Raw genomic sequence first — 56,211 nt, 5'->3', positions numbered from 1 at the left:
CCGTGCAAACCCGACTCAACGGCGAGCCGTTGGAGGAATACCTCAAGCCCATCGGCGGCGGCTATTTCTTCACCTTGCCAGGAGTAACCGGTGAAAAAGACTTCATCGGTCGTTCATTACTCGATGCCACACACCCGAAAACCACGGCTTAACCCCTAAACACAACAAACTCACGGAAAAGTCCCATGAAAAAGTCGCCTCTCGCTTTGCTGGTTGCCCTTGGCTTGCTCCACGCTCCACTGTCGGCTTTCGCCGCCACAGCGCCGCTGGATCTGGTGGGGCCGATCTCGGATTACAAAATCTACGTCACCGAGCAGCTCGACGGGTTTGCCAGCCACACCCAGCAGTTCACCGATGCGGTGAAGAAAGGTGACCTGGCCACCGCGCAAAAACTCTATGCGCCCACCCGTGTTTACTACGAGTCGATCGAGCCGATTGCCGAACTGTTCAGTGACCTCGATGCGTCCATCGACTCACGCGTCAACGACCACGAAAAAGGTGTCAAGGCTGAAGACTTCACCGGTTTCCACCGCATCGAATACAGCCTGTTCTCCGAGAAAACCACCGAGGGCCTTGGTGATCTGGCCGATGGTTTGAATAACAACGTCAAAGACCTGCAAACCCGCGTTGCCGGCCTGACCTTCCCGCCGGAAAAAGTCGTGGGCGGCGCCGCTACATTGCTCGAAGAAGTCGCTGCCACCAAGATCTCCGGCGAAGAAGACCGCTACAGCCACACCGACCTGTATGACTTCCAGGGCAACATCGACGGCGCGAAGAAAATCGTCGACCTGTTCCGTCCGCAACTCGAGAAACAGGACAAGGCCTTCGTCGCCAAAGTCGACAAGAACTTCGCCAGCGTGAACACGATTCTGGCCAAGTACAAAACTGCTGGCGGCGGTTTCGAGACCTACGACAAGGTCAAGGAAAACGACCGCAAGGCACTGGTCGGCCCGGTCAATACCCTGGCGGAAGACTTGTCGACCCTGCGTGGGAAGTTGGGTCTGAACTAAGCGTTGTCTGAACTGACGCCATCGCGAGCAGGCTCGCTCCCACATGGGTTCTATGTTGATCACAACAGTGTGGTCAGACACAGATCCAGTGTGGGAGCGAGCCTGCTCGCGATGGCGGTATGAAAGGAACCCTTCCTCTGAAAACAACCGTTAGCCTGCTTCCTTTTATTTCAGGCCCGCGCCATGATGCAGCTCTCTAACCGCCCGCCCGCGAACGAGCTCTCATGTCTGCGCCACAAACGCCTCCCGCCAGCTCCATGGCGATCACCCTGCAGATCGTCTCCATTGTTTTTTATACCTTTGTCGCGTTCCTCTGCATCGGTCTGCCGATTGCGGTGTTGCCAGGCTATGTCCATGAGCAACTGGGTTTCAGCGCTGTCATTGCCGGCCTGACCATCGGCTCGCAGTACCTGGCCACCCTGCTCAGCCGGCCCATGGCGGGCCGTATGTCTGACAACATCGGCACCAAACGGGCGATTGTGTACGGGTTGCTGGGGATCGCGCTCAGTGGCGTGCTGACGTTGCTGTCGACCTTGTTGCAGAGTCTGCCGTTGCTGAGCCTGATGATTCTGATCGGCGGTCGATTGTTATTGGGGATTGCCCAAGGTCTGATCGGCGTCGGCACCATCAGCTGGTGCATGGGTCAGGTGGGGGCCGAGCACACCGCCCGCTCGATTTCCTGGAATGGCATCGCCTCGTATGGCGCGATTGCGATTGGTGCGCCACTGGGTGTGGTGATGGTCGGTCAGTTGGGCTTCGTGAGCCTTGGGATTGCACTTTCGGTACTGGCGCTGGCGGCGCTGCTGCTGATTCGCAACAAACCCTCGGTGCCGGTCATTCGCGGTGAGCGGTTGCCGTTTTGGGCGGTGTTCGGGCGCGTCGCCCCCTTTGGCGCCAGCCTGAGTCTGGCTTCGATTGGCTACGGTACGCTCACCACCTTTATTACCCTGTTCTATATCAGTCGCGGCTGGACCGGGGCGGCCTGGTGCCTGACGGTCTTTGGCATCTGTTTCATCCTCTCGCGCCTGCTGTTTATCTCCAGCATCAACCGCTTTGGCGGGTTCAACTCGGCCGTCGCCTGCATGAGCATCGAAACCCTGGGGCTGGGCCTGCTCTGGTTGGCGCCTTCAACGGCAGTGGCGTTGATTGGCGCCGGGCTGACCGGGTTCGGTTTGTCGCTGGTCTACCCGRCATTGGGTGTCGAGGCCATCAAGCAAGTGCCAAGCAGCAGCCGTGGCGCAGGCTTGAGTGCCTATGCGGTGTTTTTCGATCTGGCACTGGCGATTGCCGGGCCATTGATGGGTGCAGTGGCGCTGAACCTGGGGTACGCGTGGATTTTCTTCCGCGCCGCGCTGTTGTCGATCACCGGACTGGGGCTGACCTTGCTGCTGAAACGTCGCTCAGCACTCAGCCCGTCGTAAGCCCCTGGTGCCTACGGCAACGTCTGGTCAGCCGTCTGCATCCCCGCCCCGCTCGGCTTGCTCAGGGTTTGGGCAAAGAAGCGCCCGGCTTCGGAGATCAGGTTGCGGTGAATGTCCGCGCGGTCAACGCCGTCAGCATCGGTGCACAAGGCCGGCATCGCCGCGAGTTGCTCCTGGGTACACGGTGCCATGAACACAAAATGCCCGGCCCCGGCCAGCAGTTTGAAATCCGGAGCAACGGGTAGCTTGCGCGCCAGCGCCGCAGCGTTTTTATCGAGGGCGACCAGTTTGTCGCCATCGCCGCTATAGAGCAGCACCGGCACATGCACACCGGCCAAGGTATGACGGCCGAACTTCAGGCTCAATGGCGCCATCAGTAACAGCGCGTGAACCCGTGGGTCAGCGACGGGTTGCAAATCATCGCGGTCAACAATCAGTTCACCATTGGTGCTGCAGGCGTCTCCGTCGTCAGGGCGTTCTTTACAGTAAAGGCGTAAACGATTCAGGTCCGGTGTGGCGCCCGAGAGAATCAACGCCGTTTCGCCACCGGCCGAGTAGCCGATCACCCCGACCTCGTCGGGATTGACGAACGGCGACAGCATGGGATCGGCCAGGGTGGCGGTGATGGCTTCGGAAATCTGGATCGGCCGGCCATAAAGGTTGCTTAGCGTACCGAGGCGGCTGTGGTCCTTGGAGTTGTCGCCGGGATGAATTACCGCCACCACCACAAAGCCTTTGCGTGCCAGCGATGTGGCAAGGTCATGCAACGCCAGTGGGGTGCCGATGTTGCCGTGGGAGAGCATCAACATCGGAAAGCGCCCAATCGCAACCCTTGCGTCTTCGGTCGCCTGGATTTGATAACCCTCGAGCTTGCTTGAATGCTCGATGCCGGTCGACGGGTAAAAGGCGATGGCCCGCATGGGCTGTGAATCCAGCGGATCGAGAAACGTCAGCTCATGGTAGCCAACGCTCCAATGAGGGTGCGGCGCAGGCGCGGCTTGCACTGAATTCAGGCTGCTGAGCAGGCAAATCAGTAACATTGCACAAAGACGCATCATGGGATGCCCCACCTTGTTACCCGATTGGAATACCCGTTTTCCGCCAATCCCTTGGACTTAGAGCCTTGTGTCGGTGTTTGCCACTTTTTTCAAGGTCTACGCAGAACGGGGCCGATAACCCGAGACTGCATAACCTGGGCCAACAACTAAAACGACAGCGCTTTTGAAACAGATACAAAAAGACTCCGTACCCCGATCGTTTTACGACGATCAGAATACAGAGTCTAGTGGGTATTGCCTGAGCTATTTAACTCTTTACGCAAGCCTTACGCGGCAGCGAACAATTGCTCGCTGATGTGCGCCTGAGCGTCGCTCATGGCTTTGTTGCGAACGTCGTCACCGTAAGCCAGGCCATGGGCGCGGACGAACTCGATGTCGGTGATGCCCATGAAGCCCAGCATGACTTTCAAGTACTCTTCATGACCTACGCCAGTCGCCTGGCCCAGGTGCATACCGCCAGAAGTCGACACCACCACGACTTTCTTGTTGCCGCAAAGGCCTTCAGGGCCGGCTTCGGTGTAGCGGAAAGTCTGGCCGGCTACGGCAATGCGGTCGATCCAGGCCTTGAGCTGGGTCGGAATGGTGAAGTTGTACATCGGCGCGGCGATCACGACGGCATCGGCAGCGAGGAATTCAGCCAGGGTCGAAGCGCTGAGTTCGGCTTCGTGCTGTTGTGCGGCGTTACGCAACTCGGCGGTGGTGCCGGCAGCGACCAGCGTCGAGGCAGAGAAATGGCTGATGGCATCGCTGGCCAGGTCGCGGTAGGTCACCACGGCAGTTGGCTCGGCGTTTTTCCAGGCCTGGACGACACTGTGGCTCAGCTGACGGGAAGCAGAGTTGTCGCCAAGGATGCTCGAATCGATGTGCAAGAGTTTCATGTGGGATCTCCAAGTGAGGATCGCCACCGGGCGATCTGATGGGGACAATCCTACAGACGAAACCAATAGCTGATTAGCCAGCAACAATGCGATAGTTCGTCCCACTGATAGGACAATCGAGTGGCGCCATGCAAGACCTCAATGACCTTTACTACTTCGCCAAAGTCGTCGAAGCCGGTGGTTTCGCCGCTGCCGGGCGCGTGTTGGGCATCCCCAAGTCGCGATTGTCGCGGCGTATTGCCGAACTTGAAGAGCGTCTGGGTGCCCGCCTCCTCCAGCGCACCACCCGCCAGCTCAAGCTGACCGCCGTCGGCGAGCGCTATTTGCGCCATTGCCAGGCAATGCTGCTGGAGGCCGAAATGGCTGACGAGGCCGTCGCCAGCATGTCCAGCGAACCCCGAGGGCGGTTGCGGGTTTCCTGCCCCGTTGGGCTGGCGCATGAATTTTTGCCATCGGTCATCAGCTCGTTTCTGGAACGTTTCCCTCAAGTGCAATTGGAGATGCAATTGCTCAACCGCCGGGTCGACCTGGTGACCGAAGGCATCGATGTCGCCTTGAGAGTGCGAGAACTGGGTGATGAAGACCCGCTGCTGGTCACCCGACGTTTGCGCCAGGCGCAAATGGTGATGATCGCCAGTCCGGCCTTTATACGCGAGCATCCCATCAACAGCCCGGAAGACCTGAAGCAGGTGCCGGTGCTCGGAGCTCTGGAGGCCGATCGCATGGTGCACGTGCGCATGATCGATGCTCAAGGCAAGAGCTATGACCTGACGCTGGAAGCACGGCTCGGGATCGATGATTTCATCGTGCGCAAAGCCTGCGTGCTTGCAGGTCTTGGCTTCACCCTGCTGCCGATGATGTACTGCGAAGAGGAACTGGAAAACGGCTCACTGGTGCAGTTGTTGCCCGAGTGGTCACTGCCTGGCGGTTGGCTGCTGGCGGTTTACCCTCATCGGCGCGGTTTGCTGCCGGCGGTGCGCGCCTGGATCGACCATTTGACCGAATCATTCAAAGCCTGCGGGGATCGATTGTTATGAAGGTTAAGCCAATGACTGAAGAAGACGTGGCGCGTTTCTGCCTGGCACTGCCCGGCGCGCAAGAGGATTACAAATGGGGTGGCGTGCGGGTGTTTTCAGTTGCTGGAAACAAGATGTTTGCCCTGCAAAACCTGCGGGGTGAGTCATTGGCGTTCAAGGTCGATAAAGAGCTGTTTCTGGGGCACGTCGATCGCCCGGGCATCGGGCCTGCGCCCTATCTGGCAAGGGCGCAGTGGATCATCATGCAAACGCCCTACCCGCTTGGCGCCGAGGAGCTGCAAGGCTTGCTGCAACGTTCTCACCAACTGGTGGTGAGCAAGTTGCCCAAGCGCGTGCAGGTCGGGTTGCTGCTTTAAAACAGCCTGAAGAGGCCAGCGTCGAGAAACAACTGATCGATCCAGAACACCTCATGCAGCAGCACGATGATCCAGAACACCAGTTGATAGGACACTTTGCGGGTCTTGTGCCGAAATACTTGCTGGGCAAGCAAGGCGCCCGGCCAGCCACCGGCCAGTTCGATTGCGTGCAACACGTTTTCCGGTGTACGCCAGCTGTCTGCCCGGGCCTTGCGCTTGTCGTGCCAGTACAGGAGGAACGCCAGCAGGCTGACAATCCCATAGGCCACGAGCGGAATCAGCGAAATCCCGCGCCACCACATAAGCATCGAGCCAATTGCCGGCAAGGCGCACAGCACCAGGAACACCAGGCCTTTGAGGCGCGGGTTTTGAATCCCGCGCCCATTGCGTGGCTCAATCATGATGTAGCCGCCGCCCAATCGACCCAACCGAACTGCCAGGTCGCCAGGATCAACAAACCGAACACGATCCGGTACCAGGCAAACGCAGCGTAGCTGTGGCTGGCGATGAATTTGAGCAAGCCCTTGACCGCGATCATCGCGAATATAAACGCAGTGACGAAACCGATGGCGAACACCGGGAGGTCAGCGGCCTGAAACAGGTCGCGATACTTGTAGCCGGAGTACACCGCGGCGCCGACCATGGTCGGCATGGCCAGGAAGAACGAAAACTCCGTGGCGGTTTTACGCGACAGGCCAAACAACAAGCCGCCGATGATCGTCGAACCGGAGCGCGAAGTGCCGGGAATCATTGCCAGGCACTGGGCAAAACCGACCTTCAGGGCGTCTTTCCAGGTGATCTCGTCGACGGTTTCGGCGTGCACGCTGTGCTCGCGACGCTCAGCCCACAACATGATGACCCCGCCCACTACCAGCGCCGTTGCCACGGTGATCGGGTTGAACAGGTATTTGTGGATCATATTGGCGAAGATCACCCCCAGCACCACGGCCGGCATGAAAGCGATCAACAGGTTGACGGTAAACCGTTGAGCGTTGCGCTGCGTTGGCAGCCCCGTCACCACGTCGAGGATCTTGCGGCGAAACTCCCAGACCACGGCCAGGATCGCCCCGAGCTGGATGATGATGTTGAATGCCTTCTCGCGTTCGCCACCGAAGTTGAGCAAATCCGCGACGATAATCTGGTGCCCGGTGCTGGAAATGGGCAAAAACTCTGTCAGTCCTTCTACAACGCCAAGAATCAAAGCCTGAACGGCGGTCCAAAAATCCATTAATCCCCCAATGAAACGATGCCTCCAAGGCATGCCTCGCTAATAAAATTCAAGCGTCCACTGCGATCAGCGTCACCCAATGGCAACACGCACGATCTTCACGTGAAACCGTAAAAACCCCATGAAAAATCAGCGCAATTTCAGGTTTTTGCTGATGCGGCCGAAATCCTATCAGACATGCCTGAATAACGCTGCGCCGTAATTGGACTTGAGTCGGATAGGCTCAACAGCAAAAACGTGCCTGAATGCAGGCGGTCGTTTATGACAGAACAAGAACAAAAAACGGGGTAACACGGTTATGAATAGCTTGCGCAGTGTGTCGATCAGCCGCCGTCTGTGGCTCATCCTGATTGTGGCTGTGCTGATGCTGTTGACGTTGGGTGTGCTGATGCTCAAGCAGATCCACGATGACCTCTATCAGGCCAAGGCCCAGAAAACCCAGCATGTGGTGCAGACAGCCAGCGGCATTCTGGCCTACTACCACGACCTGGAAACCGCCGGCACCCTGACCCGCGAAGCGGCGCAGAAACAGGCATTGAGCGTGGTGCGCGGATTGCGCTACGACCAGAACGACTACTTCTGGATCAACGACCTGACGCCCGTGATGGTCATGCACCCGACCAATCCGAAACTTGAAGGCCAGAACCTTTCCGCGATCAAGGATCCGGACGGCTTCGCGTTGTTCAACGAGATGGCGGCCATCGCCAAGGCCAAGGGCGCCGGTATGGTTGACTATCGCTGGCCAAAACCGGGCGCCAGTACACCGGTCCAGAAAACCTCCTACGTGAAACTCTTCGAGCCCTGGGGCTGGGTCATTGGTTCGGGTGTGTACATCGATGACATGCAGGCCGAGTTTTACGCACAGATGTGGCAAACATCGCTCGTCGGGCTCGCCATTGCTGTCCTTATGGCACTGCTGGTGATCCTGATTGCGCGCAGTATCGTGCGCCCACTCCAGGAAACCGTGCACGCCATGGCCAATATCGCCAGCGGCGAAAGCGATCTGACCCGTAGCCTTGATACTCACGGTCAGGACGAAGTGACCGAATTGGCGCAGCATTTCAACGCCTTCACGGAAAAATTGCGTCGGGTCATCACTCAGTTGCAACTGTCCGCCAGTGCCCTGGGGCAGTCATCCAGCGACTTGGGCAACGATGCGGCCCAGGCCCAGGCGCGCAGCCAGCAACAGTCCCAACAAATGGAACTGGTGGCGACCGCGATCAATGAAGTGACCTATGGCGTGCAGGACGTGGCCAGGAATGCCGAACACGCCGCCAGCGAAATGCGCGATGCACAAGCGCAGGCACAACAGGGACAAGTAAACATCGATGGGAGCTTGCAGCAGATCGATCAACTGTCGAGCACCATCGATCAAGCCGTTGAGGTGATCCGCACCCTGGCCACCGAAAGCACACAGATCGGCAGCGTGCTCGAAGTGATCCGCTCGATCGCCGAACAGACCAATCTGCTGGCGCTCAATGCGGCCATTGAAGCGGCCCGTGCCGGTGAGCAGGGACGGGGCTTCGCCGTGGTGGCCGATGAAGTCCGGCTGCTGGCACAGCGCACACAAAAATCCACGGCTGAAATCCAGTCGATGATCGAGCGCTTGCAGAGCCATTCCGAAGCGGCAGTCAAAGTGATCGGCGATAGCAGCCGCGCCTCGCAACTGACCATTGAACAGGCCGGGTTGGCGGGTGCCAGCCTGAGCGCGATCGGCCAGGCCCTGAACAATCTCAACGGCCTGAACGCCTCGATTGCCAGTGCAACCCTGCAACAGGCGCATGTGGTCGAGGATATCAACCAGAACGTCACCCAGGCCGCTGGTTTGTCCCACAGCACCGCCTTGGCTGCTGAGCAGTCGAGCGTCGCAAGTGTGCATTTGAAGGAACTCAGTGAACAGTTGAATGGCCTGCTCAAGCAATTTCGGGTGTAGACACACCTTGCGGTGAAACACCGCCCCTGTGGGAGCGAGCCTGCTCGCGATGACGGCATAACATTCAACACCAATGTCGACTGATCCACCGCTATCGCGAGCAGGCTCGCTCCCACATTCGATCGTTGCTGTTTCGAACCTTGCGTTCACTTGACTGACTGGCATTAGGGCCGCCTGCGTTACAATCGGCGCCCTTTTCAACTTCACCAAGGATCCGCCATGTCCGGGCTTGAACTGTTTGCCGCCGCACTCGGCGTGATTGCCGTCTGGTTAACGGTCAAACAGAACCCTTGGTGCTGGCCGATCGGACTGGTCATGGTGCTGCTCTATAGCTGGATCTTCTTCGAGGTAAAGCTGTATTCGGACATGCTGCTGCAGGTGATTTACGCCGGCTTGCAGCTCTATGGCTGGTGGCAATGGACCCGTGCCGGCGAAGCGCAACATGGACGGCAAGTCACGCAACTGGATGGACGCTCGATGTGGGCAGGGTTGGCCGTCGGTGCTGTCGGCAGCTTGCTGCTGGGCGCGGCCATGGCTCATTGGACCGATGCCGCGCAGCCTTGGCTGGACGCAGCATTGACCGGTTTCAGTCTGGTAGCGCAATTGTGGATGGCGCAAAAACGCCTGCAATGCTGGCCGCTGTGGATTGCCGTCGATGTGATTTTCGTCGGGCTGTTTATCTACAAGGGCTTGTACCTGACGGCTGCGCTCTATGGCCTGTTTACGCTGATCGCCGTGCAAGGCTGGCGCGAATGGCAGGCCGATCCGGCGTTGCGCGCATGAAGGTCCTGGTACTCACCGGCCCGGAGTCCAGTGGCAAAAGCTGGTTATCGGCAGAGCTTCAACGCCACTTTGGTGGGTTGCTGGTGGGCGAATACGTACGTTACTTCATCGAACAGAACCCGCGTGATACCTGCCTTGCCGATATCCCGCAGATTGCCCGTGGTCAAATGGCCTGGGAAGACAGCGCCCGAGCCCAGCGCCCCGCGCTGCTGATTCTCGACACGCACCTGTTAAGCAATGTGTTGTGGAGCCAAACCCTGTTTGGCGAATGCCCCGCCTGGATCGAAGACGCGCTGCTGGCAAGGCACTATGACTTGCACTTGTTGCTTTCCCCTGAGGTGGTGGACTGGACGGATGACGGCCAACGCTGCCAACCGGATCTGAACCAGCGCCTGGCGTTCTTCAACGCGACAAAAGCCTGGCTGGAACAACACCAGCAAAGACTGCAGGTCATCAACGGCGATTGGGCCGAGCGCCGTCGTCAGGCCTTTGCGGCAGTGGAGCAATTGCTAACGCCGTGAAAGCACCTGTATTTGAGGGGGCATGTGTCCGTTCTTGAAACACTCCAGTGCCGTGTAACAGCCCTATCAACGGCCTTCATCCTCTTGTCATGCTGACTGTTAAGTCATTGGTACACTCGCCCGCAAACACTTGATTTAGAGCTTTTCGACCAATGAGGCCGGCTCGCGATGGCGGGCACTGTCTCACGGTTGATACAGCTCAAACATCCCCCTGCCTGCCCTACCCCATAACGTATTGAATTAAATCAATAAATAAAAAGCGGCACAGCTTCTGCTCTCTCCTTCACAACGCTGACCAGAGCCAGCGCAAAAAAAGAAGAGGGAGTGCCGACGTGGAGACAATTGATAAAGGCTTTATCCACCTCTTGCTGATCGGATGTGCGTTCAGCTCTGTCATGAGTCTGCCTGTCCAGGCCGCCGATGGGATCATTGTCATCCAGCGGGAAGTACAAACGCGTAACGCGACTCGCCGCCCCATGGTTCCCGACCCCAACCCCCTGACCGTCAATGCCAACCCGTCCAAACAAGTCATCAGTGCAACCAATGAACTGTCGGACAGTGACATTTCCGGCATCAGCAGCGGTGCAAGCATCGCCGGCACGATCAATCAAGCCACCGGCACGCTGAGCGGCAACATCAACGGTCAGTCACAGCTGCCCGGCTTGTCCGCAGGACATTCCGCAGGCTCCGGCAACGGTGTTGCCAACAGGATCAACGGCACCATCCAGCAAGGCCTGGGCAGTCTGAATGTTATCGGGGGGACGATGAAATGAATCGCACTCTGCTGATTCTGGCCATGTTTTGCAGTGCGCCGACCTTTGCCCAACCGCCTGTCATCGATATGGCCACCATCGACAACTCCGGCAGTCAGTACCAGGGCAACTTCTCGGTCAACCAGGCTGCAGGGGATCAGCAACAACAGGCCAACGCCCGTGCCATCGCCATTGACACCGACGCCAGCGCCACCACGCAGATTCGCCAACGGTTGCGTACTCAGGTCGATCCCAGGATCGATGCCCAGTCAGCCATTAAAGGCAACGCCTTCAGTAACGGCAATGGCGTACTGGGGGTCAACCAGAGTTCGGGCGCCAGCAATCAGCAAGCCAACGCCCTGCGGATAAGCATCAGTGCTACGCCGCAAAGTATCGACGACAGCGTCCTCAAGCAACAGAACGTGGCGCTGCTCAACAGCTCCGATTCAACGGATCCTACTCCTGGCCATCGCCAGGTCGCTATCAGCGACCAGGCCTTCACCGGTAGCCGTGGGGTGATCCAGTTGAATCAGAGCGCCGGGGTGGGAAACCGAACGGCCAACACCCTGAGCGTACGGGTCGCGGATTGACCCAAAAGGTAAAAAAACAACACTTAACCTAAAAATAAAGTACGGAGAATCAGCATGAAACCCTCAATGGCACTCAAGCCTCTGGTTTTCGCAATCGCTGCGGTAATGGCTATTGCTGTACAAGCTGGCCAGCGTGATGACGAGCATCATCATCGTCATCAGGTAAATCCAAAAGACACCACCAATGCCGGCGCCACTGCCAATGCCACAGATAAACAAACCAGCACTGGCAACTACATCAGCAATGAAGGGACTAAAAACACTGCCAACATGAATAACTCGGCCACGGGCGCCTCCGGTAACGTGGGTGTCAACGTTGCAGCAGGCGACGGCAACCAACAAGACAACGCTGCCGCCATTGCCAGCGGTGACGGCTCGTTTGTCTTTGGGTCTGTGGCGGCAACCGCCAAGGTCACCCAAACCCAAAGCAACAACTATGTCGACAACCAATCCACCAACAACAGCGCCAATATGAGCGGTTCGGCCAACGGCGGCAGCGGCAACATGGGCATCAACATGGCTGCTGGCGACCTTAACCAACAGAAAAACACCATGGCGATCGCTGTGTCTGGCGGCAAGCACGCTACTGCAACCGCGAGTGCCGATCAATCAGGCCCAGGCCTGAGGGTGGAAAACGGGGCCGATCGGACATACCGCGTGGATACACTGTCGCGTACCGTCTCAGCCAGCGGTCATGAGTCTTTCACAGAGGCATCCAAATCGCACTCTGCTTCGGACTTTACCAAGCGTTTGGATACCGCCTTTGCTACGCACGAAGCTACGAAATCTGCCAGCGCCTCTGCCAGCGCCTCTGCCAGCGCCGCTGCTTCGCATGCTGCTGTGAAAGCTAATCTGGATGTGAACGTGGACGTGGATGTTAGCGCCAGCAGGACTCATGGCTGGCACACCAGCAGCAGCAGCGCGGCTTTCGACGCCGATATCGACGCATCCCTCGCCGCATCGATCGACAAATCGCACAGCGCATCGAGCAGCGCATCGCGCAGCGCATCTAGCAGTGCATCGCGCGACGCATCTGGCAGCGCATCGTTCGCCGCTTCTGGCAGTGAATCGAAAGATAAGTCGCAAAGCTTCAGCGAGTCCAGCGCCTTTGACTTGAGCAACACCGTGTCCTGGCAAGTGCTGACCCCAACTGGCTGGGCAAACCCTGTGACCAACACTGCCAACCTGAACGGTTCGGTGAATGGTGGCAGTGGCAACCTGGGCGTCAACGTGGCTGCTGGTGCTGGCAACCAGCAAAGCAACTCGCTGTCCATTGCATCCGGTTGCAGAACCTGCCTGTAAACCTAGCTCCAGAGCCTGGAGAGCCCCCTTCGGGGGGCTTTTTTTCACTCTTGCACGAGGGCTACCGATCATGCGCATTTTCGCCCTGGCGTTCCTGGTTTTTCTGGCTGGCCTGAGCGAAGCGGGACAAATGCCGCTTTCCGTCTTGCCCGGCGGAGCGGTCGTTTTCAAACCGGTCCAAAGCATGCGTGAGCGCAAATTTGCCGACCTGGTCCAACAGAAAACCGACTTCAGTTGCGGTGCAGCTTCCCTGGCGACCGTATTGCGCCAGGCCTATTGGCTGGACGTAACCGAGGCACAAATCATCGAAGGCATGCTGGCTCACGCTGACCAGAATCTGGTCCGCGTCCAGGGCTTCTCCATGCTCGACATGAAGCGTTACGTTGAAAGTATCGGCATGCGGGCCCGTGGTTATCGGGTAACGCCGGAAACTCTGACGAGCGTCGCCATTCCGGTGATCGTGCTCATGGACATCCGCGGCTACAAGCACTTCGTGGTCATGCAAAAAGCGGAGAAAGACTGGGTGTATATCGGTGATCCGGTACTCGGTCACAGACGCTTCAAGTTCGACGACTTTGTCAAAGGCTGGAACGGCATCATCTTCGCCGTCATAGGCCAGGGCTATGACAAGACCAACGTCTTGCGCGATCCACCTTTGCCACTGACCGCCAAGAACCGCATCAACACCTTCAGCCCGGTGCGGGACACGGAATTGATGGATTTCGGATTCATCCAGAGCGACTTTTTCTAATGACAAGGGAGCACGAAGCTCCGGGAGTATCCAATGAAGACTCCATACTGGCTGGCCGTCGTTTGCCTGGCCGCCAGCCTGCCAACACAAGCACTCACGTTCAAACCGATTGAACTCAAGGATCAGGAGTTGGCGACCCTTCGCGGCCGGTATGTCATGCCGGGCCGGATCATCAGCTTCGGGATTGTCATGACCAGTACCTGGCAAAATGCCAGCGGCGAAGTGATCGGGGCAACCTCCTCGATGCAGATTCAGGAATCGACCATCAAGCCACAGTTCTATGTGTCGATGATCGACAAGAAAGGTGATGGTTCACCGGTCTCCCAGGGTTCCGGCAATGTCAGCGGCGGCGCCGGCCTCAGCACCACCCAGGGCGTAACCCAGGTCGTGCGCGCCGCTGGCGACTACAACAGCGCCTACAACAATGTCGCCATCGACGTCAAAGAAGCCAACCAGGCACCACAAATGGATACCCAGGGCCAGCCATTGGCCGCCGGTACGACCCTGTCTGCGTCCAACGGTGCCGGCACCTTCAGTATGTCGTCGAGTAACGCTGGCGTGCAGTTGAACATCCAGGCCAACAACAATCAGGGCAGTACCGTGCAACGCCTTGCCCAGGGCGGCCTGATGCAGAACGCGACCTTGCTCGGCGGAGGAAACCAGGTGAACAACCTGACGTCCCTCAATGTTGTCCTGCGCAATAACCTGCCGACCGTCGGGGCGCTGGACTGCAGTCTGGACCAACTAAAAGGACTACGCACTTTAGGATACTGATCTACGCTGAGTCTCATCGAATGTAGTCAGAAGGGACGACAAACCCATGCACAGATCTTTTACGTTCAGAGCTGTCGTTTGTTTGAGTACCTTGGTCCCGGCCACTTTGCTGCAAGCAGCACCGGACCCCCAGGTAGAAGCCTTAAAACAAGAACTCATGGAGCTGAAACAGCGTTACGAAGCACAACAAAACGCGCTGATGGTACTTGAGCAGCGCGTTAAACAAGTCGAAGAAACACCAGCAACACCTGCTCCCAAGCGCCTGACCCGCTCCCCTGCCGAGAAGACCGCAGGCGCCAAGACCGTGGCCACGGGTGCCCCAGGGACCAGTTCGTATGGGCAGTCGCTCAAGGACGACTCGGGACCTGCGCAAAGCGTGTCCAACCTGTATGACGAAGCCAGCGGCTTCTTCGGTGGTGGCAAGTTCAGTTTCGAAACGGGCATGACTTATACCCACTATGACACCCGTGCATTGGTGCTCAATGGCTTTCTGGCCCTTGACTCGATTTTTCTCGGCAACATCAACATTGACCGCATCAAGGCCGACAACTGGACCCTGGACCTGACAGGCCGCTACAACGTGGCGCAACGTTGGCAGTTCGACATCAACGTTCCGGTCGTCTATCGAGAATCGACATACTCTTCTGGTGGTGCAGGAGGCGCAGCCCCGGTCTCATCCGACGCCACCGTCAAGCGCGATCCGACCATAGGCGATGTCAACTTTGGTATTGCCTACAAGTTCCTGGATGAATCGGAAAACCTGCCCGACGCAGTCGCCACTCTGCGAATCAAGGCGCCGACCGGCAAAAATCCGTACGGAATCAAGCTGATCAAGGACCCGGGCAACGACAATTTGTCGGTACCTCAGTCACTCCCTACCGGCAACGGTGTCTGGTCGATTACCCCGGGTATCTCGCTGGTCAAGACCTTCGACCCTGCCGTGCTCTTCGGCAGCCTGTCCTATACCTACAACATGCAGGATTCCTTCAGCGATATCAGCCCCACTGTAAATTCCACCGTCCCGGGAGACGTGAAACTCGGAGATTCCTGGCAGATCGGCGCCGGCATTGCGTTTGCCTTGAACGAGAAAATGAGTATGTCGTTTTCGTTTTCCGACCAATTCGCCCGCAAAAGCAAAGTCAAACCCAGCGGCCAGGACTGGCAATCAATTCCGGACAGCGACTACAACGCTGCCAACTTCAACATCGGCCTGACCATGGCGGCAACCGACAAACTGACGATAGTCCCCAACCTCGCCATCGGCTTGACCCAGGACGCACCGGCCTTCTCCTTCAGCCTGAAATTCCCGTACTACTTCTAAACGCCACACAAGGAAAAGGCCCGCTGCGACGTCAATCGCAGCGGGCCTTTTCGTTTCTCCGCGCCCTAGCGGATCTGGTGCTTGTGCAGCAATCGGTAAAAAGTCGGCCGGGAAACGCCCAGTACTCGGGCGGCTACGCTGAGGTTGTCACTGTGGCGGTTCAATACGTCGCACAATGCCTGGCGTTCGGCGCGGGTCTTGTAGTCTTCGAGGGTGCCCATTGGTGTGGTAATCACCTGTTGACCAATCAACCCCAGGTCCCGCGCCTCGATCTGCCGGCCTTCCGCCAGCACCAACCCACGGCGCACCCGGTTCGCCAGCTCACGGACATTGCCCGGCCAGTCGTGCTTGCCCATGGCAATCAGCGCGTCTTCGCTGAAGCTGCGCGGCCGACGTCCGGTTTCCTGGCTGTAGAAGTGGGAAAAATGGTTGGCCAGCAAAGCCAGGTCGCCGTGACGCTCGCGTAGCGGCACAGTGACCACCTGCAGGACGTTGAGCCGGTAGTACAAGTCCTCGCGAAAACTCTTGGCCTCGATCGCAGCTTCCAGGTCCACGTGAGTGGCTGCCAAGACCCGGACATCCACGGGAATCGGTTGACTGCCACCCACCCGTTCAATGTGTTTTTCCTGCAGGAAACGCAACAGGTTAGCTTGCAGTTCAAGGGGCAGATCACCTATTTCATCCAGAAACAGGGTGCCACCATTGGCTGCTTCTATGCGTCCGACTTTACGTTGGTGTGCACCGGTAAAAGCGCCCTTTTCGTGACCAAACAGCTCGGACTGAATCAGATGCTCGGGAATCGCCCCGCAATTGATCGCGACAAACGGTTTACTGTGGCGTTGCGACTGACGGTGCAAGGTTCTGGCGACCAGCTCTTTACCGGTACCACTTTCCCCTCGAATCAACACCGGCGACTCGGTAGGCGCCAATTTGCTCAGCAATTTGCGCAGTTCACGAATCGGCCGGCTATCGCCCAGCAGTTCGTGTTCGGGCTGGTGGACGTGAATCGTGCCCTGACCGCGCAAACGCGCCATGCCGAATGCCCGCCCAAGGGTTACTTGAACTCTGGAGACGTCAAACGGCAAGGTATGGAAATCGAAAAACCATTCGCAGACAAAATCGCCGGCATTCTGCAACCGCAGGACCTCCTGGTTGAGAACAGCGATCCATTCAGTGCCGCTACGGCTGATCAGTTCCTTGACGGCTTCAGGACGCTCGAAATGAACAGGTTTAAGGCGCAGCAGGCCGACATCACAGGAACGATGGGAAGCGTTCTCCAGGGTACAACTGTCGACATCCCAGCCGATCGTACGCAGGCCGGGTAATAAGCGATGGCAGTCGTCACACGGATCAACCACTAGCAAACGTCGCAATGCGGGCGTTTCGATCATGACTGTTCCTTGGCGCCAAAAATTGGAAAATTTATTAGAAACAGTCGTTTGGCGCCCGTGAATGTAACGTTAGCAAGATCTTGACGCGGCCTTGTATCGTTTAATAATAAGGTCAACGTCGTTTACGTTATAAAACATGCCCTTATTAGCTCCCCGACACGCTTGAACCTTTCATCCAGCTTTCAATGCGCCCCTTGCCGCTGCCGTTATAAAAGAAAGTTGAAAATTCTTTTGAATGTGTGTGACCCGCCCCCCCATTGCGCGCATCAGTACAAGTAACCAGCCGAACGGTAAGCCCAACCGACGGCACATCACTTGATTGGGCACAGACGAGAGAAGACCCCCATGAACGCCCCGCTCCGTATCAACGAAGCTCTTTTGATTGCCGACCGCGCATTTACCCCCTTCCAATGCGTGGCCTGGGCTCCACAGGACGGCACCGGCGAACTCAGCCTGACCGTCATCGACCGTACCAGCACCCCTATCGGCCGCAAACAGATCCCGAGCAGCGCCTATACCGACCCGGCCCAACTTGCATCCTTGCTGGAACAGGTTCGCGCCGAATTGAGCGAAGAAGGCTATCAGTTGCAATCCTGGACAATGCCGCAGTAAACGAAAAGTGCGGATCACTACCCCGTGATCCGCACTTTTTTATCGATACATCTCAAGATATCCGCTCTTCTTCGACCCTCTCGGTTGATGCCTTATTGCGATAGACGGTCGTACTCGCCAGACCAACTTTTCGCCGGTTCGCAAAGACATTGTTCTGGCACAGAACGACGCTCCGTCTGTTATTCCTGACCGTTGTACATTGCATCAATTCGGGATTGAATATTTCTTTCAAAGTCTTCCTCCACGGTTCTGGATCCGGTCGACTCGCAAGGAGATGCGACATGCCCATCCATAACACTTTTGCCTTCGCAGCCCCGCTCGGCACAGCGGGACAACTCGACTCGAGTTTTGCATCATCCGGCAAGGCCTGGCTGCAGTTCGCGGGCAGCCTTTCGAGCATGGCCAACGATGTCGCGGTCGATTCAATGGGCCGCTTGCTGGTCGTGGCCAAGGTCGGAGCCTGGGACGGTTACTGTTATGGGCTGGCCCGCTTACTTGAGGATGGCTCAGCAGATCGGAGCTTCGGCATGGACGGCAGCATTACCGGACAGTTCGAAAGCGGCTTCGAAGCCACAGGAGGCAAGGTCAAGGAACTCTCCGACGGACGAATCCTGTTATCCGGTCTGCATTACGAAAGCCCCCACCGTACGCTCCCTGCACTGGCTATGTTTGACTCGGATGGACGCCCGGTCCTGCAATTTGGCGACCGGGGGGTACAGATCGTGCGTTTGCCCGGTGATCTGTCCCGGGGCCTGCGTGACGACTGGTTACCGCCAGGCGTGCCGGGGGCCGAAGCCTGCGACTTCCAGGTGCAGGCCGATGGTCGAATCCTGCTGTTGGCCAACCATCACTACGAATTCGCGGACCACGTCGGCATCCTGATACGACTCAATCCGGACGGAACGCTGGACGAGACATTCAACGGCCATGGGTTTGTCATGGTCAGGCACTTGCTGATGAATACCTGGCTGAGCAGTCTCCTGGTGCAGGCGGATGGTCAGATTGTGGTCGCTGGCTCCATCAATCTGCCGCAGGAAGGTTTGCTGGCACGCTTCGACAGCACCGGCCGGCTGGACGAAGACTTTGCTGAAGACGGTTTTTTAAGCTTCAAGATTCAGGGCCGCAGCGCCCAGGTGAGTCAGGTGATCGAGCAAACGGATGGGCGCCTGCAGTGTTTCGGTAGCAGTCGCGACCCGATGCAATGCCTGTCGCTGATCGTGCGCAAAAATGGACGGCCGGACACTCATTGCAATAGCGGTCACGCGCGGCTCATCGAAATAGGTAACAGCGGCTGCCAATGGACAGCGGCTCAGGTTCTCGCCGATGGCCGGGTGCTAAGTGTCGGTGCAACCGTTGGTGGTATTGCAGCGGATTTTCTTTTGGCGCGGTATCTCCCGGACGGACGCCTGGATCGCCACTTCGCCAATGGCCAAGGCTATGTTCGTACCCGTCTGGGACGTAGCCTGGACACGGCAACCTCACTGGCCGTGCAGGCTGACGGGCGAATTGTGGTGAGCGGCTACTCGCTGGATGGCCACTACCGGGCGGTATTGGCGCGCTATCTGGGGTAGTGCTTCGCCATTGTTGCGATGCAGGTGCGCCATCACCGATTGATAATGAAACTCAAGAGCTTGATCTTCCGGGACTGTTACGGCAAGTTGCGCGCTTCTTGATAGAAGGAGCAACTGATGTCCGGCTCAATGGCCCAGGCGTTCACGCACAATTTCCTCGGGCATTCACCGCGCTGGTACAAGGCGAGCATTCTCGCCTTCCTGATTCTCAACCCGCTGGTGCTGTGGACGGCAGGTCCGGTGGCCGCGGGCTGGTTGCTGGTGGCAGAGTTCATTTTCACCCTGGCCATGGCGCTCAAGTGCTACCCACTGATGCCGGGTGGCCTGTTGATGGTCGAAGCACTGCTGTTGCGCATGACCACGCCTGAAGCGCTGTATGAGGAGCTGCAGCATAACTTTCCGGTGATCCTGCTGCTGATGTTCATGGTGGCGGGCATTTACTTCATGAAAGACCTGCTGCTGTTCCTGTTTTCGCGGCTATTGCTTGGGGTTCGCTCCAAGGCACTGCTGGGGCTGATGTTCTGTTTTCTGTCGGCGTTCTTGTCGGCGTTTCTCGATGCGTTGACAGTGACCGCCGTGATCATCAGTGCGGCCGTAGGGTTTTACTCGGTCTATCACCGCGTGGCGTCGGGCAACGATCCGCGGCAGGACAGCGAATTCAGCGACGATCAGAACCTGCCGGTCCTGCATCACGAAGACCTTGAACAGTTCCGTTCATTCCTGCGCAGCCTGCTGATGCACGGCGCCGTAGGCACCGCGCTCGGGGGTGTCTGCACCCTGGTGGGTGAGCCGCAGAACCTGCTGATCGGCCATGAAATGGGCTGGCACTTTGCAGACTTCTTTCTGAAGGTCGCCCCGGTTTCGCTGCCGGTACTGGTAGCGGGCCTGGCGACCTGTGTGTTGCTGGAGAAACTGCGCTGGTTCGGTTATGGCACCTTGTTGCCAGACAACGTTCGCGTGGTGCTGGCCAACTATGCGGCACAGGACAACGCCGAACGCACCGCCCGCCAACGCGCAGCACTGCTGGTACAAGGCGCGGCCGCACTGATTCTGATTGCCGGGTTGGCGTTTCACATTGCCGAGGTCGGGCTGATCGGCTTGATGGTGATCGTCTTGATCACGGCGTTCACCGGCATTACCGAAGAGCACCGGATCGGCAATGCCTTCAAGGATGCGATGCCGTTTACCGCCTTGCTGGTGGTGTTCTTCGCCGTTGTGGCAGTGATTCACGATCAGCAACTGTTCACGCCGCTGATCCAGTGGGTGCTGTCCCTGCCGGCAGATCAGCAACCGGGCATGTTGTTTATCGCCAATGGCGTGTTGTCGGCCATCAGCGATAACGTGTTCGTGGCGACGATCTACATCACCGAGGTGAAACAGGCATTCATCTCCGGCCATATGAGCCGCGAGCATTTCGAAACGCTGGCGATTGCCATCAATACCGGCACCAACCTGCCCAGCGTGGCAACACCCAATGGTCAGGCAGCGTTCCTGTTTTTGCTGACCTCGGCAATCGCCCCGCTGATTCGGCTGTCTTACGGCCGCATGGTCTGGATGGCATTGCCGTACACCGTGGTGATGGGCGTACTGGGCTGGTATACGGTGAGCTACTGGTTGTAACACTTACCCTGTGGGAGCGAGCCTGCTCGCGATAGCGGATTGTCAGTCAACTTAGATGTTGCCTGACACACCGTCATCGCGAGCAGGCTCGCTCCCACAGGTTTTTTGTGTAAATGAATACCTGGCTTATCCGAGGCTGTGCCAGACGCGGCCGTCGCGGGCCAGTAACTGATCAGCCGCATCCGGGCCATTTTCGCCCGCAGCATAGGTTTGCACACTGGCGTCTTCTTTCCAGGCATCGAGGAACGGCTGAACCGCGCGCCAGCCATTTTCGATATTGTCAGCGCGCTGAAACAGCGTCTGATCACCGGTCAGGCAGTCGTAGATCAAGGTTTCATACCCAGTGGACGGCTGCATCTCGAAGTAATCCTTGTAGGCAAAACCCAGCTCGATGTTAGCCATGTTCAGCGCAGGTCCCGGACGCTTGGCCAGCAGGTCGAACCACATGCCTTCATTGGGCTGAATCTGGATCCTCAGGTAAGTCGGCTGCAACTCATCGACTTCGGTGTCGCGAAACTGCGCGTAGGGCGCAGGCTTGAAGCAGATGGCGATCTCGGTGTCGCGTACGCTCATGCGCTTGCCGGTGCGCAAGTAGAACGGCACGCCGACCCAACGCCAGTTGTCGATCATCACCTTGAGCGCAACGAAGGTTTCCGTCGTGCTGTCTGGCGCGACATTGGGTTCTTCGCGGTAACCGGCCAACGGCTTGCCGGCGATTTCACCGGCAACATACTGACCGCGTACCGAATTGGCTCGCGCCTCTTCGGTGGACCAGGGACGAATCGCCCCCACCACCTTGGCTTTTTCACCACGCACCGCATCGGCACCGAAGGCTGCCGGCGGTTCCATCGCAACCATCGCCAGCAACTGGAACAGGTGATTAGGCACCATGTCCCGTAGCGCCCCCGTGTGCTCATAAAAACTGCCACGGGTTTCGACACCAACGGTTTCTGCGGCGGTGATTTGTACGTGGTCGATGTAATGGTTGTTCCAGAACGCTTCGAACAGGCTGTTGGAGAACCGGCTGACCAGAATGTTCTGCACGGTCTCCTTGCCCAGGTAATGGTCGATCCGGTAAATCTGTTTCTCCGTCATGACCTTGAGCAAGCATGCGTTCAACGCTTCGGCGGTGTGCAGATCGGAGCCGAAGGGTTTCTCGACAACGACCCTACGGAAGGCGTCGTCACCCTCTTCCAGCAGCCCGGACGAGCCCAGACGACGCACCACTTCACTGAAAAAGCGCGGCGCGGTGGCCAGATAGAACACCGCGTTGCCGGTCCCACTCTCGGCGATTTTTGCGCCGAGCGCCTGATAGGTGCTGTCGTCGAGAAAATCGCCCTGGACATAACTGATGCCCTTGGCCAGTTTGGCCCAGAGCACCGGGTCCAGAGAGTCATGGCCGACCTTGTTGGCCACCTCGGCGCGAATGAAGTCTTCAAGCTTTTTGGCGAAGTCCGCGTCGCTGATCGCATTGTGGTCGACACCGATGATCCGCAATCCATCGCCGAGCAAACCGTCACGACTGAGGTTGTACAGCGCCGGCATCAGCAAGCGCTTCACCAGGTCGCCGTGAGCACCGAACAGGAACAGCGTGGTAGGTGGTGCGGGGTGTGCCTTGGATTTCTTGCGGATCGAGGTCATTTTTTCGGCGTCTCGACATGGCCGCCAAAGCCGAAGCGCATGGCCGACAGCAGCTTGTCGCCATAAGTGCTTTGCTGGCGCGAACGGAAACGGGCAAACAGCGAGTTGGACAATACCGGCACCGGCACCGATTGTTCCATGGCCGCTTCGATGGTCCAGCGACCTTCGCCGCTGTCAGCCACGGCACCGGAGTAGCCATCGAGTTTCGGATCGCTGGCCAAGGCATCGGCCGTCAGGTCCAGCAACCAGGACGAGACGACGCTGCCACGACGCCAGACTTCGGCGATATCGGCCACGTTCAGATCAAAGCGCTGATCTTCCGGCAGATTCTCCGAGGCTTTGGTCTTGAGGATGTCGAAACCTTCGGCAAATGCCTGCATCATCCCGTATTCGATGCCGTTATGAATCATCTTCACGAAGTGCCCGGAACCTGCAGGGCCAGCATGAATGTAGCCACGCTCGGCACGATCATCTTCGGCAACCCGGTCCTTGGTCCGCGGGATATCACCCAGGCCTGGCGCCAATGCGTCGAACAGCGGATCGAGGCGATCAACCACGTCAGCGTCACCGCCGATCATCATGCAGTAACCGCGCTCCAGCCCCCAGACTCCGCCGGAGGTGCCGACATCGATGTACTTCAGGCCCTTTTCCGACAAGGTTTTCGCGCGGCGGATATCGTCCTTATAGAAGGTGTTGCCGCCATCGATGATCACATCGCCGGCGTCCAGCAACTGGCTCAGGGTGTCGATGGTTTCTTCGGTCGGCGCGCCTGCTGGCAGCATGACCCAGACCGCTCGGGGTTTATCCAGTGCCGCGACCAGTGCCGGCAAGTCCGCAACGCCAGTGGCGCCCTCTGCACTCAGGGTGTCAACGAACGCGGTGTTACGGTCATAGACCACAGTGGTGTGCCCATTGAGCATCAGGCGCCGCGCAATGTTGCCGCCCATGCGGCCCAGTCCGATAATCCCCAGTTGCATGTGCTGATGCTCCTTACTACAAATAAAGGTGTGCCAAAGGTTATAGCGCAATGAGCCTGATTAAGGTTAGTCCAGAGCGCTGCAACATAGTTTCCGGACGATTTGCCCGAGCTATAGGGATAACGTCCCAAACGTTGGCGAAGACACAGGGACCGCAAAAAATAAAAAAGTTCCATAAATAATAAAAAGAAACCAGAATCGGCGCCGACAGTGGTTCGGCCGTGGCTCCAGAGCAATCCGACCACCGATGTGACACGCCATTTGCGAGGTGAGCAATGGGCACCGTAGTAAACGTACAACCCCCACAGACTCTCTACGTGACGATTCGTCGTGACGAATTGCGCCAGCTCAAAGCCGAACGCGAACGACTGCTCGAGCAGGTCGCGCAACTGCGCCTGTTGCTTGCTTCAACCACCAAGCCGTAATCTCTTCGGGGGCTGGTTCCAGCCCCCGCTTTCTGCGCAGCATTGATGTGCACTCCCCTCAGAAGCGCCGTTCTTTTCTAAAGCGACTTGATCCAGAACAGCATGCGGCCATGAGCGGGATCGAACATCCCCGCCGAAAACCCGAACTTGCTATAGGAACCCTGTGCAACCGCGTTGCCTTCCAGCACTTCCAGAGTGATTTTGCAGCAGCCGCGCTGACGGGCAATGTCCTCGACCTTTTGCAGCATTTTCTGGCTCAGGCCCAGCCCGCGAAATTTTCCGACCACCATTACGTCATGGACATTGACCAGTGGACGGCAAGCAAAGGTCGAAAAACCTTCGAAGCAATTCACCAGCCCGGCAGGCTCCCCGTGAACGAACGCCAGGACACTGAACGCATGAGGTCGCTTGGCCAGTTCGCCGGGCAGTTGCTGCAAGACATCGGCCGATAACGGTGTGCCGCCGCCCATCGGGTCTTCAGCGTAGTGATTCAGAACCAGACTGATCGCTTCGGCGTGTATCGGGTTGGTGTAGCTGGCCTGGAGGACCAGGATTTCTGCGGATTCCATTTCCATCCTCGATCAAACAATGAGTGTGCATCCCTGCGCGCATCGTCTGCCTGCGCCTGGGTCAGGCGACATTAGCGTGACTGGAACGCTGCGGACAACCACCAAATCATCACAGCCCGGTGTTTTTACCGCACGCGCTACAGGGCAACGTCCTTCGTCACTCATACGTACAAAAAGCAGGACCTTTCCGATTTTTACGAAAGCTAAATACACAGAATATAAACAACACAGCAGGCGACACGTTTTAAACATCGCTACACCACCGACAAACAGGGCCTTTGCGCACATAACGCAGCCGATAGCCCGCCGTAGGATTCCCACAGCAAGGTTTTATTGGTCATCCAAAAGCATTGACAGCCCGTTTATATCCGGCAACTCTTGTACCCAACACAAACAAAAAACATGAGATTGCCAACTATGAGCCACTCCCCTTTCCCTCTCGTCGAGATCAGCGGCACCCCCTTCGACCGCGGTTTCCAATACGGTCAAGCGGTCAGTCAGCGCATTCACAAAAGCATCGAGATCTACTCTGTCCAACTGCTGAAGATGGGTTACACCTGGGCCGACATCCGTGGCTTTGCAAATGAGTTCGTGCCCGGCATCGAAGCATTCGAACCGGAATACGCTCAGGAAATGCGCGGTATCGCCGAGGGTGCAGGCTGCGATTTCGAAGCCATCGTGCTGATCAACGCCCGCACCGAGATCATCCAGCTGGGCCGACGCAAGGCTCGCCTGCCAGATCCGGATGGCTGCACTGGCGCGGTGATTCTGCCGACAGCATCGGCCGCCAACGAAGTGATTCACGGACAAAACTGGGACTGGCGCGCGGAATGTGCCGAGAGCGCCATTGTGCTGAAAGTCCTGCGCGAAGACGGCCCGGATGTACTGACCTTCACCGAAGCCGGCGGCCTGGCCCGCAACGGCTTGAACTCGATCGGCACCGCGATTACCGCCAACTACCTGGAGTCCGAACGCGACTACACCCAGGTCGGCGTGCCACTGCCATTCATTCGACGCAAGGCGCTGGAGGCCGCGCATTTTGCGCTGTCGATCAAGGTGGTCGCCACCACGGCCAAATCCACCTCCAACAACATGATGCTCAGTCACGCTGGCGGCTATGCGATCAACTTTGAATGCGCCCCGGATGAAGTCTTCCCGATTCAGGCCGAACAGGGGTTGCTCGTACACGCCAACCATTGGCAGAGCCCGGTGGCATTGGGCAAGTTGCGTGAAGCCGGCTTGAACAGCGTTCCGGAAAGCCTCTATCGCGACGTGCGGGTGCGGCAAATCCTCAGCGAAACACCCGGGCAATTGACCGCCGAGCACCTGAAAAAAGCCTTCTTCGATGACTTCGGCACGCCGTGGGCGGTGTGTCGTCCACCACTTTCCAACATGGCCGGCAACCTGTCGGCCACCGTGGCCATGGTGGTGATGCGTCCGGCCAAGGGGCTGATGGAAGTCGCACCGCTGCCGGCCGTGAACCGCGAATTCACTGCCTATTCGCTGGCCATGGAGGGCGACATCAACCGCTACCTCAAGTAACTCACGCGACACCCTGCCCTGCGGGCGGCACGACAAGAACAATGACAATAAACAACTAACGGTTTGCGACGCCTGCCGGCTCTCACCGTCGCAAACCGCCTATGGAGAATCACTCCCGTGCATACATTCACTCGTATCGCCCTGACGCTAGGGTTCAGCAGTTTCGTTCTTGGCAGTCTCAGCGCCGAAGCCGCCAGCACTCTGCGGGTGGCCCTCAATGCGGACATCCGCAGCACCGATCCCGGCGTCAATCGCGATGAAAACACCGACGCGGTGGTGCTGCACATCGTCGAAGGCCTGGTGGCTTACCGCGAAGACGCCTCGGTCGGCACGCTGCTGGCCAGCAAGGTCGAGGTGTCGGCCGATGGCCTGGAGTACCGTTTCACCCTGCGTGACGGCGTGAAGTTTCATAACGGTGCCGCCCTCACGTCCGTCGACGTGCTGTGGACCTGGAAACGCTATCTCGACCCACAAACCCAATGGCGTTGTCTTGCAGACTTCGATGGCCGCGGGGTGGCGAAAGTCGCCGACATCAGCGCGCCGAATCCGTTGACCGTGGTCTTCACGCTGGACAAACCCAATGGCCTGTTCCTCGCACAGATGGCCCGTTCCGATTGCGGCGGTACCGGCATCCTGCACCGCTCCTCCGTCGATGCGAACGGCAAGTGGCAAGCACCGATCGGCACCGGGCCGTTCAGGCTCGTCGAATGGAAACCGGGGCAATACGTCGACCTGCAACGCTTTACCGACTACAGCGCCCGTCCGGAGACAGCCACCGACGGCTACACCGGCAACAAGCAGGCGTTTATCGATAACCTGCGCTTCATGGTCATCCCTGATGCCGCTTCAGCCAAAGCCGCGTTGCAATCCAAAGGCGTCGATGTGCTGCCGGATGTCACGGTGATGGACGCCCACGAACTTGGCGCCTTGCCAGGCATCAAGACCTCCAGCAGCGCCAACATGTCGCTCAACGCCCTGCTGTTCCAGACCCGCGACCCACTGCTCAAGGACGTGCGTATCCGACGTGCCATCGCACTGTCGCTGGACAGCGAACAAATGGTCCAGGCACTCACCGAAGGCACGTCCCACGCCAACAACTCGGTGGTGCCAGACACCAGCCCGTACCACAAAACCGTTCAGAAACAGGGCTACAAAGCCAACATCGAAGAAGCCAAGCGCCTGCTCAAGGAAGCCGGTTACAACGGCCAGCCGCTGAAAATCATCACCAACAAACGCTACCAGAGCGTGTTCGACATGGCCGTACTGAGCCAGGCCATGGCCCAGGCAGCCGGGTTGAACATCGATATCGAAACCCTCGAATGGGGCACGCAACTGGAGCGCTACCAGAGCGGTGCGTACCAGATCATGGCGTTCTCCTATTCGGCGCGCTTCGACGCGGCGCTGAACTTCGAGTCGGTGATGGGCGACAAGAACCAGCAACCCCGCAAGGTCTGGGACAACCCCCTGGCGCAGGGCTGGATGCTTGAGTCCATGCGCGAAATCGTACCGGTCAAACGTCAGGCCCTGTTCGATCAGTTGCACCAACAGATGCTTGCCGATGTACCGATGGTGGTGATGTACAACGGTAGCACCGTCGGTGCCTTTCAGGATCGGGTCGAAGGTTACCGCTCCTGGCCCATCGCCAAACCGCGCCTGTGGGGCGTGAAACTGGCCGACTAGGAGATCGATCATGTTGCGATTTATCGCTCAACGCCTGGCACTGTCGGTGCCGACCCTGTTGCTGATCTCCGTGGTGGTGTTCGCGCTGATCCGCTTCATCCCCGGCGACCCGGCGCTGCTGATGCTCGGCGATATGGCCGACCCGCAAAGCCTGGCCAGCACCCGCGCGGCATTGGGGCTGGATCACTCGATCGGCGTGCAGTTCGCGTATTGGTTGCAGTCGGTGCTCAGTGGCGACCTCGGCGTGTCGATCACCAGCAAACAACCGGTGCTCGAACTGATCCTCGACCGTTTCTCGGTCAGCGCCAGCATCGTGCTGGTGGCGGTGCTGCTGGCGGCGTTGATTGCCGTTCCAGCAGGCCTGTTCGCGGCCTGGAAACAGGACAGCGCGCTGGACCTCGGGCTGGTCACCGGCGCAACCCTGTTGCTGTCGATTCCCAGTTTCTGGCTCGGTTTGCTGTTGCTCTACGCGTTCGGGATCAAGCTCAACTGGCTGCCCGTGGTGGGTTATGTGCCGTTCGCCCAGAACCCCGCTGAAGCCGTGACCTATCTGGTGCTGCCGATTGTCACCCTGACGCTGGTGGAATTGGGCGCCATAACCCGGATGGCCCGGGCCAGCACCATCGAGGTGCTGCGGCTGGAATACATCGCCCACGCCAGAGCCAAGGGCTTGTCGGAACGCGCGGTACTGTGGCGCCACGCACTGCCGAATGCCTTTGCGCCAACCTGGACCTTGATCGGCCTGATCCTCGGCAATTTGCTGGGCGGCATCGCGGTACTGGAAACGGTGTTCACCCTGCCTGGCATCGGTCGCTTGATGGTCGACGCCATCTACGCTCGCGACTACCCCGTGCTGCAAGGCTGCCTGCTGCTGATCACTTTCATCTACGTGGCGGTCAACCTGCTGGTCGACCTGCTCTATCCACTCTTCGACCCAAGGGTGAAATTATGACCGTCTCCCTGCTTTCCGTGAACGCTACGCCCGCGCGTCGCCCGCTGCGCTGGCCACCGGCAAACGCCTTGATCGGCGGCACGTTGCTGGTGTTGTTGATCAGCATGGCGCTGGTCGGTGTGTTCTGGACACCTTACGACCCGCTGAAAATCGATCTGCTGTCGCGCCTCAAGGCCCCCTCGGCGCTGCATTGGCTAGGCACCGACGAGTTTGGCCGTGACGTGCTCAGCCGCTTGATCATTGGTGCGCGCACCAGTTTGTGGATCAGCTTGCTGACGGTGTGCCTGGCGCTGTTTTTCGGCAGTGTGATCGGCATGCTCGCCGGTTACCTGCGGGGCTGGACCGATCGCCTGCTGATGATGATCAACGATGCATTGCTGGCGTTCCCCGGCATCCTGATGGCGCTGGGCTTGATGGCGATCATCGGGGCCAGCCAGTACGGCATCGTTCTGGCCTTGAGCATCGCCTACACGCCGTCGGTGGTTCGGGTGGTGCGTGGCAGCGTGCTGTCGCTGCGTGAGCGAGAGTTCATCGAAGCCTCACGGGTCATCGGCAACAGCGAGTTCTACACGCTGTATCGGCACGTCGCCCCCAATTGTGTCGCGCCATTGTGCGTGCTCGCCACCAGCATGTTCGGCTGGACGCTGCTGTCGGAAAGCGCCTTGAGCTTCCTCGGCCTGGGTGTTCCGCCGCCCGCGGCGACCTGGGGCAACATGCTCGCTGCCAGCCGCCCGTACATTGCCAACGCCACCTGGCTCGGCCTGTTCCCGGGGTTGTTCATTGCCCTGGCGTTGGTCGCCATCAACCTGTTCGGCGACGCCTTGCGCGACCGCCTCGACCCCCGAATGAGCCGTTGATCATGCCCAGTCAAAAACCGTTGCTTGAAGTCGACCGCCTGCTGATTCGCGCCGGTGCCGAAGGGCCGTTGGCGGTCAACGATCTGAGTTTCACTGTCGCGCCCGGCGAAATTGTCGCGCTGGTGGGCGAATCCGGGAGCGGCAAGACCATGGCCGCACGCGCAGCGATTGGCCTGCTGCCACTGCCGATGGAAGTCTGTAGCGGTGCGATCCGTTTCGAAGGCCAGGACCTCAGTCAGCTGAGCTGTGCGCAACGGCGTGGCATCCGCGGAGCGCGAATCGGCATGGTGTTCCAGGAACCGATGGTTTCGCTCAACCCGGCCATCCGCATTGGCGAGCAAATGGCCGAAGGTCTGCGCCTGCACACCGACCTGGACAAGGCGCAGATTCGCCAACGCTGCGTGGACATGCTGACGCGCATCGGCATCAGCGACCCCGAGCGCTGCCTGAGCGCCTATCCCCACGAGTTCTCGGGCGGTATGCGCCAGCGGATCATGCTCGCCTCGGTGATGCTGCTGCGCCCGGCGTTGCTGATTGCCGACGAACCCACCACCGCCCTCGACTGCCTGGCGCAACTGGACGTGATCGAGCTGATGCTGGAGCTGACCCGCGAGCAAGGCACGGCGATCCTGTTCATCAGCCACGACCTGTCGCTGGTGGCGCGTTACGCCCACAAGGTGGTGGTCATGCGCCACGGCCAGGCCGTGGAGCAAGGTTCGATCAATCACATTCTGCTGGCCCCGCAACACGCCTACACCCGCCAATTACTCGAAGCACTGCCCAAGCGCGGCGAGCTGGCCGCGTTGCCCGCGACCGACAAACCGCTGGTGGAAATCACTGGTGTCAGTATCGAGCATCCGGGTCAGGCGCGGTTCTGGGGTCAAGCGCAGCCCAAGCGCGCCGTGCACAGCGCCAACCTGTGCATCGCTGCGGGTGAAACCCTGGCATTGGTCGGCGGCAGTGGTTCGGGTAAAACCACACTGGGCCGCGCGCTGGTGGGACTGGTCAAACCCTGTTCCGGCGAGATTCGCTTCAAGGGCATCGATATCCTCAAGGCCGGTCAGCGCGATCATCGGCTGCAATGCCAGATGATCTTTCAAGACCCCTACTCGTCCCTCGATCCGCGGATGCGCATTGGCGAAACCCTCGCCGAACCGTTGCGCCATCTGCCGGAGCTGAGCGAGGAGCAAAAACGTCAGCGTGTCGCCACCACACTGGTGGATATCGGTTTGTCGGAAGCGTACATGGAGCGCTTTCCCCATCAACTGTCGGGCGGTCAACGCCAGCGAGTGGCCATTGGTCGAGCGCTGGTGCGACACCCGCAACTGGTGATCGCCGACGAACCGATTTCGGCGCTGGACATGACCATCCAGAAGCAAATCCTTGAACTGTTCGAGCGCTTGCAGGCGCAGTACGGCTTTGCCTGCCTGTTCATTTCCCATGACCTGGCGGCCGTCGAACGCATCGCCCATCGGGTGGCGGTCATGCACCAGGGCCATATCGTGGAAATCGGCAGCCGCGAAGCGGTCTTCGATAATCCCTTGCACCCCTACACCCGCCAATTGCTGGCAGCCGCCAGTCCATTGGAACAACTGGCAAGCGGCGGCTACCGGCTGCGACCAAAACCCGAAAACCTGCAGCCCACACCTTAGTCATTACTGACTTCACCCAGGGCGCTTTCAGACACCACTGAATGCGCCCATGGCGAAGCCATGCCCAAAAAAACAACAACAAGCCCTCACAGGAGCCAACACCATGAACGCACGACTCATGCAGCACTTGACCTTGATCGGCGGCACCAGCCTGCTGCCGATGGCCGCCGAAGCGGAATTCCTCAAGGACAGCAAGGCCACGCTGGACCTGAAAAACTACTACTTCAACCGCGACTACCGTGAAGGCGATGGTCAGTCCAAGCGCGATGAATGGGCCCAGGGGTTTCTGCTGAACCTGCAATCGGGCTACACCGAAGGCACGGTCGGTTTTGGCCTGGATGCGCTCGGCATGCTTGGGCTGAAGCTCGACTCCAGCCCGGATCGCTCCGGCAGCGGTTTGTTGTCCCGAGAAAGCACAGCCGAACCGGGTAAACCGAGTTACGCCAGGCGTGCCCACGACAGCTATTCCAAGGTAGGCCTGACCGCCAAGGCCCGCGTTGCCAAGAGCGAGCTGCGTGTCGGCCATTTGCTGCCCGACCTGCCGCTGTTGCAACCGAACACCAGCCGAGTGTTGCCGCAGAGCTTCGAAGGCGCCCTGCTCAGCTCGAGCGACATCAAGGGCCTGACCTTACGCGGCGGGCAGATCGATCAGGTCAAACAGCGGGAATCGACCAACTACGAAAAGATGGGGCTGACCAGCCAGAACGGCGCTTACAAGAGCTCGGCAAAAAGCAATGAATTCCGTTTTGGCGGCGCTGATTACCGGTTCAACCCAACGCTGACGGGTAGCTATTACTACGCGCAGCTCGAGGACATTTATCAGCAGCACTATGTCGGTCTCAAGCACAGCCTGGCGCTGGGCGGCGGCACCCTGAAAAGCGATATCCGCTATTTCAGCGCCGACGCCGCCGGTGCAGGCCTGGCCGGCACCGTCGACAACCGCGCGTTGAGCACGCGCTTCATGTATGCGATTGCCGGACACTCCATCGGTGGTGGCTTCCAGCAGCAGTACGGTGAAACACCGTTTGCGTATGTCGACGGCAGCAACACCTACCTGTTCACCGAGTACCAACTGAGCAACTTCTCGCAAACCAGGGAACGCGCCTGGCACGCCCGCTACGATTTTGACTTCGCTGCGGTGGGCATTCCAGGGCTGCTGTTCTCCACGCGCTACGCCAAGGGCGATCAGGCGCAGATCAAAAAATTTGTCGGCGAAGGCCGGGAATGGGAGCGTGACATCGACCTGGGCTACACCATCCAGAGCGGACCGCTGAAGAACGTCAGCGCCCGCTGGCGCAACGGTATGAGCAAAAGCAACTACCAACGCGACACCAACGAAAACCGCTTGGTCCTCAGTTACAGTGTCAAACTGTGGTAAGACGACATTAAAGAAAGTCGCAGGCTGCGCCATCTCCAACAAAGAGCTGGCGTAGCCTGCGATCTTTCCAGGTGCAAAATAGTATCAGTGCAAGTGCTACCAATGATTTGTCATCGCGTGTGTTGAGGGCTGTAATCAGCCTCAGATTCTTCCTACCTCCGGAAGACACAAAAACAATAACTGTCCTTCTGCTGCCCCCAGGGCTCAGAAGAGGAGTGCGCGATGAAACCCACTGTAAAAGCTCTGCTTGCCTGCACCTGCATGACCCTCAGCAGCGTCAGCCTTGGCGCACAAACCCTGACCATTGCCACCGTCAACAATAGCGACATGATCCGCATGCAAAAGCTCTCGAAAACCTTCGAGGCCGAGCACCCGGAGATAAAGCTCAATTGGGTGGTACTGGAAGAAAACGTCCTGCGTCAGCGCCTGACCACCGACATCGCCACCCAGGGCGGCCAGTTCGATGTGTTGACCATCGGCATGTACGAAGCTGCACTGTGGGGCGCCAAGGGCTGGCTCGAACCAATGAAGGACCTCCCTGCCAGTTATGCGCTCGACGACGTATTCCCTTCCGTACGTGAAGGCCTGTCGGTCAAGGGCACGCTGTACGCCCTGCCGTTCTATGCCGAAAGCTCCATGACCTATTACCGCACCGACCTGTTCAAGGACGCAGGCCTGGCCATGCCCGAGCATCCAACCTGGGAGCAGATCGGCGAATTCGCTGGCAAACTCAACAAACCCGACCAGGAACAGTACGGTATCTGCCTGCGCGGCAAGGCCGGCTGGGGCGAGAATATGGCGCTGATCACCACCATCGCCAACGCCTACGGCGCACGCTGGTTCGATGAGAAGTGGCAGCCGGAATTCAGCGGTCCCGAGTGGAAGAACGCGCTGAGCTTCTACGCCGACACCATGAAAAAGTCCGGCCCGCCGGGTGCTTCCAGCAACGGTTTCAATGAGAACCTCGCGCTGTTCAACAGCGGCAAGTGCGCGATCTGGGTCGACGCCAGCGTCGCCGGTTCGTTCGTCACCGACAAGACTCAAAGCAAAGTCAGCGACCACGTCGGCTTCACCTACGCACCCCACCAAGTGACCGACAAAGGCTCGGCCTGGTTGTACTCCTGGGCACTGGCGATCCCCACCAGCTCCAAAGCCAAGGACGCGGCGAAAACCTTCAGCGCCTGGGCCACCTCCAAAGAGTACGGCGCATTGGTGGCCGAGAAGGACGGCATCGCCAACGTGCCGCCTGGCACTCGCGCCTCGACCTACAGCGCGGCCTACATGAATGCTGCGCCGTTCGCCAAGGTCACGCTGGAATCACTGAAGGTTGCCGATCCGGGCAAACCGACCCTCAAGCCGGTGCCCTACATCGGCATCCAGTTGGTGACCATTCCCGAGTTCCAGGCCGTTGGCACCCAGGTCGGCAAGCTGTTCTCCGCCGCGCTGATCGGCCAGACCACCGTCGACCAGGCCCTGGCGGCGGCCCAGCAAACCACCGAACGTGAAATGAAGCGCGCCGGTTATCCCAAGTAACTGGGAAACCCCTGTGGGAGCGAGCCTGCTCGCGATGAGGCCATGACATTCAACATCCATGTCGGCTGATCGATCGCTATCGTCGGATCGCCGCCCGGAGCAAGCTCACTCCCACAATTGATCTTCATTTGCCTGTTCTCAATCGGTTGTGATTGCCATGAATACCTCGACTCTCAAAGCACAAATGGATATCCCGGCGCCGCTGCGTAAAAGCCGGCTGGCCAACCCGGGCTGGTTTCTGGTCAGCCCTTCAGTGGCGCTGTTGTTGCTGTGGATGATCGTGCCACTGGGCATGACCCTGTACTTTTCGCTGATCCGCTACAACCTGCTGTACCCCGGCGACAACGCGTTCGTCGGGCTGGAGAACTTCAGCTACTTCCTGACCGACTCGGGTTTCCTGCCGGGCGCCACCAACACCTTGTTGCTGGTCGGCAGCGTGCTGCTGATCAGCGTGGTGTTCGGCGTATTGATCAGCGCCTTGCTGGAGGCCAGTGAGTTCCTTGGTCGCGGAATCGTGAGGGTGATGTTGATCTCGCCGTTCTTCATCATGCCTACCGTCGGCGCGCTGATCTGGAAGAACCTGATTTTCCATCCGGTGTCGGGGATTCTCGCGGCCGTGTGGAAGCTCTTCGGCGCGCAACCGGTGGACTGGCTCGCGCACTATCCGTTGCTGTCGATCATCATCATTGTCTCGTGGCAATGGCTGCCCTTCGCGATCCTGATCCTGATGACCGCCATGCAGTCGCTCGACCAGGAACAGAAAGAAGCGGCACGCCTGGATGGCGCCGGCCCCATCGCGATCTTCTGGCACCTGACCCTGCCGCACCTGGCGCGACCGATTGCGGTGGTGGTGATGATCGAAACCATCTTCCTGCTTTCGGTGTTCGCCGAAATCTTCACCACCACCAACGGTGGCCCCGGCTACGCCTCGACCAACCTCGCCTACCTGATCTACAACCAGGCGCTGGTGCAGTTCGACGTCGGCATGGCCTCGGCCGGTGGCCTGATCGCGGTGGTGATTGCCAACATTGCGGCGATCATCCTGGTGCGGATGCTCGGCAAAAACCTGACTGACAAAGCCTGAGGCCTGCCATGACTCTTCAACAATCCCGTCGCCTGCAAAGCCTGCTGCTGGGCACCCTGGCCTGGGCCATCGCGATCCTGATTTTCTTCCCGATCTTCTGGATGGTGCTGACCAGTTTCAAAACCGAAATCGACGCGTTCGCCACGCCGCCGCAATTCATCTTCACGCCGACGCTGGAAAACTACCTGCACATCGAGGAGCGCAGCGGCTACTTCAGCTTCGCCTGGAACTCGGTGGTGATTTCGTTCAGCGCCACCGCCCTGTGCCTGCTGATCGCCGTGCCTGCGGCTTACTCGATGGCGTTCTACGAAACCCAGCGCACCAAAGGCACGCTGCTGTGGATGCTCTCGACCAAGATGCTGCCGCCAGTCGGCGTGCTGATGCCGATCTACCTGCTGGCCAAGAGTTTCGGCCTGCTCGATACGCGGATCGCGCTGATCATCATCTACACGTTGATCAACCTGCCGATTGTGGTCTGGATGATTTACACCTACTTCAAGGACATTCCCAAGGACATCCTCGAAGCCGCCCGCCTGGATGGCGCCACGCTGTGGCAGGAAATGGTCCGGGTGCTGCTGCCGATCGCCAAGGGCGGACTGGCATCGACGGTGTTGCTGTCGTTGATCCTGTGCTGGAACGAGGCGTTCTGGTCACTGAACCTGACCTCGTCGAAAGCCGCGCCACTGACCGCGTTGATCGCCTCGTACTCCAGTCCCGAAGGGTTGTTCTGGGCCAAGTTGTCGGCGGTCTCGACGCTGGCCTGCGCACCGATCCTGATCTTCGGCTGGATCAGCCAGAAACAACTGGTCCGCGGCCTATCCTTCGGCGCCGTGAAATAACGCCCCTTTCGAATCATTAAAAGTGGAGGCCCGTCATGGCCCACCTGAAAATCAAGAATCTGCAAAAAGGTTTCGAAGGCTTTTCCATCATCAAAGGCATCGACCTTGAAGTGAACGACCGCGAGTTCGTGGTCTTCGTCGGCCCGTCCGGCTGCGGCAAATCGACCCTGCTGCGGCTGATCGCCGGGCTGGAAGAAGTCACTGCCGGCAGCATCGAACTGGACGGACGGGACATCACCGAAGTCAGCCCGGCCAAGCGTGACCTGGCGATGGTGTTCCAGACCTATGCCCTCTACCCGCACATGAGCGTGCGCAAGAACATGTCCTTCGCCCTCGACCTGGCTGGAGTGAACAAGGCCGAGGTGGAGAAAAAGGTCAACGAAGCGGCACGGATTCTCGAACTCGGGCCGATGCTCGAACGCAAGCCGAAACAGCTCTCCGGTGGCCAGCGTCAGCGCGTGGCGATTGGCCGGGCGATTGTGCGCAACCCGAAAATCTTCCTGTTCGATGAACCACTGTCCAACCTCGACGCCGCCCTGCGGGTACAGATGCGCCTGGAGCTGGCGCGGCTGCATAAAGAACTGCAGGCAACGATGATCTACGTGACCCACGACCAGGTCGAAGCCATGACCCTGGCTGACAAAGTCGTCGTGCTCAACGGTGGTCGGATCGAACAGGTCGGCTCGCCGCTGGAGCTCTATCACCAGCCGGCCAACCTGTTTGTCGCGGGCTTTCTCGGCACCCCGAAAATGGGCTTTCTCAAGGGCAAGGTCACCCGTGTCGAACGCCAGAACTGCGAAGTGCTGCTGGACGCCGGCACTCGCATCACATTGCCGCTGAGCGGTGCCAACCTGAGCATTGGCGGCGCAGTGACGCTGGGTATTCGCCCGGAACATCTGGCACTGGCGCAGCCCGGCGACTGCACCTTGCAAGTCACCGCCGACGTCAGCGAACGCCTGGGCAGCGACACCTTCTGCCACGTGCTGACCGCCTCCGGTGAAGCCCTGACCATGCGCATTCGCGGGGATCTGGCGAGCCGTTATGGTGAACAACTGAGCCTGCACCTGGACGCCGAACACTGCCACTTATTCGATGCCAACGGGGTGGCGGTGGCCAGACCGCTGCGCGCCGCTGCCTGATTGCCGAGACCCGACATGAAACTGAACAAGCCCAACCTTAGCCGTCTGGCACCCGAAGTGGCTCTGCCCGCCTACGCCCTGAGTGCGACTCGCCAAGGTATCGCACACATCGGCGTCGGCGGTTTCCATCGCGCCCATCAGGCCTATTACACCGATGCCTTGATGAACACTGGAGAAGGCCTGGACTGGAGTATCTGCGGCGTCGGCCTGCGTGCCGAAGATCGCCGCGCCCGGGATGACCTGGCCAGCCAGGACTATCTGTTCACCCTATTCGAGCTGGGCGATAGTGGTGACACCGAAGTACGGGTCATCGGCGCCATCAGCAACATGCTGCTGGCCGAAGACGGTACCCAGGCGCTGATCGACAAACTCGCCAGCCCGGACATTCGCATCGTCTCGCTGACCATCACCGAGGGGGGGTATTGCATTGACGACAGCACGGGCGAGTTCATGGCCCAGCTGCCACAGATCCAGCATGACCTGGCGCATCCGAACGCACCGAAAACCGTGTTCGGTTTCCTCTGTGCAGCCTTGGCCAAACGCCGCGCCGCCGGCACTCCAGCGTTCACCTTGATGTCCTGCGATAACCTGCCGCACAACGGCGCGGTCACCCGTAAGGCGCTGCTGGCCTTCGCCGCCCTGCGCGATGCCGACCTGCGGGACTGGATCGCCGCAAACGTCAGCTTCCCCAACGCAATGGTCGACCGCATTACCCCGATGACCAGCTCGGCTCACCGCTTGCACCTGCACGACGAACACGGCATCGACGATCTATGGCCAGTGGTCTGCGAACCTTTCGTGCAATGGGTGCTGGAAGACAACTTCGTCAACGGTCGTCCAGCCTGGGAAAAAGTCGGCGTGCAGTTCACCGACGACGTCACGCCTTACGAAGAGATGAAAATCAAACTGCTCAACGGCAGCCATCTGGCCCTGACTTACCTGGGCTTTCTCAAGGGCTATCGCTTCGTCCACGAAACCATGAACGATCCGCTGTTCGTGCGTTACATGCGCGCCTATATGGACCTCGACGTAACGCCGCAATTGGCACCGGTGCCGGGCATTGACCTGACGCAGTACAAGAACACCCTGGTCGAACGATTCTCCAATCAGGCGATTGCCGATCAACTGGCGCGGGTTTGTTCCGACGGCTCGTCGAAGTTTCCGAAATTCACCGTGCCAACCATCAACCGCCTGATTGCCGATGGCCGCGAGACCCGACGTGCGGCGTTGGTGGTGGCAGCGTGGGCGATCTATTTGAAGGGCGTGGATGAGAATGGCGATACCTACTCGATTCCCGACCCGCGGGCGGAGTTCTGTCAGGCACTGGTGGCCGATGATGCGTTGATCACTCAGCGGTTGCTGGAGGTTGAGGAGATCTTTGGCACGGCGATCTCCCATTCTGCAGAGTTTGTTGCAGCGTTTGAGTGGTGCTGCAACAGCTTGCGTGAACAGGGCGTGACGCGGACTCTGGAGCGGGTGTTGGCGTAAACACGGTGGTGAACCTGATGCCGTCTTCGCGAGCAAGCCCACATTAATCGTTGTCAGACACAAAAACTGTGTTCACTGAAGATCTACTGTGGGAGCGGGCTTGCTCGCGAATGGGTTCACCGGGATCGACCTGACACACCAAGGATCTGCCATGGCAAACCAACAACTATTCCTCGGCATCGACTGCGGCACCCAAGGCACCAAAGCGCTGATCCTCGATGCGCGCAGCGGTAAAGTTCTCGGTCAGGGTGCCGCCGCCCACAGCCTGATCAGCGCTGCCAATGGTCGTCGTGAACAAGACCCGGCCCAATGGCTGGAGGCGCTGACGCTCGCCACACGCCTGGCCTTGCTCGCCGCCAACGTCAGCGGCCAGGAGATTCTCGGCATCGGCGTCTCAGGCCAGCAACATGGGCTGGTCCTGCTCGATGAACAAGGCCAGGTCCTGCGCCCGGCCAAGCTCTGGTGCGACACCGAAACCAGCGCAGAAAACCAGCGATTGCTGGCTCATCTGGGTGGCGAAAGTGGCTCACTGGAACGTCTTGGCGTGGCCATCGCACCGGGCTATACCGTGTCCAAACTGTTGTGGACCCAAGAGCAGCATCCGCAGATTTTCGCCCGTGTCGCTCACATTCTGTTGCCCCACGACTACCTCAACTTTTGGCTGACCGGGCGCTGCTGCAGCGAGTTCGGCGACGCTTCGGGTACCGGCTACTTCGATGTACGAAGCCGCCAATGGGATCTGCAGCTACTTGGTGATATCGACCCCAGTGGCCGCTTGCAAGCGGCGCTGCCCGAACTGCTGGAAGCGCATCAAGCGGTCGGCACGACTTTGCCAAACATCGCCGAACGGTTGGGTATCAACCCAAAGGCGCTGGTCGCCAGCGGTGGCGGCGACAACATGATGGGCGCCCTCGGCACCGGCAATGTCCAGCCCGGCGCAATCACCATGAGCCTGGGTTCTTCAGGCACCGTGTATGCCTACGCCGAGCAACCCGACGTCAGCCCGGACGCGGCAGTCGCGACCTTCTGCTCCTCCAGTGGCGGCTGGCTGCCGTTGATTTGCACAATGAACCTGACCAACGCGACCAGCGCAGTGCGTGAGCTGTTCGATCTCGACCTCTCACAGTTCAATGCGCGAGTCGAACAGGCCCCGATTGGCGCCGAAGGCGTGAGCATGCTGCCGTTCCTCAACGGCGAGCGCGTCCCCGCCCTGCCCCATGCCACCGGCAGCCTGCTGGGGCTGAACATGAGCAACCTGACCCAGGCCAACCTCTGCCGCGCGGTGGTTGAAGGCACCACCTTCGGTTTGCGTTATGGCCTGGACTTGCTGCGCCACAACGGATTGCAGAGCCGCAGCATTCGCCTCACTGGTGGCGGCTCGAAAAGCCCGGTGTGGCGGCAGATAGTCGCCGACATCATGAACACCCCGGTGGTGTGCACCGAACACAGTGAGGCCGCAGCACTCGGTGCGGCGATTCAGGCGGCGTGGTGCAAATCCGGGACCGGCACCCAACAAAGTCTGTTGGCGTTGTGCGAGCGCTGTGTCAGCCTCGACCCCAGCAGCGAAACCCACCCCGTCGCGGCGAATGTAGCGGCCTACCAACAGGCCTATGAGCGCTATCGCCAACAGGTCGCAACCCTTTAAAGAGTGAACAACTATGTATCTGGTGTGTGGCGAAGCACTGTTCGATTTCTTCAGCGAAAACGCGGCCAGCGGTCAGGCCTCGACCGTGAACTACAAGGCAATTGCCGGCGGATCACCGTTCAACGTGGCGGTCGGCTTGCGCCGATTGGGGGTGGACTCGGCGCTGTTCGCCGGGCTGTCCACCGACTACCTCGGCCGTCGCTTGCAGCAGGTGCTGGCGGACGAAGGGGTGCGTGCGGATTATTTGCTGGACTTCGACGCACCAACCACCCTGGCGATGGTCGCAGTCGGTGCCAACGGCTCGCCACATTACAGCTTTCGCGGTGAAGGTTGCGCTGATCGTCAGCTCACGCTCGCCCATCTGCCAGAGTTGAGTGATGAGGTGCGCGGTCTGCACATCGGCTCGTTCTCGCTGGTGGTGCAACCGATTGCCGACACGCTGCTGGCGCTGGTACGTCGGGAAAGCGGCAAACGCCTGATCAGCCTCGACCCGAATGTGCGACTCAATCCCGAACCGAACATCGAGTTGTGGCGCTCACGGATTGCCGAGTTGATGAAATACGCCGACCTGATCAAGGTCAGCGACGAAGACTTGAGCCTGCTGTATCCGGGGCGCGAGCCACAGAGCGTGATCGACGGCTGGCTGGAGCATCGCTGCCAATTGGTGTTCCTGACCCGTGGCGGCCAGGGCGCGACGGTGTTCAGCCGTCGCCATGGCAGTTGGTCCGCGCCGGCAAGTGAGGTGGTCATTGCCGACACCGTCGGTGCTGGCGACACCTTCCAGGCCGCGTTGATCACCTGGCTGACCGAGCAACAGCTCGATTCAGTCGACGGCTTGCAACGTTTGAGCCGCGAACAGGTCGACACGATGCTCAGGTTCGCCATCAGCGCAGCGGCCCTGACGTGCAGCAAGACCGGGCCGGATTTGCCGTACCGGCATCAGTTGGAAATGCGCTGAATGTGAGGGCCTAATCGCGAGCAGGCTCGCTCCCACAGGGGACCTGAGCCGTATGCAGAATTTGCATCACACAATGATCCAATGTGGGAGCGAGCCTGCTCGCGATGGCATTCTGTCAGGCGCTACAGAATCGAAAAGTTGGAACTCACAATCAACCGGGTCTCATCCACATCCCGGGCAAACTGCTCGTAGTTGGTCCGAAGTAAAGCGCCGAAGCCCAGAACCGGCCACGGAGTGATGAGGGGAAACGGGGGACGCATGAAAAAGCGACACCCAGACACCCAGACACCCAGACACCCACCGAGCTTAACCCCCGGTTAATCCTGCGGTCTAAAATTAAATGGACCGCGTTCGCGCAGAATCTTCTGACGCCCTGCGCGGCAGGGCCGACATCGTCAGGTGTCGCGCTGACTTCACGTCTGCACCGGAGATTTCTCATGAACATGCGTATTTTTCTGGTGGCCTCTGCCCTCACCTGCACCGGGTTTACCGGGCTGGCGCTGGCCGACTCCGCACCTTCCCAGCCTGTGCCGTATCACTACGGAATGTCGCTGCACGTCAAGAAAGTGGTTTCGATGACCGAGCCCACAACGCAAGACTGCAAGGTGGTGACGGCAGAGATGAAGTTCATCGACAACGTGGGTAAACAGGAGGACATCAGCTACCTCAAGCTGTCGGAGGCCTGCAGCTATCAGAACTGAGTCATGTCGCTGCGCAACGGCAGGCATTTGGCGATGGGCGTGAGCGAGGCCAAAGGTTATGCTTTGGCCTCGCCCTTACTGCCGCAAGGATTCGCCATGCAGTTTTCGTTTCGCACACTGTCGATGTTTACCGCCGGTCTGAGTTTTGCGCTGGCGCTGGTCTGGGGCTTTATACCCGAGGTGATGCTGTCGATCTGGAGTATCGGGTACTCGGATGCGACAGGATTGGTGGCCAGACGCAGTGCGATGTTGTTTGTGGCGCTGGGCGTGATGTTTTATCAGGCTCGCAATGCACCGCCGTCCGTTTCGCGTAGCGCGCTGAGCAGCGGTCTCGTGGTGGGGGTTTTCGGGCTGGCCACACTGGGTGTCGGTGAATGGCTCAACGGCCACGCCGGCCCAGGCATCTTGCTGGCGGTGGCGGTGGCGGTGGAGATTGCGCTGGGCCTGGCATTTCTCCAGACCCGGCGTGTATCCGTCGAGTTCGCAGAAACCGTGGATTAATGCGCACGGACCTTTGACGCGAGCACATGGCTGCCGGGGGTGTGATCCTCCAGATCGTGGCGCAATTCAGCGATCAGATCGTTGATTTCACGACAGCCGTTAAGAGCGTTCGCATCGATGCCGGTCACCACCAGATCCAGTTGGTCCGTCTGGTGATTGTCGTAGACCTTGACGGTCATCGACAGGTCCGGTGACAAGGTGCATTGGCACCGTTTAGGCAAAAAGCTGTGTTCAATGATATTGCGAAGTTCCAAGGCAGAAAGAAACATTACAACCCTCCCTTTTTATAGGACCATCGATCAATCGTCGGGTTAACCGCCGTCAGTCTTGCCCATCCTTATCTCGCGGTTTTTCCGGGGTGTTTTTCACGCACTGGAATGAAGCATAAGTCATGCCCGGGAATTCGCACGACGGGCCGTCAGTAAATCAGCGATTTGCGACGAACTGCCGAATGGCCTCATGCAAAACGCATGATTGCCACTCATCATCCCGCACGTTGCCAGCTTCGCCGTCGTGGTTTGCATTGAGCGGCCAGCGCAGTGAGAATGCTCGCGTTCACTGACTCAACCAAGAGCAAGGAGGCATCATGCGCTCATCTATTCTCACCGCGTCGGCGGTGCTGCTGTCCGGTCTGTCCACTCTGGCCTGCGCTGCGAAACTCGAAGACGTTGCCCCCTATCCCAAGGCTGAAACCGGATTTACCCGCCAGGTGATTCACCTCGTTCAGCAAACCCGGGAAGACAATTACCTGGTCGAAATCCTCGCCGGGAAAACCCTGGCTGTCGATTGCAATCACCAGCGTCTGGGTGGCACGCTGGAGGAAAAAAACCTCGAAGGCTGGGGTTATCCGTTCTATCGACTGGAGAAAGTCAGCGGCCCGATGAGCACCCTGATGGCCTGCCCGGACGGCAAGAGCAAACAGGGCTTCGTGCCGGTCGTCGGTGAGGGTTTCCGGCTGCGTTACAACAGCAAGCTGCCAATTGTGGTCTACGTGCCGAAAGACGTCGAAGTGCGCTACCGGATCTGGTCGGCGTCGGACAAGGTCGAGAAAGCCCTTCAAGAATAAGCCGGACAAGCGTTCACATCCTCAGTGACGAGCGGACGTTTCTGCGTCCGCTGCTTGCCTGAATCCCCTTCAGCGACTCACACCGGAGCGCCGCACAATGCGGCGCGCTCGGCCACATGTCGCAAGCTATCAAAATTGATATTGGCCCCCGAGTCGATCGCCACCAGGGTTTGCCCCCGGACACCGGTTTGTGCCACGTACTTCTTGATTCCGGCCACCGCCAGCGCGCCGGACGGCTCGGTGATCGAGCGGGTATCGTCGTAGATGTTCTTGATCGCCGCGCACAGTTCGTCGTTACTGACGGTCAGTACTTCATCGACGTGATGGCGGCAGATTTCAAAGCCATACTCACCGATCTGCGCGACCGCTACGCCATCGGCGAAAGTACCCACGCTAGGCAGCACCACTCGCTCGCCCGCGAGCATTGCCGCTTGCAGGCACGCGGAGTGCTCCGATTCGACGCCGACGATGCGGATATCCGGCCGCAGGTATTTAACGTAGGCGGCGATGCCGGCGATCAAACCGCCGCCACCCACCGGGACGAAGATTGCGTCCAAAGGGCCTTGATGCTGACGCAGGATCTCCATGGCCACCGTACCCTGCCCGGCGATCACATCCGGATCGTCGAAGGGCGAAACAAAGGTGCGGCCGGTTTCCCGGGCCAGGTTCAATGCGTACTCCAGGGCAAACGGAAAGCTCTCGCCATGCAACACCGCATTCGCGCCACGACTGCGCACGCCAATCACTTTCAGCTCCGGTGTTGACATGGGCATGACGATGCTCGCCTCGATCCCCAACTCCCGCGCCGCCAGTGCCACGCCTTGGGCGTGATTGCCGGCCGAGGCGGTAATCACCCCGCGAGCCTTTTGCTCTGCACTCAGTTGGGCCAGCTTGTTGTAGGCGCCGCGAATCTTGAAGGAAAAGGTTGGTTGCAGGTCTTCACGCTTGAGCAGGATCTGGTTGCCCAACACCTCGGATAACGCCGGAGCTACCTGCAAAGGCGTGCGCACCGCCAGTTCATAAACCGGCGCGGCGAGGATTTTTTTCACGTAGTGCTCAAGCAGGGCCTGCTTGGCGGTGGCAGTGTCGGTGTTGGTGTCCATCAACGTCTCCTGGCTTTGTTCACGGCCCCGGAGACAGAAAATGAAAACCCGCCTCTAGGGCGGGTTGGGTGCAGTCGTCAGCTAGCCCGCCAAATAAGGAATGGCGGTAATAATGCTTGGCTGGCAGCGCAATACGGTGGAAGTCATGGCTCGAAATTAGCTGCGCGCGAAAGGCAAGTCAATGGTCAGTTTTCTGTCGAATGCGATAGTCTTCGAAAACCGTTCATCGTCCCAAGGAAGGAAAGCATGAAGTCTGTCGCACTCCCGTTGATCGCCCTTCTCGCCTTTGTTGGCTTTACCATTTCGGTGATGCTCCAGGCCGAGCAGTCACTCATCGATTTCGGCATCAGCCTGATGTCCCGCCCCGATACTGCCCAAGTGGTGATCGACCTTTATCTACTAGCCACCCTGGCAGGCATCTGAATGTACAAGGATGCCCGGAGCCGTGGCCATTCAGTGTTGTCAGTGCTGCCGTACCTGCTGATTACCGCAGTATTCGTTTCCGTCGGGCCACTGCTGTATTTGGTGGTGCGGGGGCTTCGCAGCAACAGAATCAGTGCTGTTTCCGGGCATCGAGCGTGAGCTGGAGATTGCTAACAGCGCCATATTCGGCTTAAGGACAATATCGGCGTGCGCCATGGCTCACCAGACTTGCCCGCGACGCTTGAGTTCGAGTCTGCGGACGAACTCCTCGAGCACCAGTGAATACAGATCGTCCTGCAAATAGGCGTCTTCGATACCGGCATCAATGTTCGGGTTGTCGTTGACCTCGATCACCACCACTTTGTCGCCGGACTGCTTGAGGTCGACGCCGTACAGACCGTCGCCGATGAGGTTGGCGGTTTTCACTGCGAGGTCCACCACGGCCTTGGGCGCCTCATGAACCGCCAGGGTACGGCATTCGCCGTTGATGTCCTGGCCCTTGGCTTTGTGGTTGTAAATCTGCCAATGGCCTTTGGACATGAAGTACTGACAGGCGAAGATCGGCTTGCGGTTGAGCACACCAATGCGCCAGTCATACTCGGTGTAGAAGAACTCCTGAGCCAGCAGCAATACCGAATGCTCGAACAGCTCAGCAGTGGCTTCGAGCAGGGCTTGCTGACTTTCAACCTTGATCACCCCTCGCGAGAAGCAGCCGTCAGGAATTTTCAGCACCAATGGAAAACCCAGTCGCTCGCCTACCCGCTCAAAATCTTCCGGTCGCTCCTTGTAGAGAATTTCCGTGGCCGGCATGCCCAGTTGATGGCTGTTGAGCAAGTCGGTCAGGTAGACCTTGTTGGTACAGCGCAGAATTGATGCCGGGTCGTCCATCACCACCAGGCCTTCACTTTCGGCCTTTTTCGCAAATCGGTAGGTATGGTTATCAACGCTGGTGGTCTCGCGGATCAGCAACCCGTCATATTCGGCGATACGCGCATAGTCCTTGCGTTCGATCAACTCGACATCGATGCCCAGGCCCTTGCCCACCCGGACGAAATTCTCCAACGCCCTGGCATTGGATGGCGGCAGCGCTTCCTGTGGATCGTGGAGGATTGCCAGGTCATAACGGGCCAGCCGGCGTGAACGCGGCAGGCGCCAGATTTTGCGACTGAAGTTATCAAGAGCATTGGCAAAGTGATCTTCCTGATCTTCTCGCAACTTATGTAACGCGCCAGACTTGACGCCTTCAATGTGCCAGCCATTACGTCGGCGAAACTCTACCAGCAAGATCGGACAGGGAAACACTTCAAACAACTGACGCGCCAAATCCTGTAACGGTTCGATATTGGTCTTACCGAAATACAGTGTCAGGGTAAAGCCTTCAGTGTCGCTGTAAAGATTATTATTGAGCGCCTTGTCCAGGGTTTTATCCAGGTCATCCAGTGCCAGCCCATAAAGAGACTTGCGAGTGAGTTCGCTGATGGTTCGCACCGAAGGAATCACCTTGTGCCCGCGGGCTTCGGCCAGCAATGAGCAGTAGTAGCCGTGTCCCAGGTACTTGTAACTGCGGCACAAGTTGATCACCTGTACCCGCTTGCCCTGCTCGCTGCCACGGGTTTGCTCGAGATACTCCTGGGCACTGACGATGTCTTCACTGGGGAAGTAAGACGCCCAGTCTTCCTTGCGTTCGACAATAATAACCAACTGACTGGACGCTCTGGCAGCTTCCGATAAATAAGTTGCTTTGGTTATTGCTGTCGGTAAACGTTGCTCCGATACTTCACGCCAATGACCTTGTAGCGCTGACATAGTGATTGATCCGTTGGAGAACAAGACCTTTCCTATTAAGCACGAAGTTTTTCGAAAGTCCCGTTTCGTTACGTAACTTTTACGGTGGTCATATGAATCTTGTCTTTCGCCTTGCAGTACCGAATGACCTGGCAGCACTCCTGGAACTTGAGCAGCAATGTTTCACCAGCAACCGGCTCAACAGCCGTCACTTTCGGTGGATGATCAACCKGGCTCACGGGCAGCTGATCGTCGCCGAGTGTGCGGATCAATTGCTCGGATACGCCCTGGTGCTGTTTCACCGCGGCACTTCGCTGGCGCGGCTGTACTCGATTGCCATCTCGGTTCAAGCCAGAGGTGCTGGCCTGGGTAAACAACTGCTGGAGCGAATCGAGGCGTGTGCGCGGGAACGCGACTGCACCTGCCTGAGACTGGAGGTACGTACCGACAACCCAACGGCGATGGCGCTGTACGAGCGTAACGGCTACCAGCGTTTGGCGTTTATTCGCGACTATTACGAGGACCATGCCGACGCCTTGCGGCTGGAAAAACGTATCCGCTCAGCCAGCGCCGGCCATACGCTCAATACCGCTCAATAACTGCTGGTGTCGGAATCTCGGGGGGCAGGCTTGGGCGGGACATACGGTTTAACCGCACCCGGCGCAGTGCCGCTGCGCGGGTAGCCATTGCCGATCCCGCCGTTTTCGAGGGTCGGTGGGCGGGGAACCGGCACGGTATTCGGCCCGCGAATGACCGGCGCGCTGGGCCGGGTGCCCTGCATGCTGTTGGGATTTACCCGGCGAATCGGGCTTTTGTAGGGGTTATCGGAGTTGTCAGGGAGATTCTGGGCCAGCAGGATCGGATGCTCCACCGTGGCAGCCAGCATCCCAATGTCTGCGCCGGCCTGGGTCAGAGTGCCCAGCAAGCCACTCAACGCCAGTGCGCTGGTACCGAGCACAAACCTGTTCATGATGGAGTTCCTCCAGTACATGCAGATAGGGTCTTCGATAACACGCTACGCGCAGGATTTGCCCCTGTGAAGACAATATTCCCGCGCAGATATCACACCAATTGACCGCGCTGCAGACCGGCCGGTAAACCTCACCGCGCCAGCATAGGCTGCTGGCGCGTGGATCGTGCTCAGATCAATACAATAATGGCCAGCAGACCGCCGAAAATCGCCCACTTTTCCAGGTAGTAACGCGTCCGGTTGCGCTTTTTCAGTTCTTTACCGCGCAAACGAATTTTGTAGATTTTTCCGAAAAACCGGTTTATGCCACCGGTTTTATCGCCCGCATCGTTTGGCGCGCCAGCAGCGGACATCACGTTGCGGCTGAACCAGCGATTGAACGCTGTGGCCCAACGGTATTTCAGCGGGCGCTCGATGTCGCAGAACAGGATGATGCGATTTTGCTGGGTGGTGTTCTCGGCGTAGTGAATGTAAGTCTCATCGAACATCACCGCCTCGCCATCACGCCAGTGATAGCGCTCGCCGTCGACGTCGATGTAGCAACCTTCATCGTTAGGCGTTTCCAGACCCAGGTGGTAACGGTACGAACCCGCATAGGGGTCGCGGTGACGGACCAGTTTCGAGCCTGGTGGCAATTCTGCGAACATCGCCGCCTTGATCGAGCCGATGCTTTGCACCAGCTCCGTGGTACGCGGGCAGAGCTTGGTGGCCGAAGGGTGGCTGTCGCCATACCACTTCAGATAAAAGCGCTTCCAGCCGGTTTTGAAGAACGAGTTGAAGCCCACATCGTTGTATTGATCCGAGCGTTTGATCTCCCCTGCCCTGAGCAGATTTTGGCCCTCGGCGCGGATTTCCTGCCAATTGGCCTGCAAGGGGCTCAGGTCCGGGAAGTCGGCCGGATTCAGATAAGGCTTGTTGGGGATTTTCGAAAACAGGTACAGGAAGCAGTTGACCGGCGCCAGAAAGGTCGAGTGGTCACTCAACTGACGACTCAGTTTGTGCCGGATGCGACCACGTAGATGCACATACGCAATGGATAAAACGTAAAGGGAGACAATGATGAGTTTCACGGGAATTCGTCACAGTTCAGAAGAGTACATGCCGCGCGCCACAAGCCTGACTTGAACGCAGCGTCCGAGATCCAACTATCAAATGAATCGGTCAAGCACGGGAGCCTGAGCAGAAAGCTAGCTCAAGGCCACTGGGGCGTATTTTAGTCATACTTTGTAAACAAGGGTTAACTTACATTTGTGAAAAACGGTGCAGGCGTTGTGCCAGGAATGCGCTTGTTCAGCGCAATCGGACGCAGGACATCATGGAGAGCTGCCGACGATCGTCTCAATAGATGTATGCCTGCCGGCTCAAATCATGCGCAGGCTGAACCGCACCGAACACGCATATTCCCTTCCCCGGTGTCCTGCCCCGACCGAACGAAAGCCCCGCCATCGCCTCAAGATTTCCTACCGTTGCGTCGCGACCTCCACGAAGGAGTTGCTATACGAAATTCAGACCGTTCCTTCTGCAACTCTGTCATTACTCGACTAGGCTACTAATCGCCACAGGAGCCAAAGCCATGGAAGACCGGAGTCCGATCAATTTCGCGCTCTACACTCTAAATCCGCCGCAGCGTGTATGCGGCTACGGAGCTACTACCGGTCCGGTGCTGGCAAAACATATTGAATATTGGAGGGAGCCATGAGCAATAGCGTCGCCACCGGCGAGCCACCTGAAGCCATCCGTCTCATCATCAAGGTTTATGCCGGCCTGCTGCTCGCAGGGTTTGCGTTTATCCCAGCCTACCTGATCAGCTACTTGTACTTCTTTCAGGACCCCACCCTTCTATTCGAGAACCACGCGTTCCATATCATTGCGATCACGGCAGCCACCCTGGAAGGCTTGTTTGTGACTTACGTGACGTGGCGCTGCTACCAGTCATCTGGGGAGCCGCTGCTGCGGTGGATGACGCTTGGTTTTCTCGGTTTTGTACTGATCTATGCATTGCATGGTGCGTTCACCGGGCTCGCACACCACAATATCTGGCTATTCCTGCTCTATGGACCGGCCTCTCGACTGGTCATGTCGATACTGCTGCTGGTCGGAATGCTCTCGTACCACCGCCCACCCGATGCTGCGGACCAACGAATGCAGCCCCGCCGGTGGCTGACCTGGATAGGACTGTTCCTGCTGGTTGACCTGGTAGTGGCGTTCGTCGCGAACTCATCATTCGCCGGCGAACCTGCGGTACGCCTTTCGCTGGAAGGTGGCGCCCTGGTTTTGTCCACATTGAACGTGGCAATGCTCCTGCTGCGCCGTATCCGTTCGCAGCTGATGGTGATTTTCGTCATCTCGGTCACGGCGTTCGCGTTGTCATCTCTTGCATTCATCCTTGGACGTCCCTGGAACCACATGTGGTGGCTCGCCCATGCGATCTTCGCCGCTGGGTTCTTCCTGCTGAGCTATGGGGTCGTGCAAGCGTTCCTCACCACGCGGTCTTTCTCGACTATTTACACCCAGGAAGAGCTGATGGTGCGTCTTGCCGAGGCTATGGAGTACACCGAGAACGCTCTGGTGGAGCTCCAGCGCACCAATCAGGAACTCGGACACCTTGCGGCGACCGATCCACTGACAGGAGCTGATAATCGGCGTCGGTTCGTAGAGCGGGTCGAAGCCGAAATTGGCCGGACCAACCGCGGCGGTGAGCCGTTCTCCGTGTTGGCACTTGATCTGGACAATTTCAAGTCCATCAATGATCGCTTCGGGCACCAGGTTGGCGATGACATCCTGAAAGAGTTCGTGCAGAAATGCCTCGATTCGATCCGACCGTATGACGGTGTAGCCCGAGTGGGTGGGGAAGAATTCATGATACTGCTACCTCATACTTCACTAGAGGCCGCGCATGTCATCGCCGAGCGTCTGCGAACCAGCGTTGCAAATACTTCTTTCAATAGCGGCTTTCAGCGGTTGACCATGGTCACAGTGAGCATCGGCATATCGCAATCCGGTCGCGACGGCGACACCATCGAGGCCATTCTGCACGTAGCCGATCAACGCCTGTATCACGCTAAACACCAAGGCCGTAATCGTGTGGTCACTGCCATCAAGACCAGTCTCCAACCGCTGCCCTGAACATCATTTCGGAGCCCTGAAAGTGCGGGAAGCAAAACACTCCGGAGGTTGACAATAACGCAGTGAAGGATCGTGGCGAGCCTATTCACCCGCTCTCGTAAATAGCAGCCAAGGTGCCGGTAAGGCACCTTGGCTGAAGCCATTACTCACGTTGAAGTTGCAACGTATCCCAGAGAGCGGATACCGGGGCTGCGACCGCTGTATGACGTTTTGCAAGTCCATCTGTATCTAACACTCTCTTGTTGACCGCTCTACCATCGTTCGCTCCATCCAGGTGCATACCTCAGAGGTGGCGAAAATCGCTTGTATTGATTTAGCGGAGCTTTCGATTCGTTATCTCATCCATCAGGAGTTACGCGATGCCCGAACTGTCCAACCTGCTTGCCTACGGCCTGATCTCACTCGGCATGGTGCTGACGCCCGGCCCGAACATGATCTATCTCATCTCGCGGTCGATCTGCCAGGGACGAATGGCCGGACTGGTTTCTTTGGGCGGAGTGGCATTGGGTTTCGTCGTTTATATGTTTTGCGCCGCATTGGGCATCACAGCCCTGGTCATGGCGGTTCCCTATGCGTATGACGCCCTGCGACTCGGCGGCGCGCTCTATCTGCTTTACCTGGCCTGGCAGGCGGTCAAGYCCGGCGGCCGTTCCCCGTTCCAGGTGCGAGACTTGCCCAAGGATGGCCCGCGCAAGCTGTTCATGATGGGCTTTGTCACCAACCTGCTGAATCCCAAAGTTGCGGTCATGTATTTGTCGCTGCTACCTCAGTTCATCGACCCCACCGACCACGGCAGCGTGCTGACGCAATCCATCGTGCTTGGCTTTACGCAGATCGTCATTAGCGTGAGCGTCAACGCGCTGATTGCCGTCATGGCTGGCTCCATCGCGACATTTCTCGCAGGCAGGCCCGTGTGGCAGATCGTGCAACGCTGGCTGATGGGGACAGTCCTCGCGGGCTTGGCCGTACGCATGATCGTCGAAGGGCGGCGCTAAACCCAATCGGCTAGCAGTAGCTCGTCGCTTATAGCTCGCCGATTTCGATACGATGGTGATACCAATGACCATCAGCGGACGATGCCGTGCCGGGATTATCTTTTGCCATCCGCGCTCTGTTTGCGGGCTGCCTCCTCGTTGCAACAGCCAATCACCTGCATGCAGGCCTTACGCATGGGCTGCTCTGGGATTACGGATATGGTGACAGCACTCCATGGGCCAGTCGTTTGTTCTGGGGAGCGCTCACTTTTTTAGATCCTCTGGCCGCCCTCTTGCTCTTCAGAAAACCCCGACCAGGCATCGTTTTCACGGCTGCAATCATCATTGTGGACGTGGTCCATAACACGTTCTATGTGGCGCTAAACCGACAGTGGCTGGAGACGTTCTATATTTCGCAGACAGTGTTTTTGCTGGCAGTACTACTTCTAGCACCTGTTGCCTGGAAAAGTATCAAGCAGCACTGAAGCCGCGAGCGATAGAGAATGCCTTCGGTACAAATCCCCAGTAACCTCCCGCCAATCACGGACAGTAGCCTCCTGCCCCCAGGCAACGGATTCCCCATTCCTTTGCCTGCCGGCCCGGGGACCGGGATTTCACCCATATCCGCGCGGACAGGATCCTGGAGGTCAAGTCTGGTTTGCGTCCTGAGCGACCAGCACCTGATCACAGGTTTGAGGACTACAGCAATGCCGAAGAAACAGCAGGAAAATAAAGCAGCGGCGACCGCAGCTGAAATTGAGCGCTCTATCCAGGCGCTGAACAAAATGGCTGAACGCCTGTGGGGGGATGGTCGGGAAGCTGAGGCGAAAGCCCTTCTCGATGCCTTGAATGCGTTAAATCGGGCGCTGGATCGGATCAGGATTGGTGAGAGCCGTAAGACTCTCCATTGAGATTCTGTAAAGGCTGGACAGCGACTCCATCACCTCAAAAGGATATAGCGTTCGCCCTGCCATACGACCTTGCCATCCATGGGCCGGTAAAGAGTCATATGGCCGGGTGAACCGCTGAAACGATACACCAACTGATATGGACCTTCAAAGCGTCATATATGGCCAGCCGGTGAAAGGCCGGCCTACGCACAGGCCCCTGGAGTCCGGGGCGCTTTATCCATTGGGACGAAGAAGTCGCGGAAATATTGCTCAGCGCCTAGCGCAGTGTCGGCATGCCCAATTACAACGCCTGGCTCAACTCACGCCCGAACGCCGTATCTGCAATCAGTTGCCTCGGCTGAGTTGCACATTTTGAGTCGTGCATTCAGTGGTGCTCACAGTGCCCATGAAAGCATTCATCTTCACAGCGCGCTTCTCGATATTCAGACCGTTACGCCCGTCACTTGAGATGTTGGTGACATAGGGGCCAGCAGTTGTGCAGCCTGCCAGGAGTACACCACACACCCCACTGTCGTATCGGGTCACAAAGGGTACATCAGGCCAGCTTCATCAGCGCTCCAGAGACATTATCTCTGGCTTGCCGCAACTCGCTCGCATCCTGATTCAGGCGATGGACCACGCCCAGCAGCCGCTGGCGCAGCAATTCGTCGCCAAGCTGATCAATGGCTCGCATGACATCAAGTGCTGCGGCCTCGTTATTGGCTGCTGCAGCGTCCAGTGTTTTACGCAGGTTTCGTGCTGATCGGTTCACTTCAGTAGCCCTCATGAATCAGGCCAGCACTCTATAACAGCAATGTTTCTTTTTAATTTCAGTCGTTTAGCTTTGGATGAGTGTACCTGGCTGGAAATGCCCCAATGGCCTGAGTCATAGGGTCATCGCCAGCGGTCCATAACACTAAATGTTCATACTACCCCAGCCATCTTGCATCGCTGAGAAGTAGTGAATAGATCGCGGCCCAAGGCCCGCGCGACGCCAAGATGAACAGTCGGATCCTGCGTTTCCGATTCGAGCAGGAGTTGGGAGGTCACGACACAGGCGCCGCAATAATCAAAGATCCCATGGTCAATCTGCGTCTTCATCGCATTGGCATAACCGTGCCGTTCATAGGTTCCCCCGTCTGCGCCACCAGTACCTACAAGATGAACTCGTAGGTGGCGAAGCTTCTTCACCAGCTTCGCATCAGAACTCCAAGCGAGTGAATCTACATTGACGAGCAGAGCTGCTGTCCTCGCATCGTCTTACGTCGACTGCGTGCTTCTCCAGGGCAATGAGATACCTGGCGTCATAGCGGCCCTGGCAAGCTCACCGGAGCTCGAAAAGATCAAGCGTGACTACGGTGAGAATGCCCGAAAGAGGACATTCGCCTCTCTGTACGAAAGCATCGCGTAAGAGATGCCACCTCAGCCTGAAGCAAATCTCGGAAACGACAAAACCCAGCGCTAGACTAGACTCTTCCCACATACACCAAGGACTGGTCGCCAAATGAAACTAGCCTACCTGGTTCTTACCGCCTGCTTGATCTTTCAGCCCGCGTTCGCAAGGTCTGACACTGATCCTCAAACAGTAACCCCCGACGAATCGCAATTGGTCGAGCATGGTTCGTACAAAAATAGCGACGGAAAAACTGTACACAGCCCTGCCCATACGAAATCAGATCGTGCACCAGAGGGCGCAACCGCCAAGTGTCGCGACAAATCCTACAGTTTTAGCCAGCACCGACGTGGTACGTGCTCACGACATGGTGGCGTGATGGCCTGGCTGTAAATGCAAAAAAACCAGTACTAGACTGGGCTTTGTCACATCAGGAAGGAGTGAACGGTAGTCGTGCCCGTACGAACCTCCAGCCCCCTCTCTAGCCGCACAAAACCCGATCGGATCAAAACCGAAAAAATGGCGCTGTGCCACCACTAATGAGAAGCCGTCAGGCTTCAACGCAAATACCAACGACTTCCCAGAAAGAAAAGGAATGCGGACACTGTTGGCTGCATGCCTCTTCGCCAGCGTACTGACGGTCGGTTTCGCAATCGATTCCGAGGCGTCCGATGTTAAGCCAGCGAACCAGAATGAAGCGGATGTTGCTAGAGTTTTGAAGGAAAAGGGATCTCCGCCGAGGAGTATCTGGGCGTGATGTACACGGCCATTGAGCGTCAACTGGTAGTCCGCCCTCAGTACATTGACGAAGACCAAGAGCTTTACGACATTTCCCATGAAGGCCGGGAGTACGCCTGAGGACAACCAAATCATGCCGGATATTTGATTACTACTGTCGCTCTGACTGCTGACAACAGTACCAAGCGAAGACAGCCGCGCAGATCAGCATCTGTAACCAATCGGTGAAATCATTCACGCGAACATACTCCCCCTCTTCTATAGGGCCGCCTGGGCGGCGATCCTTCCCATCCATGAACCGTCAAAGAGCCATCCGACCGCACAAGCATGCCGAACACCACCATCAGCGGCATGCTACTTGGTCTGTCCGCGCTGCAACTGCCGCAACTACTACCGCCTGGAGGCCGACGGCAAACACTCGGTGTAACCCTCCCACCTTCTGCCGCCACGCGCGGCATGGAGAACCATCACCACCCCGAAAACGGAATAGAAGAAATCACTATGCCTGAAGAGCCGCAAATTTTAGCTGCGCCAGATCCCGACAAATTGCCCGAGAAACAAATAGCGTTGCGCCTCGGCACCACCGTAAAGGCTCTACAAGCTCGCAGAGACCGCAAGTAAATCCCCTAAGGCGTATGGAACAAGCTCGGGTGTCACATCATGTACAGCGTCAGGAGATACGACGAATGGCTGGAAAGTCTGTGGGTATGCCCGCCGGGCTGGAGAACAGGGGGTAACACCATCCGCGTCCGTTTTAGTTGGGACGGTAAGCGTCGCTCTGAAACACTCAGCCTCCCAACAACGAAAATGCCGAAATCGCTCAGTTCGGACAGTTCAAGCAATGATGCCGGCGGCACTGGTCTGTTCGCGCACGCGCCCTGGAGACTCTTCACCGTTGACACTCAAAACGATGACGCCGGTCTACTGAGGCGCCTTATAACGTCGGGCAGACTGCCACTGACGCATTTAAAAAAGGAGTTTACGGATGCCATTCTCACTGGAAGAAAGAACCGCTTTGCTCGCCCTCAAGGGCGTAGGACCAACCGTCATTACTCGGCTTGAGCAGATGGGTATCGAATCGTTCGCCGAGCTCCGAAAATCGGATATTGGTGACATCCTGGCTCAAGCTGCGGATTCCACGACACTTGGACACTCAGCCCACGATCATTTGGACACTCGTTCCGCGCTCACTTGGACACCTGATCCGCGTCCACTTGGACAGGCAGTCGGAGCGCAGCGACGCAGGTTTGCATTGTTAGTCTGAAGTCCCTGC

General features: G+C 58.3%; 55 protein-coding genes and 5 pseudogenes (1 of these 60 only partly in view). 44 read left to right on the top strand and 16 right to left on the bottom strand.

Annotated elements, in window-relative coordinates; genetic code table 11:
• From efeB to AC1DIH_RS00290, 3 genes are all read left to right on the top strand, one after another.
• Positions 1-152: the 3' portion of an iron uptake transporter deferrochelatase/peroxidase subunit gene (gene efeB / locus AC1DIH_RS00300; protein WP_477770164.1), read on the top strand. Its footprint begins 1,147 nt before the window's first position; 152 of the gene's 1,299 nt are visible here — the last part of the coding sequence; the start codon falls outside the window, past its left edge; the stop codon is at positions 150-152.
• 33 nt (positions 153-185) lie between these two features.
• The gene (gene efeO, locus AC1DIH_RS00295; protein ID WP_477770163.1) at positions 186-1,010 is read left to right on the top strand and encodes an iron uptake system protein EfeO; all 825 of its coding nucleotides are present in this window, start codon (positions 186-188) and stop codon (positions 1,008-1,010) included.
• Positions 1,011-1,234: 224 nt separating this feature from the next.
• The gene (locus AC1DIH_RS00290; protein ID WP_477770162.1) at positions 1,235-2,431 is read left to right on the top strand and encodes an MFS transporter; all 1,197 of its coding nucleotides are present in this window, start codon (positions 1,235-1,237) and stop codon (positions 2,429-2,431) included.
• 11 nt (positions 2,432-2,442) lie between these two features.
• Here the strand turns inward: AC1DIH_RS00290 and AC1DIH_RS00285 are convergent, their stop codons facing one another.
• Both AC1DIH_RS00285 and AC1DIH_RS00280 read right to left on the bottom strand, forming a co-directional pair.
• The gene (locus tag AC1DIH_RS00285; RefSeq protein WP_477770161.1) at positions 2,443-3,489 is read right to left on the bottom strand and encodes an alpha/beta hydrolase family protein; all 1,047 of its coding nucleotides are present in this window, start codon (positions 3,487-3,489) and stop codon (positions 2,443-2,445) included.
• 266 nt (positions 3,490-3,755) lie between these two features.
• Positions 3,756-4,367 (bottom strand): FMN-dependent NADH-azoreductase, encoded by a 612-nt coding sequence (locus tag AC1DIH_RS00280; protein ID WP_477770160.1) that lies wholly within the window; start codon positions 4,365-4,367, stop codon positions 3,756-3,758.
• Positions 4,368-4,495: 128 nt separating this feature from the next.
• Between AC1DIH_RS00280 and AC1DIH_RS00275 the strand changes: the two genes are divergently transcribed.
• A complete protein-coding gene (locus AC1DIH_RS00275) occupies positions 4,496-5,404 on the top strand; it encodes a LysR substrate-binding domain-containing protein (protein WP_477770159.1) in 909 nt (302 codons plus the stop codon).
• An 11-nt stretch (positions 5,405-5,415) separates the two neighbouring features.
• Complete coding sequence (locus AC1DIH_RS00270; protein ID WP_427540031.1) at positions 5,416-5,760, top strand: MmcQ/YjbR family DNA-binding protein; 345 nt, start codon at positions 5,416-5,418, stop codon at positions 5,758-5,760.
• Here AC1DIH_RS00270 and AC1DIH_RS00265 read toward each other — a convergent pair.
• Positions 5,757-6,161 (bottom strand): DUF1294 domain-containing protein, encoded by a 405-nt coding sequence (locus AC1DIH_RS00265; RefSeq protein WP_477770158.1) that lies wholly within the window; start codon positions 6,159-6,161, stop codon positions 5,757-5,759. The genes AC1DIH_RS00270 and AC1DIH_RS00265 overlap by 4 nt on opposite strands.
• On the bottom strand, positions 6,158-6,988 hold the full coding sequence (locus AC1DIH_RS00260) for an undecaprenyl-diphosphate phosphatase (RefSeq protein WP_347926876.1): 831 nt from the start codon (positions 6,986-6,988) through the stop codon (positions 6,158-6,160). The genes AC1DIH_RS00265 and AC1DIH_RS00260 overlap by 4 nt, the downstream gene beginning before the upstream one ends.
• Before the next feature lie 298 nt (positions 6,989-7,286).
• Here AC1DIH_RS00260 and AC1DIH_RS00255 point away from each other — a divergent pair, with 298 nt between their 5' ends.
• The 9 genes from AC1DIH_RS00255 (at position 7,287) to AC1DIH_RS00215 (ending at position 15,715) form a co-directional block, all read left to right on the top strand.
• A complete protein-coding gene (locus AC1DIH_RS00255; protein WP_477770157.1) occupies positions 7,287-8,921 on the top strand; it encodes a methyl-accepting chemotaxis protein in 1,635 nt (544 codons plus the stop codon).
• Between the two features lie 219 nt (positions 8,922-9,140).
• Positions 9,141-9,704, top strand: a complete 564-nt coding sequence (pnuC, locus tag AC1DIH_RS00250) for a nicotinamide riboside transporter PnuC (protein ID WP_103316511.1) — start codon at positions 9,141-9,143, stop codon at positions 9,702-9,704.
• Positions 9,701-10,225, top strand: coding sequence for an AAA family ATPase (locus tag AC1DIH_RS00245; protein WP_477770515.1), 525 nt, complete (start codon positions 9,701-9,703; stop codon positions 10,223-10,225). The genes pnuC and AC1DIH_RS00245 overlap by 4 nt, the downstream gene beginning before the upstream one ends.
• Before the next feature lie 332 nt (positions 10,226-10,557).
• On the top strand, positions 10,558-10,998 hold the full coding sequence (locus AC1DIH_RS00240; protein ID WP_477770156.1) for a hypothetical protein: 441 nt from the start codon (positions 10,558-10,560) through the stop codon (positions 10,996-10,998).
• On the top strand, positions 10,995-11,567 hold the full coding sequence (locus tag AC1DIH_RS00235; RefSeq protein ID WP_477770155.1) for an adhesin: 573 nt from the start codon (positions 10,995-10,997) through the stop codon (positions 11,565-11,567). Before AC1DIH_RS00240 ends, AC1DIH_RS00235 begins: the two co-directional genes overlap by 4 nt.
• Positions 11,568-11,621: 54 nt before the next feature.
• On the top strand, positions 11,622-12,869 hold the full coding sequence (locus tag AC1DIH_RS00230; RefSeq protein ID WP_477770154.1) for an autotransporter outer membrane beta-barrel domain-containing protein: 1,248 nt from the start codon (positions 11,622-11,624) through the stop codon (positions 12,867-12,869).
• A gap of 70 nt (positions 12,870-12,939) precedes the next feature.
• Positions 12,940-13,620, top strand: coding sequence for a C39 family peptidase (locus tag AC1DIH_RS00225; RefSeq protein ID WP_477770153.1), 681 nt, complete (start codon positions 12,940-12,942; stop codon positions 13,618-13,620).
• Positions 13,621-13,653: 33 nt separating this feature from the next.
• Positions 13,654-14,394: a hypothetical protein gene (locus AC1DIH_RS00220; RefSeq protein WP_477770152.1), complete on the top strand. Its 741-nt coding sequence runs from the start codon at positions 13,654-13,656 to the stop codon at positions 14,392-14,394.
• Positions 14,395-14,440: 46 nt separating this feature from the next.
• Complete coding sequence (locus tag AC1DIH_RS00215; RefSeq protein WP_477770151.1) at positions 14,441-15,715, top strand: hypothetical protein; 1,275 nt, start codon at positions 14,441-14,443, stop codon at positions 15,713-15,715.
• Between the two features lie 65 nt (positions 15,716-15,780).
• Here AC1DIH_RS00215 and AC1DIH_RS00210 read toward each other — a convergent pair whose 3' ends face one another.
• Positions 15,781-17,106 (bottom strand): sigma-54 dependent transcriptional regulator, encoded by a 1,326-nt coding sequence (locus AC1DIH_RS00210; RefSeq protein ID WP_477770150.1) that lies wholly within the window; start codon positions 17,104-17,106, stop codon positions 15,781-15,783.
• A gap of 345 nt (positions 17,107-17,451) precedes the next feature.
• Between AC1DIH_RS00210 and AC1DIH_RS00205 the strand changes: the two genes are divergently transcribed.
• From AC1DIH_RS00205 to nhaB, 3 genes are all read left to right on the top strand, one after another.
• The gene (locus AC1DIH_RS00205; protein WP_427527952.1) at positions 17,452-17,718 is read left to right on the top strand and encodes a hypothetical protein; all 267 of its coding nucleotides are present in this window, start codon (positions 17,452-17,454) and stop codon (positions 17,716-17,718) included.
• Positions 17,719-17,999: 281 nt separating this feature from the next.
• Positions 18,000-19,289, top strand: a complete 1,290-nt coding sequence (locus AC1DIH_RS00200; protein ID WP_477770149.1) for an NHL repeat-containing protein — start codon at positions 18,000-18,002, stop codon at positions 19,287-19,289.
• Between the two features lie 117 nt (positions 19,290-19,406).
• Positions 19,407-20,909 carry a sodium/proton antiporter NhaB gene (gene nhaB, locus AC1DIH_RS00195; RefSeq protein ID WP_477770148.1) on the top strand — a complete coding sequence of 501 codons (1,503 nt, stop codon included), beginning with the start codon at positions 19,407-19,409 and terminating at the stop codon, positions 20,907-20,909.
• A gap of 126 nt (positions 20,910-21,035) precedes the next feature.
• Here nhaB and zwf read toward each other — a convergent pair whose 3' ends face one another.
• Both zwf and gnd read right to left on the bottom strand, forming a co-directional pair.
• Positions 21,036-22,550, bottom strand: a complete 1,515-nt coding sequence (zwf, locus tag AC1DIH_RS00190; RefSeq protein ID WP_477770147.1) for a glucose-6-phosphate dehydrogenase — start codon at positions 22,548-22,550, stop codon at positions 21,036-21,038.
• Positions 22,547-23,551, bottom strand: coding sequence for a phosphogluconate dehydrogenase (NAD(+)-dependent, decarboxylating) (gnd, locus tag AC1DIH_RS00185; RefSeq protein ID WP_477770514.1), 1,005 nt, complete (start codon positions 23,549-23,551; stop codon positions 22,547-22,549). The genes zwf and gnd overlap by 4 nt, the downstream gene beginning before the upstream one ends.
• Before the next feature lie 251 nt (positions 23,552-23,802).
• Here gnd and AC1DIH_RS00180 point away from each other — a divergent pair, with 251 nt between their 5' ends.
• Positions 23,803-23,952, top strand: coding sequence for a DUF6026 family protein (locus tag AC1DIH_RS00180; protein ID WP_477770146.1), 150 nt, complete (start codon positions 23,803-23,805; stop codon positions 23,950-23,952).
• 77 nt (positions 23,953-24,029) lie between these two features.
• Here AC1DIH_RS00180 and AC1DIH_RS00175 read toward each other — a convergent pair whose 3' ends face one another.
• Positions 24,030-24,521, bottom strand: coding sequence for a GNAT family N-acetyltransferase (locus AC1DIH_RS00175; protein WP_477770145.1), 492 nt, complete (start codon positions 24,519-24,521; stop codon positions 24,030-24,032).
• Between the two features lie 417 nt (positions 24,522-24,938).
• Here AC1DIH_RS00175 and AC1DIH_RS00170 point away from each other — a divergent pair, with 417 nt between their 5' ends.
• The 15 genes from AC1DIH_RS00170 to AC1DIH_RS00100 all read left to right on the top strand — a co-directional run bounded on the left by AC1DIH_RS00170 (position 24,939) and on the right by AC1DIH_RS00100 (position 42,470).
• The gene (locus tag AC1DIH_RS00170; RefSeq protein ID WP_477770144.1) at positions 24,939-26,063 is read left to right on the top strand and encodes a C45 family autoproteolytic acyltransferase/hydolase; all 1,125 of its coding nucleotides are present in this window, start codon (positions 24,939-24,941) and stop codon (positions 26,061-26,063) included.
• A 117-nt stretch (positions 26,064-26,180) separates the two neighbouring features.
• Positions 26,181-27,743 carry an ABC transporter substrate-binding protein gene (locus AC1DIH_RS00165; protein WP_477770143.1) on the top strand — a complete coding sequence of 521 codons (1,563 nt, stop codon included), beginning with the start codon at positions 26,181-26,183 and terminating at the stop codon, positions 27,741-27,743.
• 10 nt (positions 27,744-27,753) lie between these two features.
• Positions 27,754-28,695, top strand: coding sequence for an ABC transporter permease (locus AC1DIH_RS00160; protein WP_477770142.1), 942 nt, complete (start codon positions 27,754-27,756; stop codon positions 28,693-28,695).
• The gene (locus AC1DIH_RS00155) at positions 28,692-29,552 is read left to right on the top strand and encodes an ABC transporter permease (protein WP_477770141.1); all 861 of its coding nucleotides are present in this window, start codon (positions 28,692-28,694) and stop codon (positions 29,550-29,552) included. Before AC1DIH_RS00160 ends, AC1DIH_RS00155 begins: the two co-directional genes overlap by 4 nt.
• A gap of 2 nt (positions 29,553-29,554) precedes the next feature.
• A complete protein-coding gene (locus AC1DIH_RS00150) occupies positions 29,555-31,204 on the top strand; it encodes an ABC transporter ATP-binding protein (protein ID WP_477770140.1) in 1,650 nt (549 codons plus the stop codon).
• A gap of 103 nt (positions 31,205-31,307) precedes the next feature.
• Positions 31,308-32,582 (top strand): OprD family porin, encoded by a 1,275-nt coding sequence (locus tag AC1DIH_RS00145; RefSeq protein WP_477770139.1) that lies wholly within the window; start codon positions 31,308-31,310, stop codon positions 32,580-32,582.
• Positions 32,583-32,804: 222 nt separating this feature from the next.
• Positions 32,805-34,115, top strand: coding sequence for an ABC transporter substrate-binding protein (locus tag AC1DIH_RS00140; protein ID WP_427527977.1), 1,311 nt, complete (start codon positions 32,805-32,807; stop codon positions 34,113-34,115).
• Positions 34,116-34,272: 157 nt separating this feature from the next.
• Positions 34,273-35,199, top strand: coding sequence for a carbohydrate ABC transporter permease (locus AC1DIH_RS00135; RefSeq protein ID WP_054597529.1), 927 nt, complete (start codon positions 34,273-34,275; stop codon positions 35,197-35,199).
• Between the two features lie 8 nt (positions 35,200-35,207).
• A complete protein-coding gene (locus AC1DIH_RS00130; RefSeq protein WP_145016082.1) occupies positions 35,208-36,038 on the top strand; it encodes a carbohydrate ABC transporter permease in 831 nt (276 codons plus the stop codon).
• A gap of 35 nt (positions 36,039-36,073) precedes the next feature.
• Entirely contained in the window at positions 36,074-37,177 is a 1,104-nt protein-coding gene (locus AC1DIH_RS00125) for an ABC transporter ATP-binding protein (RefSeq protein ID WP_477770138.1), read from the top strand.
• A 15-nt stretch (positions 37,178-37,192) separates the two neighbouring features.
• The gene (locus AC1DIH_RS00120) at positions 37,193-38,665 is read left to right on the top strand and encodes a mannitol dehydrogenase family protein (protein ID WP_477770137.1); all 1,473 of its coding nucleotides are present in this window, start codon (positions 37,193-37,195) and stop codon (positions 38,663-38,665) included.
• 151 nt (positions 38,666-38,816) lie between these two features.
• The gene (xylB, locus tag AC1DIH_RS00115; RefSeq protein WP_477770136.1) at positions 38,817-40,310 is read left to right on the top strand and encodes a xylulokinase; all 1,494 of its coding nucleotides are present in this window, start codon (positions 38,817-38,819) and stop codon (positions 40,308-40,310) included.
• A gap of 13 nt (positions 40,311-40,323) precedes the next feature.
• Positions 40,324-41,268, top strand: a complete 945-nt coding sequence (locus AC1DIH_RS00110) for a carbohydrate kinase family protein (protein WP_477770135.1) — start codon at positions 40,324-40,326, stop codon at positions 41,266-41,268.
• A gap of 437 nt (positions 41,269-41,705) precedes the next feature.
• A complete protein-coding gene (locus tag AC1DIH_RS00105) occupies positions 41,706-41,969 on the top strand; it encodes a DUF2790 domain-containing protein (RefSeq protein ID WP_477770134.1) in 264 nt (87 codons plus the stop codon).
• A 96-nt stretch (positions 41,970-42,065) separates the two neighbouring features.
• Positions 42,066-42,470 carry a hypothetical protein gene (locus AC1DIH_RS00100; RefSeq protein WP_477770133.1) on the top strand — a complete coding sequence of 135 codons (405 nt, stop codon included), beginning with the start codon at positions 42,066-42,068 and terminating at the stop codon, positions 42,468-42,470.
• Here AC1DIH_RS00100 and AC1DIH_RS00095 read toward each other — a convergent pair.
• On the bottom strand, positions 42,467-42,739 hold the full coding sequence (locus tag AC1DIH_RS00095) for a DUF1652 domain-containing protein (protein WP_145016091.1): 273 nt from the start codon (positions 42,737-42,739) through the stop codon (positions 42,467-42,469). The genes AC1DIH_RS00100 and AC1DIH_RS00095 overlap by 4 nt on opposite strands.
• A 317-nt stretch (positions 42,740-43,056) precedes the next feature.
• Here AC1DIH_RS00095 and eco point away from each other — a divergent pair, with 317 nt between their 5' ends.
• On the top strand, positions 43,057-43,536 hold the full coding sequence (gene eco, locus AC1DIH_RS00090) for a serine protease inhibitor ecotin (protein ID WP_477770132.1): 480 nt from the start codon (positions 43,057-43,059) through the stop codon (positions 43,534-43,536).
• A gap of 95 nt (positions 43,537-43,631) precedes the next feature.
• On the opposite strand, the pseudogene ilvA reads toward eco, so the two are convergent.
• A pseudogene (ilvA, locus tag AC1DIH_RS00085) lies at positions 43,632-44,639 on the bottom strand (threonine ammonia-lyase, biosynthetic); the annotation flags it as partial.
• 246 nt (positions 44,640-44,885) lie between these two features.
• Here ilvA and AC1DIH_RS00080 point away from each other — a divergent pair.
• Positions 44,886-45,221 (top strand): annotated as a pseudogene (locus AC1DIH_RS00080) (DUF2834 domain-containing protein).
• Between the two features lie 60 nt (positions 45,222-45,281).
• Here the strand turns inward: AC1DIH_RS00080 and AC1DIH_RS00075 are convergent.
• Positions 45,282-46,868: a RimK family protein gene (locus tag AC1DIH_RS00075; protein WP_477770131.1), complete on the bottom strand. Its 1,587-nt coding sequence runs from the start codon at positions 46,866-46,868 to the stop codon at positions 45,282-45,284.
• A 92-nt stretch (positions 46,869-46,960) separates the two neighbouring features.
• Here AC1DIH_RS00075 and rimI point away from each other — a divergent pair.
• Positions 46,961-47,404: pseudogene (rimI, locus tag AC1DIH_RS00070) on the top strand (ribosomal protein S18-alanine N-acetyltransferase); the annotation flags it as partial.
• A gap of 35 nt (positions 47,405-47,439) precedes the next feature.
• On the opposite strand, the gene AC1DIH_RS00065 reads toward rimI, so the two are convergent.
• The gene (locus tag AC1DIH_RS00065; RefSeq protein WP_477770130.1) at positions 47,440-47,817 is read right to left on the bottom strand and encodes a hypothetical protein; all 378 of its coding nucleotides are present in this window, start codon (positions 47,815-47,817) and stop codon (positions 47,440-47,442) included.
• A 170-nt stretch (positions 47,818-47,987) separates the two neighbouring features.
• Complete coding sequence (gene lpxO / locus AC1DIH_RS00060; protein WP_477770129.1) at positions 47,988-48,887, bottom strand: lipid A hydroxylase LpxO; 900 nt, start codon at positions 48,885-48,887, stop codon at positions 47,988-47,990.
• A gap of 625 nt (positions 48,888-49,512) precedes the next feature.
• Here lpxO and AC1DIH_RS00055 point away from each other — a divergent pair.
• From AC1DIH_RS00055 to AC1DIH_RS00040, 4 genes are all read left to right on the top strand, one after another.
• Positions 49,513-50,943, top strand: a complete 1,431-nt coding sequence (locus tag AC1DIH_RS00055) for a GGDEF domain-containing protein (protein ID WP_477770128.1) — start codon at positions 49,513-49,515, stop codon at positions 50,941-50,943.
• A 359-nt stretch (positions 50,944-51,302) separates the two neighbouring features.
• Entirely contained in the window at positions 51,303-51,938 is a 636-nt protein-coding gene (locus tag AC1DIH_RS00050; RefSeq protein WP_477770127.1) for a LysE family translocator, read from the top strand.
• 86 nt (positions 51,939-52,024) lie between these two features.
• The gene (locus AC1DIH_RS00045) at positions 52,025-52,402 is read left to right on the top strand and encodes a hypothetical protein (RefSeq protein ID WP_477770126.1); all 378 of its coding nucleotides are present in this window, start codon (positions 52,025-52,027) and stop codon (positions 52,400-52,402) included.
• A gap of 222 nt (positions 52,403-52,624) precedes the next feature.
• The gene (locus AC1DIH_RS00040) at positions 52,625-52,828 is read left to right on the top strand and encodes an exodeoxyribonuclease VII small subunit (RefSeq protein ID WP_054597553.1); all 204 of its coding nucleotides are present in this window, start codon (positions 52,625-52,627) and stop codon (positions 52,826-52,828) included.
• A gap of 535 nt (positions 52,829-53,363) precedes the next feature.
• Here the strand turns inward: AC1DIH_RS00040 and AC1DIH_RS00035 are convergent.
• Together AC1DIH_RS00035 and AC1DIH_RS00030 are read right to left on the bottom strand one after the other, a co-directional pair.
• Entirely contained in the window at positions 53,364-53,579 is a 216-nt protein-coding gene (locus tag AC1DIH_RS00035; protein WP_427539628.1) for a hypothetical protein, read from the bottom strand.
• A gap of 152 nt (positions 53,580-53,731) precedes the next feature.
• Positions 53,732-54,019, bottom strand: a pseudogene (locus tag AC1DIH_RS00030) (flavodoxin family protein); the annotation flags it as partial.
• On the opposite strand from AC1DIH_RS00030, the pseudogene AC1DIH_RS00025 reads away from it, so the two are divergent.
• Positions 54,015-54,164: pseudogene (locus tag AC1DIH_RS00025) on the top strand (TetR/AcrR family transcriptional regulator); the annotation flags it as partial. The pseudogenes AC1DIH_RS00030 and AC1DIH_RS00025 overlap by 5 nt on opposite strands.
• Before the next feature lie 147 nt (positions 54,165-54,311).
• The gene (locus tag AC1DIH_RS00020; protein WP_477770125.1) at positions 54,312-54,593 is read left to right on the top strand and encodes a DUF3761 domain-containing protein; all 282 of its coding nucleotides are present in this window, start codon (positions 54,312-54,314) and stop codon (positions 54,591-54,593) included.
• On the opposite strand, the gene AC1DIH_RS00015 is transcribed toward AC1DIH_RS00020, so the two are convergent.
• Positions 54,561-55,037: a hypothetical protein gene (locus AC1DIH_RS00015; protein ID WP_477770528.1), complete on the bottom strand. Its 477-nt coding sequence runs from the start codon at positions 55,035-55,037 to the stop codon at positions 54,561-54,563. The genes AC1DIH_RS00020 and AC1DIH_RS00015 overlap by 33 nt on opposite strands.
• A 228-nt stretch (positions 55,038-55,265) precedes the next feature.
• Between AC1DIH_RS00015 and AC1DIH_RS00010 the strand changes: the two genes are divergently transcribed.
• Both AC1DIH_RS00010 and AC1DIH_RS00005 read left to right on the top strand, forming a co-directional pair.
• Positions 55,266-55,559, top strand: a complete 294-nt coding sequence (locus AC1DIH_RS00010; protein WP_477770124.1) for a hypothetical protein — start codon at positions 55,266-55,268, stop codon at positions 55,557-55,559.
• 364 nt (positions 55,560-55,923) lie between these two features.
• The gene (locus tag AC1DIH_RS00005; RefSeq protein ID WP_477770123.1) at positions 55,924-56,202 is read left to right on the top strand and encodes a helix-hairpin-helix domain-containing protein; all 279 of its coding nucleotides are present in this window, start codon (positions 55,924-55,926) and stop codon (positions 56,200-56,202) included.
• The last annotated feature ends 9 nt before the right edge of the window (positions 56,203-56,211 follow it).

This window comes from Pseudomonas sp. 05N36, from assembly GCF_056397385.1.
This window is presented reverse-complemented; position numbering and strand designations above follow the sequence as displayed.

Excerpts from the sequence above, each read along its gene's own strand:
- efeO (WP_477770163.1), top strand. The coding sequence starts at position 186 with ATGAAAAAGTCGCCTCTCGCTTTGCTGGTTGCCCTTGGCTTGCTCCAC.
- AC1DIH_RS00285 (WP_477770161.1), bottom strand. The coding sequence starts at position 3,489 with ATGATGCGTCTTTGTGCAATGTTACTGATTTGCCTGCTCAGCAGCCTG.
- AC1DIH_RS00280 (WP_477770160.1), bottom strand. The coding sequence starts at position 4,367 with ATGAAACTCTTGCACATCGATTCGAGCATCCTTGGCGACAACTCTGCT.
- AC1DIH_RS00275 (WP_477770159.1), top strand. The coding sequence starts at position 4,496 with ATGCAAGACCTCAATGACCTTTACTACTTCGCCAAAGTCGTCGAAGCC.
- AC1DIH_RS00270 (WP_427540031.1), top strand. The coding sequence starts at position 5,416 with ATGACTGAAGAAGACGTGGCGCGTTTCTGCCTGGCACTGCCCGGCGCG.
- AC1DIH_RS00265 (WP_477770158.1), bottom strand. The coding sequence starts at position 6,161 with ATGATTGAGCCACGCAATGGGCGCGGGATTCAAAACCCGCGCCTCAAA.
- AC1DIH_RS00260 (WP_347926876.1), bottom strand. The coding sequence starts at position 6,988 with ATGGATTTTTGGACCGCCGTTCAGGCTTTGATTCTTGGCGTTGTAGAA.
- AC1DIH_RS00255 (WP_477770157.1), top strand. The coding sequence starts at position 7,287 with ATGAATAGCTTGCGCAGTGTGTCGATCAGCCGCCGTCTGTGGCTCATC.
- pnuC (WP_103316511.1), top strand. The coding sequence starts at position 9,141 with ATGTCCGGGCTTGAACTGTTTGCCGCCGCACTCGGCGTGATTGCCGTC.
- AC1DIH_RS00245 (WP_477770515.1), top strand. The coding sequence starts at position 9,701 with ATGAAGGTCCTGGTACTCACCGGCCCGGAGTCCAGTGGCAAAAGCTGG.
- AC1DIH_RS00235 (WP_477770155.1), top strand. The coding sequence starts at position 10,995 with ATGAATCGCACTCTGCTGATTCTGGCCATGTTTTGCAGTGCGCCGACC.
- AC1DIH_RS00230 (WP_477770154.1), top strand. The coding sequence starts at position 11,622 with ATGAAACCCTCAATGGCACTCAAGCCTCTGGTTTTCGCAATCGCTGCG.
- AC1DIH_RS00225 (WP_477770153.1), top strand. The coding sequence starts at position 12,940 with ATGCGCATTTTCGCCCTGGCGTTCCTGGTTTTTCTGGCTGGCCTGAGC.
- AC1DIH_RS00220 (WP_477770152.1), top strand. The coding sequence starts at position 13,654 with ATGAAGACTCCATACTGGCTGGCCGTCGTTTGCCTGGCCGCCAGCCTG.
- AC1DIH_RS00215 (WP_477770151.1), top strand. The coding sequence starts at position 14,441 with ATGCACAGATCTTTTACGTTCAGAGCTGTCGTTTGTTTGAGTACCTTG.
- AC1DIH_RS00210 (WP_477770150.1), bottom strand. The coding sequence starts at position 17,106 with ATGATCGAAACGCCCGCATTGCGACGTTTGCTAGTGGTTGATCCGTGT.
- AC1DIH_RS00205 (WP_427527952.1), top strand. The coding sequence starts at position 17,452 with ATGAACGCCCCGCTCCGTATCAACGAAGCTCTTTTGATTGCCGACCGC.
- AC1DIH_RS00200 (WP_477770149.1), top strand. The coding sequence starts at position 18,000 with ATGCCCATCCATAACACTTTTGCCTTCGCAGCCCCGCTCGGCACAGCG.
- nhaB (WP_477770148.1), top strand. The coding sequence starts at position 19,407 with ATGTCCGGCTCAATGGCCCAGGCGTTCACGCACAATTTCCTCGGGCAT.
- zwf (WP_477770147.1), bottom strand. The coding sequence starts at position 22,550 with ATGACCTCGATCCGCAAGAAATCCAAGGCACACCCCGCACCACCTACC.
- AC1DIH_RS00180 (WP_477770146.1), top strand. The coding sequence starts at position 23,803 with ATGGGCACCGTAGTAAACGTACAACCCCCACAGACTCTCTACGTGACG.
- AC1DIH_RS00175 (WP_477770145.1), bottom strand. The coding sequence starts at position 24,521 with ATGGAATCCGCAGAAATCCTGGTCCTCCAGGCCAGCTACACCAACCCG.
- AC1DIH_RS00170 (WP_477770144.1), top strand. The coding sequence starts at position 24,939 with ATGAGCCACTCCCCTTTCCCTCTCGTCGAGATCAGCGGCACCCCCTTC.
- AC1DIH_RS00160 (WP_477770142.1), top strand. The coding sequence starts at position 27,754 with ATGTTGCGATTTATCGCTCAACGCCTGGCACTGTCGGTGCCGACCCTG.
- AC1DIH_RS00155 (WP_477770141.1), top strand. The coding sequence starts at position 28,692 with ATGACCGTCTCCCTGCTTTCCGTGAACGCTACGCCCGCGCGTCGCCCG.
- AC1DIH_RS00150 (WP_477770140.1), top strand. The coding sequence starts at position 29,555 with ATGCCCAGTCAAAAACCGTTGCTTGAAGTCGACCGCCTGCTGATTCGC.
- AC1DIH_RS00145 (WP_477770139.1), top strand. The coding sequence starts at position 31,308 with ATGAACGCACGACTCATGCAGCACTTGACCTTGATCGGCGGCACCAGC.
- AC1DIH_RS00140 (WP_427527977.1), top strand. The coding sequence starts at position 32,805 with ATGAAACCCACTGTAAAAGCTCTGCTTGCCTGCACCTGCATGACCCTC.
- AC1DIH_RS00135 (WP_054597529.1), top strand. The coding sequence starts at position 34,273 with ATGAATACCTCGACTCTCAAAGCACAAATGGATATCCCGGCGCCGCTG.
- AC1DIH_RS00130 (WP_145016082.1), top strand. The coding sequence starts at position 35,208 with ATGACTCTTCAACAATCCCGTCGCCTGCAAAGCCTGCTGCTGGGCACC.
- AC1DIH_RS00125 (WP_477770138.1), top strand. The coding sequence starts at position 36,074 with ATGGCCCACCTGAAAATCAAGAATCTGCAAAAAGGTTTCGAAGGCTTT.
- AC1DIH_RS00120 (WP_477770137.1), top strand. The coding sequence starts at position 37,193 with ATGAAACTGAACAAGCCCAACCTTAGCCGTCTGGCACCCGAAGTGGCT.
- xylB (WP_477770136.1), top strand. The coding sequence starts at position 38,817 with ATGGCAAACCAACAACTATTCCTCGGCATCGACTGCGGCACCCAAGGC.
- AC1DIH_RS00110 (WP_477770135.1), top strand. The coding sequence starts at position 40,324 with ATGTATCTGGTGTGTGGCGAAGCACTGTTCGATTTCTTCAGCGAAAAC.
- AC1DIH_RS00105 (WP_477770134.1), top strand. The coding sequence starts at position 41,706 with ATGAACATGCGTATTTTTCTGGTGGCCTCTGCCCTCACCTGCACCGGG.
- AC1DIH_RS00100 (WP_477770133.1), top strand. The coding sequence starts at position 42,066 with ATGCAGTTTTCGTTTCGCACACTGTCGATGTTTACCGCCGGTCTGAGT.
- AC1DIH_RS00095 (WP_145016091.1), bottom strand. The coding sequence starts at position 42,739 with ATGTTTCTTTCTGCCTTGGAACTTCGCAATATCATTGAACACAGCTTT.
- eco (WP_477770132.1), top strand. The coding sequence starts at position 43,057 with ATGCGCTCATCTATTCTCACCGCGTCGGCGGTGCTGCTGTCCGGTCTG.
- AC1DIH_RS00075 (WP_477770131.1), bottom strand. The coding sequence starts at position 46,868 with ATGTCAGCGCTACAAGGTCATTGGCGTGAAGTATCGGAGCAACGTTTA.
- AC1DIH_RS00065 (WP_477770130.1), bottom strand. The coding sequence starts at position 47,817 with ATGAACAGGTTTGTGCTCGGTACCAGCGCACTGGCGTTGAGTGGCTTG.
- AC1DIH_RS00055 (WP_477770128.1), top strand. The coding sequence starts at position 49,513 with ATGAGCAATAGCGTCGCCACCGGCGAGCCACCTGAAGCCATCCGTCTC.
- AC1DIH_RS00040 (WP_054597553.1), top strand. The coding sequence starts at position 52,625 with ATGCCGAAGAAACAGCAGGAAAATAAAGCAGCGGCGACCGCAGCTGAA.
- AC1DIH_RS00020 (WP_477770125.1), top strand. The coding sequence starts at position 54,312 with ATGAAACTAGCCTACCTGGTTCTTACCGCCTGCTTGATCTTTCAGCCC.
- AC1DIH_RS00015 (WP_477770528.1), bottom strand. The coding sequence starts at position 55,037 with ATGGGAAATGTCGTAAAGCTCTTGGTCTTCGTCAATGTACTGAGGGCG.
- AC1DIH_RS00010 (WP_477770124.1), top strand. The coding sequence starts at position 55,266 with ATGCCGAACACCACCATCAGCGGCATGCTACTTGGTCTGTCCGCGCTG.
- AC1DIH_RS00005 (WP_477770123.1), top strand. The coding sequence starts at position 55,924 with ATGCCATTCTCACTGGAAGAAAGAACCGCTTTGCTCGCCCTCAAGGGC.